This is a genomic window from Variovorax endophyticus, assembly GCF_025376855.1.
GTDB lineage: Bacteria > Pseudomonadota > Gammaproteobacteria > Burkholderiales > Burkholderiaceae_C > Variovorax.
On the sequence record NZ_JAHUTH010000019.1, the window covers coordinates 1 to 55,495 of the forward strand.

59 protein-coding genes and 3 tRNA genes (1 of these 62 cut by a window edge) are annotated in these 55,495 nt (G+C 65.0%); 30 read left to right on the forward strand and 32 right to left on the reverse strand.

Annotated features, from left to right (window positions below; translation table 11 throughout):
• The first annotated feature begins 579 nt into the window (after positions 1-579).
• Entirely contained in the window at positions 580-1,095 is a 516-nt protein-coding gene (locus tag KV106_RS23255; protein ID WP_261212828.1) for a fasciclin domain-containing protein, read from the forward strand.
• A 137-nt stretch (positions 1,096-1,232) separates the two neighbouring features.
• Here KV106_RS23255 and KV106_RS23260 read toward each other — a convergent pair whose 3' ends face one another.
• The 3 genes from KV106_RS23260 to KV106_RS23270 form a co-directional block, all read right to left on the reverse strand.
• The gene (locus KV106_RS23260; RefSeq protein WP_261212655.1) at positions 1,233-1,505 is read right to left on the reverse strand and encodes a hypothetical protein; all 273 of its coding nucleotides are present in this window, start codon (positions 1,503-1,505) and stop codon (positions 1,233-1,235) included.
• Between the two features lie 111 nt (positions 1,506-1,616).
• On the reverse strand, positions 1,617-1,895 hold the full coding sequence (locus tag KV106_RS23265; RefSeq protein ID WP_261212656.1) for a hypothetical protein: 279 nt from the start codon (positions 1,893-1,895) through the stop codon (positions 1,617-1,619).
• Between the two features lie 121 nt (positions 1,896-2,016).
• Positions 2,017-2,640, reverse strand: a complete 624-nt coding sequence (locus KV106_RS23270) for a cysteine hydrolase family protein (protein WP_261212657.1) — start codon at positions 2,638-2,640, stop codon at positions 2,017-2,019.
• A 222-nt stretch (positions 2,641-2,862) separates the two neighbouring features.
• Between KV106_RS23270 and KV106_RS23275 the strand changes: the two genes are divergently transcribed.
• The 3 genes from KV106_RS23275 to KV106_RS23285 all read left to right on the forward strand — a co-directional run bounded on the left by KV106_RS23275 (position 2,863) and on the right by KV106_RS23285 (position 4,870).
• The gene (locus tag KV106_RS23275; protein WP_261212658.1) at positions 2,863-3,348 is read left to right on the forward strand and encodes a DUF421 domain-containing protein; all 486 of its coding nucleotides are present in this window, start codon (positions 2,863-2,865) and stop codon (positions 3,346-3,348) included.
• A gap of 84 nt (positions 3,349-3,432) precedes the next feature.
• Positions 3,433-4,215, forward strand: a complete 783-nt coding sequence (gene budC, locus KV106_RS23280) for a meso-2,3-butanediol dehydrogenase (protein WP_409976553.1) — start codon at positions 3,433-3,435, stop codon at positions 4,213-4,215.
• A gap of 40 nt (positions 4,216-4,255) precedes the next feature.
• Complete coding sequence (locus tag KV106_RS23285; RefSeq protein WP_261212659.1) at positions 4,256-4,870, forward strand: UdgX family uracil-DNA binding protein; 615 nt, start codon at positions 4,256-4,258, stop codon at positions 4,868-4,870.
• Here KV106_RS23285 and KV106_RS23290 read toward each other — a convergent pair.
• Positions 4,867-5,817 carry an IS481 family transposase gene (locus tag KV106_RS23290; RefSeq protein WP_261212660.1) on the reverse strand — a complete coding sequence of 317 codons (951 nt, stop codon included), beginning with the start codon at positions 5,815-5,817 and terminating at the stop codon, positions 4,867-4,869. The two genes, KV106_RS23285 and KV106_RS23290, sit on opposite strands and share 4 nt — an antisense overlap.
• Before the next feature lie 197 nt (positions 5,818-6,014).
• Positions 6,015-6,377, reverse strand: coding sequence for a PRC-barrel domain-containing protein (locus KV106_RS23295; RefSeq protein ID WP_057591444.1), 363 nt, complete (start codon positions 6,375-6,377; stop codon positions 6,015-6,017).
• Positions 6,378-6,712: 335 nt separating this feature from the next.
• On the opposite strand from KV106_RS23295, the gene KV106_RS23300 reads away from it, so the two are divergent.
• Complete coding sequence (locus KV106_RS23300) at positions 6,713-7,201, forward strand: hemerythrin domain-containing protein (RefSeq protein WP_261212661.1); 489 nt, start codon at positions 6,713-6,715, stop codon at positions 7,199-7,201.
• Between the two features lie 58 nt (positions 7,202-7,259).
• Here the strand turns inward: KV106_RS23300 and KV106_RS23305 are convergent, their stop codons facing one another.
• The 4 genes from KV106_RS23305 to KV106_RS23320 all read right to left on the reverse strand — a co-directional run bounded on the left by KV106_RS23305 (position 7,260) and on the right by KV106_RS23320 (position 11,432).
• Positions 7,260-7,472 carry a hypothetical protein gene (locus KV106_RS23305; protein ID WP_261212662.1) on the reverse strand — a complete coding sequence of 71 codons (213 nt, stop codon included), beginning with the start codon at positions 7,470-7,472 and terminating at the stop codon, positions 7,260-7,262.
• 122 nt (positions 7,473-7,594) lie between these two features.
• Positions 7,595-9,874, reverse strand: coding sequence for a xanthine dehydrogenase family protein molybdopterin-binding subunit (locus tag KV106_RS23310; RefSeq protein WP_261212663.1), 2,280 nt, complete (start codon positions 9,872-9,874; stop codon positions 7,595-7,597).
• Complete coding sequence (locus KV106_RS23315) at positions 9,871-10,911, reverse strand: FAD binding domain-containing protein (RefSeq protein ID WP_261212665.1); 1,041 nt, start codon at positions 10,909-10,911, stop codon at positions 9,871-9,873. The genes KV106_RS23310 and KV106_RS23315 overlap by 4 nt, the downstream gene beginning before the upstream one ends.
• A complete protein-coding gene (locus tag KV106_RS23320; protein ID WP_261212666.1) occupies positions 10,908-11,432 on the reverse strand; it encodes a (2Fe-2S)-binding protein in 525 nt (174 codons plus the stop codon). The genes KV106_RS23315 and KV106_RS23320 overlap by 4 nt, the downstream gene beginning before the upstream one ends.
• Before the next feature lie 269 nt (positions 11,433-11,701).
• On the opposite strand from KV106_RS23320, the gene KV106_RS23325 reads away from it, so the two are divergent.
• The 5 genes from KV106_RS23325 to KV106_RS23345 all read left to right on the forward strand — a co-directional run bounded on the left by KV106_RS23325 (position 11,702) and on the right by KV106_RS23345 (position 15,335).
• Positions 11,702-12,169, forward strand: a complete 468-nt coding sequence (locus tag KV106_RS23325; RefSeq protein ID WP_261212667.1) for a PA2169 family four-helix-bundle protein — start codon at positions 11,702-11,704, stop codon at positions 12,167-12,169.
• A gap of 2 nt (positions 12,170-12,171) precedes the next feature.
• Positions 12,172-12,375, forward strand: a complete 204-nt coding sequence (locus KV106_RS23330) for a hypothetical protein (RefSeq protein ID WP_261212668.1) — start codon at positions 12,172-12,174, stop codon at positions 12,373-12,375.
• 29 nt (positions 12,376-12,404) lie between these two features.
• On the forward strand, positions 12,405-12,668 hold the full coding sequence (locus tag KV106_RS23335; protein WP_261212669.1) for a hypothetical protein: 264 nt from the start codon (positions 12,405-12,407) through the stop codon (positions 12,666-12,668).
• A gap of 109 nt (positions 12,669-12,777) precedes the next feature.
• Positions 12,778-13,035: a hypothetical protein gene (locus KV106_RS23340; RefSeq protein ID WP_261212670.1), complete on the forward strand. Its 258-nt coding sequence runs from the start codon at positions 12,778-12,780 to the stop codon at positions 13,033-13,035.
• 5 nt (positions 13,036-13,040) lie between these two features.
• A complete protein-coding gene (locus tag KV106_RS23345; RefSeq protein WP_261212671.1) occupies positions 13,041-15,335 on the forward strand; it encodes an FdhF/YdeP family oxidoreductase in 2,295 nt (764 codons plus the stop codon).
• Positions 15,336-15,351: 16 nt separating this feature from the next.
• Here KV106_RS23345 and KV106_RS23350 read toward each other — a convergent pair whose 3' ends face one another.
• The gene (locus KV106_RS23350; protein ID WP_261212672.1) at positions 15,352-15,543 is read right to left on the reverse strand and encodes an aminoglycoside phosphotransferase; all 192 of its coding nucleotides are present in this window, start codon (positions 15,541-15,543) and stop codon (positions 15,352-15,354) included.
• A gap of 2 nt (positions 15,544-15,545) precedes the next feature.
• A complete protein-coding gene (locus KV106_RS23355; RefSeq protein WP_261212673.1) occupies positions 15,546-15,959 on the reverse strand; it encodes a DUF2934 domain-containing protein in 414 nt (137 codons plus the stop codon).
• A gap of 302 nt (positions 15,960-16,261) precedes the next feature.
• Here KV106_RS23355 and KV106_RS23360 point away from each other — a divergent pair, with 302 nt between their 5' ends.
• Complete coding sequence (locus KV106_RS23360) at positions 16,262-16,744, forward strand: low affinity iron permease family protein (RefSeq protein ID WP_261212830.1); 483 nt, start codon at positions 16,262-16,264, stop codon at positions 16,742-16,744.
• Between the two features lie 216 nt (positions 16,745-16,960).
• Positions 16,961-17,176: a hypothetical protein gene (locus tag KV106_RS23365; protein ID WP_057591456.1), complete on the forward strand. Its 216-nt coding sequence runs from the start codon at positions 16,961-16,963 to the stop codon at positions 17,174-17,176.
• Here KV106_RS23365 and KV106_RS23370 read toward each other — a convergent pair.
• From KV106_RS23370 to KV106_RS23390, 5 genes are all read right to left on the reverse strand, one after another.
• Positions 17,167-17,640: a hypothetical protein gene (locus KV106_RS23370; RefSeq protein WP_261212674.1), complete on the reverse strand. Its 474-nt coding sequence runs from the start codon at positions 17,638-17,640 to the stop codon at positions 17,167-17,169. The genes KV106_RS23365 and KV106_RS23370 overlap by 10 nt on opposite strands.
• A 551-nt stretch (positions 17,641-18,191) precedes the next feature.
• Positions 18,192-18,401, reverse strand: coding sequence for a DUF3606 domain-containing protein (locus tag KV106_RS23375; protein WP_261212675.1), 210 nt, complete (start codon positions 18,399-18,401; stop codon positions 18,192-18,194).
• Between the two features lie 50 nt (positions 18,402-18,451).
• Positions 18,452-18,688 (reverse strand): hypothetical protein, encoded by a 237-nt coding sequence (locus KV106_RS23380; protein ID WP_261212676.1) that lies wholly within the window; start codon positions 18,686-18,688, stop codon positions 18,452-18,454.
• Between the two features lie 288 nt (positions 18,689-18,976).
• Positions 18,977-19,423 carry a response regulator gene (locus KV106_RS23385; RefSeq protein ID WP_261212677.1) on the reverse strand — a complete coding sequence of 149 codons (447 nt, stop codon included), beginning with the start codon at positions 19,421-19,423 and terminating at the stop codon, positions 18,977-18,979.
• Positions 19,424-19,439: 16 nt separating this feature from the next.
• Positions 19,440-20,816 (reverse strand): RAD55 family ATPase, encoded by a 1,377-nt coding sequence (locus KV106_RS23390; RefSeq protein ID WP_261212678.1) that lies wholly within the window; start codon positions 20,814-20,816, stop codon positions 19,440-19,442.
• A gap of 213 nt (positions 20,817-21,029) precedes the next feature.
• On the opposite strand from KV106_RS23390, the gene KV106_RS23395 reads away from it, so the two are divergent.
• Positions 21,030-21,329 (forward strand): hypothetical protein, encoded by a 300-nt coding sequence (locus tag KV106_RS23395; RefSeq protein WP_261212679.1) that lies wholly within the window; start codon positions 21,030-21,032, stop codon positions 21,327-21,329.
• Positions 21,330-21,392: 63 nt separating this feature from the next.
• Here KV106_RS23395 and KV106_RS23400 read toward each other — a convergent pair whose 3' ends face one another.
• From KV106_RS23400 to KV106_RS23410, 3 genes are read right to left on the reverse strand one after another with little or no spacing between them, the layout of a single operon-like run.
• Positions 21,393-21,746, reverse strand: a complete 354-nt coding sequence (locus tag KV106_RS23400; RefSeq protein ID WP_261212680.1) for a hypothetical protein — start codon at positions 21,744-21,746, stop codon at positions 21,393-21,395.
• Between the two features lie 7 nt (positions 21,747-21,753).
• Positions 21,754-21,972, reverse strand: a complete 219-nt coding sequence (locus KV106_RS23405; RefSeq protein WP_261212681.1) for a hypothetical protein — start codon at positions 21,970-21,972, stop codon at positions 21,754-21,756.
• On the reverse strand, positions 21,969-22,718 hold the full coding sequence (locus tag KV106_RS23410) for a Crp/Fnr family transcriptional regulator (RefSeq protein WP_261212682.1): 750 nt from the start codon (positions 22,716-22,718) through the stop codon (positions 21,969-21,971). Before KV106_RS23410 ends, KV106_RS23405 begins: the two co-directional genes overlap by 4 nt.
• Positions 22,719-22,902: 184 nt before the next feature.
• Between KV106_RS23410 and KV106_RS23415 the strand changes: the two genes are divergently transcribed.
• From KV106_RS23415 to KV106_RS23425, 3 genes are all read left to right on the forward strand, one after another.
• Positions 22,903-25,326, forward strand: coding sequence for a catalase (locus tag KV106_RS23415; protein ID WP_261212831.1), 2,424 nt, complete (start codon positions 22,903-22,905; stop codon positions 25,324-25,326).
• Positions 25,327-25,397: 71 nt separating this feature from the next.
• Positions 25,398-26,087: a glycosyltransferase family 2 protein gene (locus KV106_RS23420; RefSeq protein ID WP_261212683.1), complete on the forward strand. Its 690-nt coding sequence runs from the start codon at positions 25,398-25,400 to the stop codon at positions 26,085-26,087.
• 578 nt (positions 26,088-26,665) lie between these two features.
• Complete coding sequence (locus KV106_RS23425; protein WP_261212684.1) at positions 26,666-27,538, forward strand: SDR family oxidoreductase; 873 nt, start codon at positions 26,666-26,668, stop codon at positions 27,536-27,538.
• A 245-nt stretch (positions 27,539-27,783) separates the two neighbouring features.
• Here KV106_RS23425 and KV106_RS23430 read toward each other — a convergent pair whose 3' ends face one another.
• The 4 genes from KV106_RS23430 to imuA all read right to left on the reverse strand — a co-directional run bounded on the left by KV106_RS23430 (position 27,784) and on the right by imuA (position 33,954).
• Complete coding sequence (locus tag KV106_RS23430) at positions 27,784-28,152, reverse strand: H-NS histone family protein (protein ID WP_261212685.1); 369 nt, start codon at positions 28,150-28,152, stop codon at positions 27,784-27,786.
• A gap of 521 nt (positions 28,153-28,673) precedes the next feature.
• Entirely contained in the window at positions 28,674-31,793 is a 3,120-nt protein-coding gene (locus tag KV106_RS23435; protein ID WP_261212686.1) for an error-prone DNA polymerase, read from the reverse strand.
• 9 nt (positions 31,794-31,802) lie between these two features.
• A complete protein-coding gene (locus tag KV106_RS23440; protein WP_261212687.1) occupies positions 31,803-33,170 on the reverse strand; it encodes a Y-family DNA polymerase in 1,368 nt (455 codons plus the stop codon).
• On the reverse strand, positions 33,112-33,954 hold the full coding sequence (imuA, locus tag KV106_RS23445; protein ID WP_261212688.1) for a translesion DNA synthesis-associated protein ImuA: 843 nt from the start codon (positions 33,952-33,954) through the stop codon (positions 33,112-33,114). Before imuA ends, KV106_RS23440 begins: the two co-directional genes overlap by 59 nt.
• 463 nt (positions 33,955-34,417) lie before the next feature.
• On the opposite strand from imuA, the gene KV106_RS23450 reads away from it, so the two are divergent.
• Positions 34,418-34,870, forward strand: a complete 453-nt coding sequence (locus KV106_RS23450; protein ID WP_057591514.1) for a carboxymuconolactone decarboxylase family protein — start codon at positions 34,418-34,420, stop codon at positions 34,868-34,870.
• A gap of 16 nt (positions 34,871-34,886) precedes the next feature.
• On the opposite strand, the gene sigJ is transcribed toward KV106_RS23450, so the two are convergent.
• Both sigJ and KV106_RS23460 read right to left on the reverse strand, forming a co-directional pair.
• The gene (gene sigJ, locus KV106_RS23455; RefSeq protein WP_261212689.1) at positions 34,887-35,825 is read right to left on the reverse strand and encodes an RNA polymerase sigma factor SigJ; all 939 of its coding nucleotides are present in this window, start codon (positions 35,823-35,825) and stop codon (positions 34,887-34,889) included.
• Between the two features lie 792 nt (positions 35,826-36,617).
• A complete protein-coding gene (locus KV106_RS23460) occupies positions 36,618-36,857 on the reverse strand; it encodes a hypothetical protein (protein ID WP_057591516.1) in 240 nt (79 codons plus the stop codon).
• 534 nt (positions 36,858-37,391) lie between these two features.
• Here KV106_RS23460 and KV106_RS23465 point away from each other — a divergent pair.
• Together KV106_RS23465 and KV106_RS23470 are read left to right on the forward strand one after the other, a co-directional pair.
• Entirely contained in the window at positions 37,392-37,676 is a 285-nt protein-coding gene (locus KV106_RS23465; RefSeq protein WP_261212690.1) for a hypothetical protein, read from the forward strand.
• A gap of 64 nt (positions 37,677-37,740) precedes the next feature.
• A complete protein-coding gene (locus KV106_RS23470; RefSeq protein ID WP_261212691.1) occupies positions 37,741-38,784 on the forward strand; it encodes a relaxase/mobilization nuclease domain-containing protein in 1,044 nt (347 codons plus the stop codon).
• 102 nt (positions 38,785-38,886) lie between these two features.
• Here the strand turns inward: KV106_RS23470 and KV106_RS23475 are convergent, their stop codons facing one another.
• Positions 38,887-39,666, reverse strand: coding sequence for a response regulator transcription factor (locus KV106_RS23475; RefSeq protein WP_261212693.1), 780 nt, complete (start codon positions 39,664-39,666; stop codon positions 38,887-38,889).
• 132 nt (positions 39,667-39,798) lie between these two features.
• Here KV106_RS23475 and KV106_RS23480 point away from each other — a divergent pair, with 132 nt between their 5' ends.
• From KV106_RS23480 to KV106_RS23530, 11 genes are all read left to right on the forward strand, one after another.
• On the forward strand, positions 39,799-41,451 hold the full coding sequence (locus KV106_RS23480; RefSeq protein ID WP_261212695.1) for an FAD-dependent oxidoreductase: 1,653 nt from the start codon (positions 39,799-39,801) through the stop codon (positions 41,449-41,451).
• A 3-nt stretch (positions 41,452-41,454) separates the two neighbouring features.
• Positions 41,455-41,661, forward strand: coding sequence for a DUF2783 domain-containing protein (locus KV106_RS23485; RefSeq protein ID WP_082322100.1), 207 nt, complete (start codon positions 41,455-41,457; stop codon positions 41,659-41,661).
• A gap of 19 nt (positions 41,662-41,680) precedes the next feature.
• Positions 41,681-42,259, forward strand: a complete 579-nt coding sequence (locus KV106_RS23490) for a VOC family protein (protein WP_261212697.1) — start codon at positions 41,681-41,683, stop codon at positions 42,257-42,259.
• 22 nt (positions 42,260-42,281) lie between these two features.
• Positions 42,282-43,244: an MBL fold metallo-hydrolase gene (locus KV106_RS23495; protein ID WP_261212699.1), complete on the forward strand. Its 963-nt coding sequence runs from the start codon at positions 42,282-42,284 to the stop codon at positions 43,242-43,244.
• Between the two features lie 15 nt (positions 43,245-43,259).
• Complete coding sequence (locus KV106_RS23500) at positions 43,260-44,249, forward strand: fumarylacetoacetate hydrolase family protein (RefSeq protein WP_261212702.1); 990 nt, start codon at positions 43,260-43,262, stop codon at positions 44,247-44,249.
• Positions 44,246-44,914: a maleylacetoacetate isomerase gene (gene maiA / locus KV106_RS23505; RefSeq protein ID WP_261212704.1), complete on the forward strand. Its 669-nt coding sequence runs from the start codon at positions 44,246-44,248 to the stop codon at positions 44,912-44,914. Before KV106_RS23500 ends, maiA begins: the two co-directional genes overlap by 4 nt.
• A gap of 66 nt (positions 44,915-44,980) precedes the next feature.
• Complete coding sequence (locus tag KV106_RS23510; RefSeq protein ID WP_261212706.1) at positions 44,981-46,309, forward strand: MFS transporter; 1,329 nt, start codon at positions 44,981-44,983, stop codon at positions 46,307-46,309.
• 47 nt (positions 46,310-46,356) lie between these two features.
• Positions 46,357-47,916, forward strand: a complete 1,560-nt coding sequence (locus tag KV106_RS23515) for a fumarate hydratase (protein ID WP_261212708.1) — start codon at positions 46,357-46,359, stop codon at positions 47,914-47,916.
• Positions 47,913-48,776: a glutamate racemase gene (murI, locus tag KV106_RS23520; protein ID WP_261212710.1), complete on the forward strand. Its 864-nt coding sequence runs from the start codon at positions 47,913-47,915 to the stop codon at positions 48,774-48,776. Before KV106_RS23515 ends, murI begins: the two co-directional genes overlap by 4 nt.
• Before the next feature lie 16 nt (positions 48,777-48,792).
• Entirely contained in the window at positions 48,793-49,572 is a 780-nt protein-coding gene (locus KV106_RS23525) for a PA3715 family protein (RefSeq protein ID WP_261212712.1), read from the forward strand.
• 96 nt (positions 49,573-49,668) lie between these two features.
• Positions 49,669-51,894, forward strand: a complete 2,226-nt coding sequence (locus tag KV106_RS23530) for an Ig-like domain-containing domain (RefSeq protein WP_261212714.1) — start codon at positions 49,669-49,671, stop codon at positions 51,892-51,894.
• A gap of 3 nt (positions 51,895-51,897) precedes the next feature.
• On the opposite strand, the gene KV106_RS23535 is transcribed toward KV106_RS23530, so the two are convergent.
• The 6 genes from KV106_RS23535 to lon form a co-directional block, all read right to left on the reverse strand.
• Positions 51,898-53,217, reverse strand: coding sequence for an MFS transporter (locus KV106_RS23535; RefSeq protein ID WP_261212716.1), 1,320 nt, complete (start codon positions 53,215-53,217; stop codon positions 51,898-51,900).
• Positions 53,218-53,258: 41 nt separating this feature from the next.
• Complete coding sequence (locus KV106_RS23540; protein ID WP_057597775.1) at positions 53,259-53,897, reverse strand: DUF6806 family protein; 639 nt, start codon at positions 53,895-53,897, stop codon at positions 53,259-53,261.
• 21 nt (positions 53,898-53,918) lie between these two features.
• Positions 53,919-54,010, reverse strand: a tRNA-Leu gene (locus tag KV106_RS23545).
• A gap of 97 nt (positions 54,011-54,107) precedes the next feature.
• Positions 54,108-54,181 (reverse strand) — tRNA-Cys (locus KV106_RS23550).
• A 63-nt stretch (positions 54,182-54,244) separates the two neighbouring features.
• A tRNA-Gly gene (locus KV106_RS23555) sits at positions 54,245-54,320 on the reverse strand.
• Positions 54,321-54,395: 75 nt separating this feature from the next.
• On the reverse strand, positions 54,396-55,495 hold the end of the coding sequence (gene lon / locus KV106_RS23560) for an endopeptidase La (protein ID WP_261212718.1). It continues 1,339 nt past the right edge of the window; only the last 1,100 of its 2,439 coding nucleotides appear in the window; the start codon falls outside the window, past its right edge; the stop codon is at positions 54,396-54,398.

Consider the following 55,495-nt stretch of genomic DNA (forward strand, 5'->3'; position numbering starts at 1 on the left):
TACGGGCCGGAAGTTCAACCGGATGCGATTTTTTTACCGAGGGTTTTCACCATGCCCGGGCGCCGTCTATGCACCGGCAAAGCGCCTCGAGAGGCAGGCTACGTCGCGTCAAGTTCAATCCATTCACATCGGCTTCGCCAAGCAAATCCCGGAGGCCAGCAACCGCCGGTCGTTCCTCTTTTCTTCGTGGACACACGCAGGCCGCACAAAGAAAAGCGCCCGGCAGAAGCCGAGCGCAAGCCCGTTAGCTGTCACACTTTTGGGTACGAGAAGCATGGCGCGATGTCATGGGCCACGGCGTCGGAAAAAGAAGAAGCGTACTGTCGGAAAAGTTCGAACCGGCTAGCAGCCAGCTGGGACTAACCGCGGGACTTGACAGTGCCAAGGGCACAGGCTCGCGCTACGCAGTCGCCACGATGCCGGATTCATGCCCATGCGGCGCGCTCACCATCCTCATCCACCTTTTCAGGGCATCCGTAGAAGAGTGACCTGCTGCAGTCTGCTCAGGCCAACACCTTCAAGGAGCTATTCATGCGTTCTTTTACCCTGCCCCGCCTGCTTTCCTCATGCCTTGTCGCGATGGCGATGCTCGGAACCGCCGCGGTCGCGACTGCACAAGTCATGGTCGGCGGTGCTCCCATGTACGCGGCCAAGGACATCGTGGACAACGCCGTCAACTCGAAGGATCACACCACGCTTGTCGCGGCCGTCAAGGCTGCCGGATTGGTGGACACGCTCAAGAGTCCGGGACCGTTCACTGTCTTTGCACCGACCAACAATGCCTTTGCGGCCCTTCCGGCCGGGACCGTCGATACGCTTCTGAAACCGGAGAACAAAGGTACCCTCACCACGGTTTTGACGTACCACGTAGTTCCCGGCAAGCTCGACGCGGCAGCGCTGATGAACATGATTAAGGACGGCAATGGCTCGGCAACACTCAAGACCGCCGCCGGCGGAAACTTGATCGCCAAGTCAGCAGGTGGCAAGGTCATGATCACCGATGAGAAGGGTGGCACGGCCACGGTGACGATCGCTGATGTCTACCAATCGAATGGTGTGATCCACGTCGTCGACAAAGTGCTACTCCCCAAGTAACGGGACGACCAAAGGCCCGCAACGCATGCCTCTCGTCTTCGTGGGAAGAACCAGCGTAGCGCAGGATCGGCATTGCGCCGCGCCACTACGGGCGAATAAACGCGCGACCCATGAGCGGAGCACCGGCTCACACGGGGCTATTGCGTACCGGTCTGGCTCTGCCCCCCGTCACCGCCATTGCCCGTGACCCCTCCAACGCCTGCAGCACCGCCACCGTTCGGACTTGCTGGCGCCGACTGTGGCGCGGGCTGGGTAATGCCCTGGCCACCCGCGGGTGCCGCGTCATTGCGGCGGTGGGACATGACGTTGTAGATGACAACCAGCAGGACCACCACGATCACTGCACCGATACCCCAGCGAAAGACCCGTCGTCCGTCGCGCTCGTCGCTTCTGGCTTGTTCAAGTCTCATGGTCGCTTCCTTTCGAGAATAGCTGGAAGGCACCCAACTTCCGATCTCGCGCAGGAGCTGCCTGTCGGACGTCGACGCGTACCAATGCAGTCACTCGGACGGGGGAGCGGGCTACTTCGGCAGACCGAATCCAAAGCCGAACATGCCCGAAGCCGCTTTTGCTGCAGGCGCATCCGCCTCTTCCTCGCGTGGTCCGACACTCAAGTCTTCGACCATACCCTGCAACCGAACCAGACCGGCCGCCATCGCGGCACTGTAGCTCTTCACCGTAGAAGCCTGCTCTTCGATGACGCTCCACTGTCCATCTGGCAAGAGCTCCACCAGTCGCCACCGAAAGGCGTTAGCGTTGGCCTGGAAGACGGTGACGGCAAGGTGGCGAAGCGGAGCCATGGGGCGATAGTGCCGCGAGCAACGGCCGGCGACGGTCAGACAGGAGCGCTATAGGCTGCCCGTCGAAGAACTGCTTCCCGGCAAATCCATCAATCAGGCAGGCGGCTGCTAGACGGGCAGCTCAGTCTCGCCTGCGTCCTTGCAGGTGGCGCGCATGCGGGATCAGCCGCAACCGCGTACTGGGCGTGGTCGGCAACTTCTGAAACTCCTCGATCTGCCGCAGCACCAGCGCATTGCGGGCCGTCGATTGGGATGCCACGCAGTCGCGCGGCACCACCACCGCGAGAGCGCGCATGCCGGCCTCGGTCGCAGTAACGAGAACGCACTGGTCGCTGGCGACACCGGTCAGGATCAGGCGGCTCGCCTTCAAATGCTGCAGCAGCAGTTCCAGCGGCGTGCCGAAGATTGCCGACTGCTTGGGCTTCAGCACGAAGTAGTCGTCGGCGTCGGGCTTCAGGGCACTTGCGATTTCCGCGCCTGGACCACCCTGGCGCAGCGCCTCCTGCGCCAACGCTGGAAAGTCCGATCGCCATCGGCCGCGGTTGTCGTTCGCATAGATCACGGGAACACCCGACCGGCGGCATCGCGCCTTCAATGCTGCGATGCGCGGTGCGATCGACGCGGCGCAAGGCAGCAACTTCTCAGCATCGGGAAAATCCCAGCAGTTGATCATGTCGATGATCAGAAGTGCTGTCTGGCCCGCCGCGCGCTCGGGTGCGAGCAGGCCTGAGGATCGTGAAGGCATGACAAAAGCTCACTGCTTGGTAAGAAAGAGCATCGCCATTCTTCATTGCGAGGCGACTGCCGCGAGCGCACCACACCCCAATTAGCGGCTTCGTCCGACACTGTTATCGCATCCGGCTCGGTCCCCTCATTATTCGGGCGCACTCGCGTCATACCGGCCTACACGCAACGTCTGAAACCTCCCCGGAGAGTAAACATCCTCAGCTTCTTCCGCGATGAACTCATGGATTCGCTGCTGGATCTTCTGCGTCTCGAGACACCGCCATGGCAAATGGTGCTGCGAGGTACCGCCGTTTACTGGTTTCTGCTGATCGTGTTCCGCTTCTTACTGCGACGCGACGTTGGGTCGTTGGGCGTGGCGGACCTGCTCTTCGTCGTGTTGATCGCCGATGCTTCGAGCAATGCCATGCAAGGCGACTACAAGACCATCGGCGATGGGCTCGTGCTCATTTCGACGTTGATCGCGTGGAACTACGCGCTCGACTGGGTCAGCTATCGATCGCCGACCGTCTCACGCCTTCTTGAGCCGCCGGCCGAGCCGCTGGTCAAGCACGGCCGGATCATGCACCGGACGCTGCGCCGCGAACTCATCACCACGGAGGAACTGATGTCCAAGCTTCGCGAGAAAGGCGTTTCTGATCTCTCCGAGGTGCGCATTGCGCGGTTGGAGCCCGGCGGAGAGCTGAGCGTGTTCAAGTATCGGCGTTGAACGTGCGCAGGCTGGCGTCCGACAACGCAATCGCCGCGCGCCGACATCGAGAGCCGGTTCACCTGCGCAAGCTGCGGCGCTTCCATGTCCAGGAGCAGCAGCATGCAACGTTTCACAGATCGCGTCGTCATCGTCACGGGCGCCGGTTCCGGGATTGGCGAGGCTACGGCTCGTCGCTTCTCGCAGGAAGGCGCCCACGTCGTGCTCGCCGGCGACACCAAGGCCAAGCTCGAGCGCGTCGCCGCCGACCTGCCGCCGGAGCGCACGCTGGTGAAGGTCGCCGACGTGTCGAGCTACAAGCAGGTGCAGGCATTGGTCGCGGCCACCGTCAAGCGCTTTGGCGCGCTCCACGTGCTGTTCAACAATGCCGGCATCGCGGTCGAGGGCACCGTGACCGAGGCGCCGTTTGATGGCTGGGGCAAGACCATGGCGACCAACATCGGCGGCGTGTTCCACGGCTGCCGCGCGGCGATGCCGCACCTGATCGCCAGCCGCGGCTGCATCGTCAACACGGGCTCGGTCTCCGGACTCGGCGGCGATTGGGGCATGGGCTTCTACAACGCATCGAAGGGCGCGATCGTCAACTTCACCAAGGCGCTTGCGCTCGACCATGGCAAGGACGGGGTGCGCGTCAACGCTGTCTGCCCGAGCCTGACCTTCACGCCGATGACCGAGGACATGAAAAGCAATCGAAAGCTGATGGCGAAATTCCGCGAGCGCATTCCCTTGGGGCGCGGCGCCGACCCCTCGGAGATTGCAGCGGTGGTGGCCTTCCTCGCCAGCGACGACGCGAGCTTCGTCTCGGGCGTGGCGCTGCCGGTGGACGGTGGCCTCATGGCTTCAAACGGGCAGCCCGACATGGCGTGACGGGCCTCAGATCGCGACCGATCCCGGAAAACGCATCCCCATGTCTACACGGCTCTCCATCGCGAACGCCCGGAAGGCGCTCGCCGATTTGAAGCACGCGACGGACCGTTGCCGGGAATGCCCGCTTGGCGCCCGAGCCACGCAAGCGGTGTGCGGTGAGGAAAGGCCGCGTCCTGCTGTGATGGTCGTCGGCGAGCAGCCAGGCGACAAGGAAGACCGGGACGGGCACCCCTTCGTGGGTCCGGCAGGCAAGCTTTTCGATCGCGCACTGGAGGAACTGGGCTGGCGAAGAGAACAACTTTACGTCACCAACGCGGTCAAGCACTTCAAGTTCGAGTTACGAGGCAACCGCCGTCTGCACAAAACACCGGCACAGCGCGAAGCGGCAACCTGCCACCACTGGCTCGAGGACGAGATCGACCTGGTACGTCCGCACTCATTTCTCGCGCTCGGCGCGACTGCCGCGCGCGCGCATCTGGGCCGCCCGGTGGCAGTGACCCGCGAGCGAGGCCGATGGCAGGAGGATCCCGCTGGAAGGCCTGTGCTGGTGACGCTCCATCCCTCGGCCCTGCTGCGCGGCGATCCCGCGCAGTGCGAGGACGCATGGAAGGCTTGGCTGGAGGACCTCCGAATCGCGTTGCCACGCAAGGCCTAGGTGTGAAGTGTCAAGAGGTTCTTTCGAGACATCGAGAGACGTGAGACGGGCACGGCGAGGTTGATGCCGTAGTGCGGCCGATGCCAGTTGTAGAAGTGGTTCCACACAGGCAGGGCCTCGCAGCGCTGGTCTGAGTTCGCGTAGACGTGCCCGTAGGCCCACTCACGCAGGGTCGACTGGATGAAGCGCTCGGCCTTGCCGTTGGTCTGCGGGCGGTACGCCCTGGTGAACTTCTGCCCGATGCCCAACTCGAGGCAAGCTTCGGCGAACAGCCTAGAGCGAAACGGCATGCCGTTGTCGGTCAACACCCGCTGGATCTGCACACCCATGCTTGCGAAGTAGCCTACCGCGGCCCGCAAGAACGCCTCGGCGCTGAACTTGGTCTCGTCGGGATGCACCTGCGTAAAGGCCAGGCGGCTATGGTCGTCCACGGCAACGAAGACGAAGTCCCAGCCAACGCTGCGCGCACGCTGAGTGCGGTCGCCGGTGATGCGGTGGCCGACCTTGTCGAAGCGCCCCAGCTTCTTGATGTCGATGTGCAGCAGCTCGCCAGGGCTGTCTCGCTCGTAGCATTGCACGGGCTCGTCCGGGCGCAGGTCACTCAATCTCGACAGTCCGGCACGACGCAGCACGCGACTGACGGTGGCTCGGGATACGCCCATGTAGGAAGCGATGCGTGCCTGCAAGAAGAACTTGCGCCGCAACTCGACAAAGGCCAGAGCGACATGAGGTTCGATGGAGCGAGGCGACTTCTCGGGGCGAGAAGACTTGTCCAGCAGGCCTGCCGCACCATCGACGAGGTAGCGCGCCAGCCATATGCGGGCCGTGACGGCGCTGACGCCGTGCGAGGCGGCAGCAGCTGATGCACTGACGCCACGTTCAGTGATGTCTTGAACCATCTTTAGGCGCCGCAGGTACGTCAATCGGGCATTCTTATGGGTGTTCATCCGGGTCGGGGTCTTGAGTGGATTGGGGGTTTGGCAATTTCCAGTCTCTCAAAACTTCTCCGGGTGAACACCTTAAACAACCTATTGGGCCTTCACATCTAGCCCACGGACAGGTAGTTGGCCGCGCGCCACCAAGCGTCGATCCCTTCGATGACCTTCGGATCAGACGCCACAGTCGCTTCCTTCGCGCTCGCAGCTCAAAGACCGTAGTACTTGTTGATCGAGCTGCTGTAGACGTCGTCGTAATCCGGCACGCGATCCGAGGCATAGCGCGGAGCACCTTCGATCGCGGCCTTGTCGATCGGCACGACATAGCCTCCTTGCGAGGTGTCGTACTTCAGGACGGACCACGGAATCGGATAGCGGTCCGTCCCGATGCCCAGGAAACCGCCAAACTCCATGACGGCGTACTGGACCTGCCCACTGAGCTTGTCGATCATCAAGTCATCAATGGTGCCGAGCTTGTCGCCCGCAGTGTTGTAGACGGCCGTTCCCTCGACGCGCTCCGACGAGATGACGTTGCTGGTGGAGACGGGGGTGCCGGTTGAAGTGAGTGCCATGAGAAATTCCTGTGAGGAAGGGATGGAAAAAGGCCGCCACAGCGCGCATGAGCTTGATGTCGGCGCACGGATCGACTCTTGTGTCTCTCGGCCAGTCATGGCCGCGGATCGGCGATCGCAACCTGACCCTGTAGGAAAAGGTGCCGCCCATTTGGCGAGGTCGATCAGGGCCTGCGCTCCTCGAAGCCGAGGCCCCGCACCCGCAACACGCGCTAGCTGCGCTAGCCGTCGGATCGTCGGAGCAGTTCCTTCGACGCGATGCGCAACGCGCCTACGAGACATTCACGAGCCTTGGCTGAACTTACGGCTCCCACGAATCAATCAGGAGCTACTCCATGACTACCAAACGCGCCGAACCCGATGCGTGCAGCCTGCTCGACACCGACCACAAGAACGTGAAGAAGATGTTTACGGCCTACGAGGACCTCGCGGGCTCAAAGGCCGCCAGCGCCGCCAGCAAAAAGCGAGACCTTGCCCAGCAGATCTGCGCCGAACTCACCGTGCACACACAGATCGAGGAAGAGATCTTCTACCCCGCGTTGCGCGAGGCCCTGAAAGAGACCGACCTGCTCGACGAGGCCGAGGTCGAGCACGCGAGCGCCAAGGACCTGATCGCCCAGATCCAGGACGCCGCGGAGATCGACGAGATGTTCGACGCCAAGGTCAAGGTCCTGGGCGAGTACATTGATCACCACGTCAAGGAAGAGCGCAACGAGATGTTCCCCAAGGCGCGCGCGGCCAAGGGCCTCGATCTCGTGACCATGCGTGAGTTGCTCGCAACGCGCAAGGAAGAACTGATGGCGGAGCTGACAGCGTCTGCCTGACCCGGTTGACCCGGTTGGCCCGGTGCCCGTGACAGCACCGCCCTGGCGCACTTTTCTACTATCCCGAGCGTTTTGCCTTGGCCAGGGCGGCTCTACCCTCAGCTGTCACACGGTAGATGACCGATGCGCCTTCGGTCAAAGGCACGCCAACCGGTGGAAGCTGTGCCTCGATCAGCCCGGCGGCTTCAAGGACGATCGCGTTGCGGATGTCAGCTTCGTCATGTAGCGCCAGCGGGAACTGGCAATCCTCGATCCGTCTCAAAAAATCCATTGGCATACTCGACCCTCGGCGGGCGCCGATCTTAACGAAAGCCCGCGTCAGGCAACAAGATTTCCCTTGCTGCACGTGCCGGATCGAAGGTCGCTCCTGGCCTAAATCGTCTCTGCAGAGGGTCAGCGCATGACTTTTTCGGGTGTCATGGGTGTGCTGCGAATGCGCTTTCCGGTCGCGTGAAAGATCGCATTGCTGACGGCGGCGGCCACGCCGACGATCCCGATCTCGCCGACGCCCTTGGCGCCCAGTTCGCTGACCACGCGGTCATCCTCCTGCACGAAGATCACGTCGATGTCGTGGATGTCCGCGTTCACCGCCACATGGTATTCCGCAAAGCTGTGGTTCATGAAGCGGCCCAGCCGGTGATCCGGATGCGTCTCTTCGTGCAGGGCCTGGCTGATGCCCCAGACGACGGCGCCGGTCACCTGGCTGCGCGCGGTCTTCGCGCTCATGATCCGGCCCGCGGCGATCGCGCTGACCACGCGTGTCACCCGCACCGTGCCGAGTTCCTCGTCGACCTTCACCTCGCAGAACACCGCCGAGTGCGTTGCGCGAACGTACTTGCGCTGCTTGAGCATGCTCGGCAGCAACAGGTACTTGTCCTCCACAGGGCGCGCGCCGTTCGCGGCGAGCACGGCCTCGAACGCCACCGCCGTCGACGGCGCTTTCACCAGCCGGATCGTGCCATCGGCGAATTCCACCTCGGAGAACTTCGCCCGGGCCAGGGGCGATCCCGCGATACCGCGCGCGAGCCGGAACAGCCGGCGTTTGAGCTTGTCGCAAACGCCCTGCACCGCCGACCCCACCGTGGTCACATGCGAGGAGCCCCCCTCGATGGGCGCCACCGGCAGCGTGGAGTCGCCGAGCTCGAAGCGCACGCGCTCGAGCGGTAGCCCCATCGCCGCCGCCGCGATCATGGCCATGACCGTGTAGGTGCCGGTGCCGATGTCGGTCGCGGCGCTGCTCACCACCAGGTAGCCATCGGGCTTCAGCACCGCCCGGGCGCGAGCGAACATCTGCAGCGCATCCCAGGTGCCGGTCGCCATGCCCCAGCCCACCCACTCGTGGCCCTCGCGCGTGGCGCGCGGCAGCGGTGCACGGCGTTCCCAGCCGAAGCGGCGTGCGCCCTGCTCGTAGCAGGCGCGCAGTTCCTTGGTCGAGTAGGGCATGTCGTCCATCGGATTGCGCTCGGCGTAGTTGTGCAGCCGCAGCGCCAGCGGATCCATGCGCAACTTGTGCGCCAGTTCGTCCATCGCCACCTCGAGCGCGTGCACGCCATGCGCCGCACCGGGTGCGCGCATGTCGATCGGACTGTACTGGTCGAGCGGCACCACCTTGTAGTCGAGCTGGATGTTGTCGCAGCGGTAGAGCTGTCCCGACCAGTTGACCACAACTTCCACGTAGTCCTCGAAGCGCGAAGTCTCGGCGATCGCGGTATGCCGTATGGCGCGCAGCGTGCCATCACGCTCGGCAGCGAGCTGGACTCGCTGCAGCGTCTCGGGGCGATGGCCGAAGGTGAACATCTGCTGACGCGTGAGCACGACCCGCACCGAGCGTTTCAGGTGCAGCGCAGCCATCATCGCGAGGAAGAGTTGGTACTGCGGCCGCAGTGCAGAGCCGAAGGCGCCACCGACGTACGGATTGCGCACCGTCAGTTTCTTCTTGGAAAGCCCGAAGACGCGCGACAGATACCAACGGCTGTTCTGCGAACTCTGGGTCTTGTCGTAGACCGTGAAGTGGCCGTCCTCGCCGCGGATCACGGTGGTGGCGAACATCTCCATCGGGTTGTGGTGCTCGACGCCGCTGTAGAAGTCCGATGCGATCTTGACCGGCGCGGCCTCGAATGCGGCCTGCGCATTGCCTTTCTCTTCGGGCGGTGGCGAATATCCGGCTTTCAGGCGGCTCGGCTTGCGGGCGCGATCGGTGTGGTCGAGCAAGCCGGTCTGGTGCGGCTCGGCGCTGCATTCGACCTCGATGAGCCGCGCCGCGTGACGCGCGGCCTCGAAGCTCTCGGCCAACACCAGGGCCACGGGCTGGCCGCTATAGCGGATTTGCGCGTCGTGCAGCGGCTTGAAGGGCGTGCCCCCCGGCGAGGTCATGTCCTTGTAGAAGATGCCGAGCGAGCGAGCGTGAGGGCGCCGCTCGTGCGTGAGCACGTCCAGCACACCGTCCACCGCGAGTGCCCGGCTCGCATCGATGCGCACGATGCGGCCCTTGGCAATGGTGCTGTTCACGACCATCCCGTGCACCAAGCCTTCGGCCGGGTGTTCCGCCGCGTAGCGCGCCTCGCCTGTGACCTTGGGCCGGCCGTCGATGCGCGAGACCGGCTCGCCGATGCGCACGTCGCCCGTGCCAGGTTCAGCCACCGGCACGCGGCACGCCTGAGGTATGCGCGTCATTGCGGCTCCTTCAGGTCGGGGCGGCCCGGGCCGTCGTTGCGTCCGGCGCGCGGCGTTCCCGCCGTCGCGGTGGAAAGGGCTCTTGTGATCGCGCGTCGTGCCATGGTGATCTTGAATCCGTTCTGTCCTTGCGAGGTCGCGCCTTCGAGCAGCAAGTCGGCGGCCGCCTCGAAGAGAGCGTCGGACGGGCGCTGCCCGACCAGCACCGCCTCGGCGTCGGTTCTCCGCCAGGGCTTGTGGGCCACGCCGCCCAGCGCGACCCGCACCGCGCCGATCGCGCCGGCGGCGTCAAACTCAAGCGCCGCCGCCACGGATACCAGCGCGAAGGCATAAGAAGCGCGGTCGCGCACCTTGATGTAAGCGCTGTGATTCGCGAACCGTTTCGCCGGGGGCAGTTCGATGTGCACGACAAGCTCGCCGTCCTCAAGCGTGGAATCGCGCTGCGGGTCATCGCCCGGCAGCCGATGAAACTCCCCGAAGGGAATCGCCCGTGCGCCCGCGGCCGAACGCACATGCACCACGGCATCGAGCGCGGCGAGCGCCACGCACATATCGGACGGGTGCGTGGCGATGCAACGCTCGCTCGCACCCAGCACCGCATGCTGGCGGCTGAGACCGCCGATGGCTGGACAGCCGGTGCCGGGTTCGCGCTTGTTGCAGGGTGCACCCAGGTCGTAGAAGTAGACGCAGCGGGTGCGTTGCAGCAGGTTGCCACCGTTGGTCGCCATGTTGCGGATCTGCGGCGAGGCGCCGGCGAGAATCGCCGCGCTCAGCAACGGGTAGCCCTCCCGCACCAGCGGGTGCCAGGCGGTGTCGGCGTTGGGCGCCAGCGCGCCGAGGCGCAGACCGCCACCCTCCGTGGTCTCGATGCGGTCCAGCCCCAGCCCGGTAATGTCGATCAGCCTGCCGGGCCGCGCCACGCCTTCCTTCATCAGATCGAGAACATTGGTGCCGCCAGCGATCCATTGGCTGCCGGGCGCGAACTCGTGCAATGCCCGCTCGAGGCTCGGGGGAGAGATGAGGGTGAAGGGATTCATCGTTCCTGCACCTGAAGCACCACCTCGGAAACAGCGGCCACGATCTGCGGGTAGGCGCCGCAGCGGCACAAATTGCCGCTCATCAGTTCCCGCACCTCATCGGCGCTCGAGGCCTGGCCCTCGTTGCGCAGCCCCATCGCGGAACAGATCTGGCCGGGCGTGCAGTAGCCGCACTGGAGCGCGTCGTGGTCGATGAACGCCTGCTGCAGGGGGTGCAGCGTCGAACCTTGCCCCACACCCTCGATCGTCGTGATCTCCGCGCCCTCGCACATGGCGGCGAGCCGCAGGCAGGCATTGATGCGACGCCCATCGACAAGCACGGTACAGGCACCGCACTGTCCATGATCGCAGCCCTTCTTGGTGCCCGTCAGGCCAAGCCGATCGCGCAGCAGGTCCAACAGGCTGACCCAGGCCTCAAGGTCAAGCGTCTCCGTCTGACCATTCACTTTCAGCCAAACGATGTGGCGCGATGGGCCCGTGTTCGCAGGAGTGGGCGGATCCGGGGCATGGCTATGGCTCATCGGGGACCTTTTTGCGTTGTTCGCGATGGCTCGCGGGACCGGTTGTTCGGGTGGTGAGGCACAGTTCGAGGGGTTTAAGCAGGGGCCTGTCCTGGGCACGTCGGACGGCAGCCCGCCACTCTGTGCGCAAGCCAAACGTCCAGCCGAGTGCATCTCATGGCTTCGCCATGACGGGCGCGCGCGGCCCTTGCCTACATGCCTCCAACGACCAACGCGGGATGTTCACGACTCCTTTTTCCAACCACCAACCAATCAGGAGCAACAGCATCATGACCACCGCCACTCGCACCAACGACGAAGTCGTTTCGATCCTGTCCGACCTGCTCGAAAACTCCCGCGATGGCGAGTACGGTTTCCGTGCCTGCGCGGACGAGGTCGACGACGCACAGATCAAGCAGGTCTTCGCGAGCCGGTCAGCCCAGTGCGCGGAGGCAGCCGCCGAACTGGCGACGCTGATCCGCTCGCTCGGCGGAGAGACCGACACGGGCGGCACCGCCAGCGGGGCGCTGCATCGCGGCTGGGTTCACGTCAAGGGAACGCTGGGCGCGGACAGCGCGCTGTCCATGCTCGAGGAATGCGAGCGTGGCGAGGATGCAGCCGTCGCCCGCTATCGCAAGGCGCTGAAGTCCGAACTGCCGCCTGCGGTGCGCACGCTGGTCGAGCGCCAGGCCGAGGGCGCCCAGCGCAACCACGATCAGATCCGTGATCTGCGCGATCAGTACAAGGCCAAGGGTTGAACATGTCCACACGCAAGTCGATGTCGCCTGTGAACGTCGATCAGAATGGCGAGGCGGGCATCGACACGCCCGCGGACGGCAGTCGCATCGGCCGCGAGGCTAAGAAGCCTTCGGGAGACCCGGGCGAGCGCGGTCATGACCCCGCGCCCCCCGCGCGCGCCGCCAAGCAGTCTGCCCCGCCCGCCGCGGGCAAGGACAACGCTTAGGTGCGCCGGTACCTGGCCAAGAAGTTGAAATGACCCGGCTTCGACGCATCGCCGTATTCGTCGAGGAGGTGGGCGCGGGAAACTTTCATTGGGTCTTGCACGAGCAAGGCGCGGATGCCTCGGAATGGATCGAGCTGTCCGCCAGCCCGATGGCCTACGACCTGTGGCTCGACGCCTTCGAGGACGGATGCGCCGAACTCGTGCGCATGGTGCCCGACGAACGCTCCGGCCCGCGCAGCGGCGGCGAGGACGAGGGCGCGCCGCCTGTCGGCCCCATCGATGACACGGCCTGAGGAGAGCGCAGTCGGCAGCGCAACAGTGCCGCGCACAGTGACGGCACCGGTTCCTACAAGCACGCCGCAGCGCGCTGTTTAGGTTGAAGTGCTTAAAAAGGAGCATCCCATGACCCAACCCATCATCGCGGGCAGCGGCGACGGCACGCGGCCCACCACCAGCGGCGGTGTAGACAACATCGGTGGCGGCGAGCGCTTCTCGAGCCAACGCACGGCCGCGGGCGAGGACGTGGCCTCGCCCGCCCCCAACGAGCGCATGCGGGACAAGCGCAAAAACGTCGAGAACACCCGGCACGACGATTCGGCCGCCTTCGGTCTGCACGAAGACCTCGCGCAGCAGCCCAATCCCGGTCCCGGCCAGCGTTAGACGACGTGAACGACGCGGCAGCACCGGAGCCCTACGAACACCCGGCCGGCGGCTGGGGTTCGCTGAAGGCGGTGGGCGGCATCCTGCTGCGCGAGCACATTCCGATCGCGGGAACGCAGGCCCTGCTCAAGCAGAACAAGCCCGGCGGCTTCGCCTGCGTGAGTTGTGCCTGGGCTAAGCCCGGTCATCCGCGCCCGGCCGAGTTCTGCGAGAACGGCGCCAAGGCCACGGCCTGGGAGCTCACGGCCAAGCGCATGCCGCCGGCCTTCTTCGAGCAGCACACGGTCACGCAATTGCTCGGCTGGAGCGACCATGAACTCGAATCCGGCGGCCGCCTGACGCGGCCGATGCGGTGGGACGCGACGAGCGACCGGTACCTCGAGGTCTCGTGGGATGACGCTTTGGCGGAGATCGGCGCCGAACTGCGCGCGCTGCGCCGCGAGGACCCGGCCTCGGTGGTGTTCTATGCCTCGGGCCGCGCCTCGCTCGAGACCAGCTACCTCTACCAGCTGCTGGCGCGCCTGTACGGCAACAACAACCTACCCGACAGCTCGAACATGTGCCACGAGACCACCTCGGTGGCGCTGCCGGAGACCATCGGCGTGCCCGTGGGCACGGTGCGGCTCGATGACTTCGAGCATTGCGACGCAATCTTCATCTTCGGCCACAACACCGGCGTGAGCAGCCCGCGCATGCTGCACCAGCTGCAGGAAGCGCGCCAGCGCGGTGCGCGGATCGTGACCTTCAACCCGCTGCGCGAGCCGGGGCTGGTGCACTTCGCCAATCCGCAGTCGCCGGTGCAGATGCTCACGCCCGCCGAGACGCAGGTCAGCACCCAGTACCTGCAAGTGCGCAACGGCGGCGACCTGGCGGCGCTGGCGGGCCTGTGCAAGGCGCTGGTGGCGGCCGACGGCGACGCCATTGCGCAAGGGGCGCCGCGCGTGCTCGATGCCGGCTTCCTCGCCGAGCACACCGAGGGCTTCGAAGAATTCGCCGCCTGGCTGCGCGGGACCTCGTGGGCCTCGATTGCCGAAGAATCGGGTTTGTCGCGCGAGGCGCTGGAACAGGCGGCCGCCACCTTCGCCGAATCGCGCGCCGTGATCGGCATCTACGGCATGGGCCTGACCCAGCATGTCGAGGGTGTGGCGGCCGTGCAGATGGTGTCGAACCTGTTGCTGCTGGGCGGCCACATCGGCCGCCGCGGCGCAGGCATCTGTCCGGTGCGTGGCCATTCGAATGTACAGGGCCAGCGCACCGTGGGCATCACCGAGAAGCCCGAACTCGCGCCGCTCGACGCGATGGCGAGGCTCTACCGCTTCGAGCCGCCGCGCGAGAAGGGTCTGAACACGGTCGAGGCCTGCCGGGGCGTGCTCGACGGCTCGGTGCGCGCCTTCGTCGCGCTCGGCGGCAACTTCACGCGCGCCGTGCCCGACACCGACCGCATCGAACCCGCGTGGAAGAAGCTGCGGCTCACGGTCAACATCGCGACCAAGCTCAACCGCAGCCACCTCGTGCACGGCGAGGTGTCGTACCTGCTGCCCTGCCTGGGCCGCATCGAGATCGACCGTCAGGCGGGCGGCGAGCAGATGGTGTCGATCGAGGACTCGACCGGCGTGATGCATGCCTCACGCGGCGTCGCCGAGCCGGCCGCGAACACGCTGCGTTCCGAGGTCGCGATCGTCGCGGGCATCGCGCTCGCCACCTTGCCGCCGAACCCGGCTGTGCCATGGGAGGCCTGGGTCGAGAACTATGCGCGCATCCGCGAGCACATCGCGCAGGTGCTGCCCGAGGTGTTCCATGACTTCAATGCGCGGCTCGAAGATCCGGCGGGCTTTGCGCGGCCGCTGCCCGCGCGCGAACGCGTGTGGAAGACGAAGAACGGCAAAGCCAACTTCAAGGGCCATGGTTTGTTGCGCGAGGGCGCGGCACCATCCTCGCACGCGCTACGACTCATGACCTTGCGCAGCGACGACCAGTTCAACACCTCCATCTACAGCCTCGACGACCGCTTCCGCGGCATCCACGGCACGCGTCGCGTACTGCTGATGAACACCAGTGACATGGCACGGCTGTCGCTGACCGACGGCGACATGGTCGACGTGTGCGCCGAAGGCTTCGAGGACGGCGAGCGACAAGTGAGGCGTCTTCGCGTCATGTGCTTCGATCTGCCCAAAGGCAGCGTAGGCGGCTACTACCCCGAGTGCAATCCGTTGATTCCCCTCGAGTACTTCGCGCGCGAAAGCATGGTGCCCGCGGCGAAAGCGATTCCCGTGCGCGTGAGGCGCAGCGCGATCGCCTGAACGACGTTGCCTGGATTTAGCGCAGCGGCTCGAAGGGACTCTCGCGGTCCTGCCGCTGCAGCGCTATCACGCCCTCGGCAAAGGCCACCAGTTCCTCGGTCAACGGCGATCCGGGTACGAGCACACCGACACGCTCGGCGAGCGCCTGCCATTGCGCGCGCCGCGACTCGGCATTGTTCGGGACGGGGATATTGGTGTCCTGGGGCATGGTCATTCCTTGCCGGTGGCGTCGGTACGCTCGGCATTCGTGGTGCTGCGCGTACCCTTGAGGTGAAGTTCGATGTCCGAGGCATTCGGACCAACGGCCCGGATGGCCTCCTCGACTTGCTCGGGTGTGGCATCGAGCTTGCGGGCGAGTTCCGCGACTTTCGAAGAATTCCTCGCATTGACCTCTGCCTCTGCAGCCAGCCAGTCCTGTACGGCATCGCCTTCGGTCTTGCCGCGCCGCTCGTAGGCGGAATAGGCCGCCTCACGTATCACTCGTTCCTGATCGGCTTGACCCGTCTCCTTCGGCGGCGCCGCCGCGGCGGCGTCCCGTCCTTCAGTGAGCGGTTCGATGAGTGGATTAGCACCGCCCGCAGGCGCGACCAAAGGTTGGTCGCCGCCGTTGTTTGAACTTGCCATCAGAAGCTCCTATGCAGTTGAGTTGGAGGAACGGTAGGTGCGCCGAGCGACGGCGGCGTCTCGTGCTGGCGAAGAATCTCGTAGGAGCATGCCCTACTCACCCAGAACGTTGATGGCCAGCGTGCTAGGAGGCGGGGAAGGAGGACTCCTGCAAGAGGATGCGCGCAGAGATGTCGCAGGCAAGCTGCCTTCATGTGCATGCTGCAGCAGGTCATAGGAGCACTTTCGCTTTCCACATGTCAGACATCCAGCGCAGCCAACACACATACCCTCAGGAAGACGAGGACGGCCCTGTGGGCGGAATGCCAAACACCGCCACCGTCGCCTACGCTGGCAGGTCGCGCTGGCTGGCGCGCTTCGATCGCTTCGCCAGCCGCGTCACGCGCTGGGCTGGCACGCCGACAGCCTTCTGCGTCGCGCTGATGGCAGTGGCGCTGTGGGCGATCTGCGGACCGCTGTTCGGTTTCTCGGAGAACTGGCAGCTCGTGATCAACACGGGCACGACGATCGTGACCTTCCTGATGGTTTTCCTGATCCAGCAGAGCCAGAACAAGGACAGCGTAGCCATGCACCTCAAGCTGGACGAACTGCTGGCGGCCCACAAGCGCGCCAGCAACCGCATGATCGGCATCGAGGATCTCGACGAACAGGAATTGCAGCGCGTGGCCGCCTTCTATGCACGGCTGGCGGAACGGGCGAAGAACGGCAGCCTGGCGAGCGAGGCCGCGCAGAAAGTGGCACTGGGCCGGGACATGGCCAAGTGCGCTGATCGGTCGGAGTCATAGCCCGGTAGGAAAAGCCTGTTGTCTCACACGCCCCACACGTTTGCGTAATCCGCCGGCCGCGCCAAGGATGCAAGCGGCGTCGACTGCAAAAAATACTTGGAAGTCTCCGCACCGACTCAACGGTTGAGAAGCAGAACGCCGAGTGCGAACTGTAGGACGTAGCGCCCGAAAAGTTCATTGGGCTTGCGCGGCAGGCTGAGCGGAACATGATGCCTCATGCTCGCTTCCGATTCGGACCTCAAAGCCCGGCTGATCGCCCAGATGGCCTGGGAGGCCGCGTGCGAGCGCCTTCGCAAGGCGCTGCGCCCGCCCGCCGGTTATCCGTCGATGTCCGCGGAGGAGTTGAACGCGGCTTTCTCGAACGCGGCCGAGCGCTTGCACACGCTGCGCGTCCTTTCGACGACGCCTGACGATCGGCCCGATCAGCCCTGAAGCCGATCGAGGGACTGTACGTAAATCGCAGCCTCCGCGGGACTCATGGCATCCTCGAGCTGAGCCAGTTCGAGTTTTTCGCAATCGTGCGACACCCACTCGAAGAGATGCGACGCGGGCATCCGGTCCATGCTCGAAGCATCGCTCCACGAACCCAGCCGCACGTGAGCGCTTTCCAGGAGACGCTGCAGATCGAGCGCTCTCAAAACACGCAATGCCGCCATGTCTGCCGCGGCCAAGCCCTCGCGGCATCGAGCCCAACGCCGCTCACACTCCGTCATTCGCCGAAAGCTCTTCGCGATTTCGGCGCTCGAAGGTGACACGCGACCACAGCGCTCGCACAATCGCTGGAACTCGCAAAGGGTGTGCGCATAGCTCAACTGCTGCAACAGCAGCAAAGCATGGGTCAGGCGACGCACGATGGACACAAGGATCGTGCAGGGGCCGGCACGACGCAGCAGCACCGAATGCACCTACGTGGCCCGCCCGCCCCTCACCGATTGCGTTCGCGTTCCTTCGATTCCGAGGACGGCACCGGCCGCGCCGACGATCCCTGGGCGCTGCGCCCATTGTCCGAAGGCGCGGTGTCCTGAGGATTGGTGCGCGTCAGCCCGCCGTTCGGACCGCCGCCGGGTGGGCGGTTCTGGCCTGTGCGCGCCTCGGCGGGGCCGTGCTCGCTGCTCAACGGCTCGGTGCCGCGTCCCGTGTCAACGCGCGGACCCGTGGCCCCCTGGGCCTTGGGCGTGGAGTTTCCCGCAGCAGGAGCGACCGATCCCTTTGGATTTCCGGTGGACGATTGCTGTGCACCTGCAAAGGGTGTTGCAAGAACCAGCGAGAGTGAAAGAAGCGCAAGCGGCCTTCGAATGTGCATGGTGGGCCTCCAGAAAGAGATCGATTCTTGAAGCCCGCGACGGCATGGACGTAGGACAAGCGCGTTCCTGTTCGCGAATAAGGAAGCCGAGGGCGCTTCGACGCAGCGCAGTACGTTCAGTCCCCCAGCGCCAGCTCCACAAGGTCAGCCCTTGCCAGCCTCGTCCGTTCGCTCGGCATTGGTGGTGCTGCGCGATCCCTTGAGATGAAGTTCGATGTCCGAGGCGTTCGTACCCACGGCGCGGATGGCTTCTTCGACCTGCTCGTGCGTGGCGTCGAGCTTGCGGGCCAGTTGCTCGATGTCCGAAGCGCTCTTCGCATCGATGGACTGGGATGGCGGATTCGTGGATGGCATGGTGTCTCCTGTAGAAAAAAATGGATGGAAAAGTCCTGCAGAGCAGCCTTCTAGGTCTGCCCCTGTCCGTCGCCCGTGCGGTCATGGACCCACCGCATGGCTTGCTGCTGGCCGTGCCGCAGGGCCTCTTCGGCGGTCGCGTAAGGATCGGCGTCCTGCGGCAGCCGCTTGGCCTGGTCGGGCTGCGTCATCCAGTCCACCGCGACTTGGTATTGTCCGCGCGGGTCGGGCTCGAGCACCAGCCGGAACGCATGGCCCCTGTAGACAAAAGCATGTTCGTTGGTCATTCGGATCTCCAGGTAGTTGACCGGCGACGGATCGAGCACCACGGTGCACACCAGGTTCGGGCCATCGCCAACGGCAGCTGCGCCACTGCGCTCGCAACATAAAAAGAGCCCGATGAGAGCACCGTGCGGAAGGAAGAAGCTGCGTGCATGAGGAGGCCTCGGAAGGCCCCGGAAGTGATCGCCTCGACAAGCTAGGAGGCGGGCGGGCCCGGCGACGCGCGGGGTTCGCCCGAGCGGGCGTAGGACGCTCAGCCGGTGGTCATCGATTCAACCGGCAAGAAACCATGCTCAGTCGGAAGACCCGGGCAACTTGATTCCGCGCATCAGCTGCTTCATCGACTCCCCGATCTCTTCGCTGCGCGGCGGCGGCGGACGCCCGTTCGCGACAAGGCGCTCGATCAACAGAAGCAGTGGATCGATTTCGAAGGGCTTGACGAGAAACGCGTCGTAGCCGCGAAAGACTTTGCGCACCACTTCTTCGTCCGTGGCGCTCATGATCACGAAAGGTATGCGGCAGAGCGCGGGGTTGCGGCGCACGGCTTCGCCGAGTTCACCGCCGTTCATGATCGGCATCATGAAGTCCGAGAGAATCAAGGCGGGGACCTCGCCCGAGAGAAGCTCCAGCGCTGCCTTGCCATTGGAGGCGGAAGCAACGCGGTAGCCTTCCGATTCCAGCAGGAGCCGGAGAATCTGAGCGTTACCGTATTCGTCCTCGACAACCAGGATGAGTTTCATCGGGACGGACTTTCGATCAGACGCTCGGCTGCCCGCCGGCATCGAGCAGGTTCAGGTTCACATCCACTGTCGCTTGCGAGGCCTGGCTGCCGCGAACCTTGGAAATCGACAGGATTCGTGCACCATGCCTGTCGCGCGGGAGAAACTCGAACGCGTTGTCGAACCAGCCGACCACGCCTTCCGCCAGCGGCGAGGCGGCCGCGGCCGAAAGGGCGGCGGGATCCACGGTGAACAGCGATGTCACGCCTCGAGACTTGAGCTCCCCGAGCAGGCGCCCCAGGAAGCGATAGCCCCGTTCGGAGAAAGCCAGGGTGTCGGCCATGCCAGCCAGACCGTCCACGACCAATCGGCGGACCTTCAACTCGTCGACCAGTCGCAGCAGCTTGTGCCCCATCTCATCCATGGATTCGTCTTCGTGACCGAGCGGTTGAACGGTGAGCGCACCGGAATCAGCGGCTTGCGCGACGGCCAGTCCCAACTCCTGCCCCATGCGCTTCAAGTCCCCCACCAGTTCCGTGCACGGCAGAAGAAGACCGTGCGCGTCGTCAGTTGCTGCTGCAGCAAACGCGAGCGCCAGAGTGGTCTTGCCGGCTCCACTCTGACCGATGACCACCGAAGCGCTGCCGGAAAGAACCCCGCCGGCCCGTAGGACTGCATCGAGCGCCGGTATTCCGGACGAGAGGGCTTCCGGCCCCAGGGTTCCAGGCGATGCCGTGATAGGAAGACTTTCCAGGCGCGGAAAAAATTGAAGGCCGCTCGAAGAAATGCAGAAGGTATGCCGGCCGCGAATGACCTGGCTGCCGCGAAACTTCCGCACCTGCATGCGGCGCTCGGCCCGCCAGTGGAAACCGTAGTCCTCAAAGGAAAAGATGCCATCGACCATCGTCTGCTCGGCACTCAGGGCATTCCCGTTGCCGCTCGTCAGCACGAGGCATGTGCACGACATCGCGCTCACAAGGCTTTGGAGTTCATGCACGAACTGCCTCACCGAGTCGTCCGACATGGAGACCGGCCCGCCCACTACGAGACCGTCGATGACGAGCAAACCGGGGCGGTGACGGAGAAGCTCGCCTTGCAGCAAGGCAACCACCGCTTTCAGGCCGCCTTGCTCGAGCTCTCGATAGCCGCTGACATAGAAGACCTTGGCGTTGACCTCGCGCTGTTCGAAGAAAATTTGCCCTTCCATGTGCTGGAGCATTCTCGAATGCGATTCCGCGAGCATGGTGACGTAGAGCGTGCGGGTCTCGCGGCGAGCCAGCGTGTAAGCGATCTGATTCGCCAGCGTCGTCTTTCCCACGCCCGGTGGCCCCTCGAAGATGTAGACGCCTCCTTCGAACAAGCCGCCGTTGAGGATGCTGTCGAAGCCGTCGACATGGGTGGGCAGTCTTTTCATTCTGGGCACATACGGAGAGTGAGGAGATGGCGCTCGAGTTCACCTCTGCGCCGCCGCATATTGTGCAACGCTTCGCCAGCGAGGCGGCGTCCTGGCCCGAGCCGCACGCGCCGGAACTCCCTTGCCGCTGGAAGCGCGGCTAGCCTACGTGCCGCGGCGACGAAAGAACCGAGGGTTCCCGCTTTCTTGTCGAAACCGCCCTAGGAGATACACATGGCCGAGGATGCCCAAGGCACGGGAGACGAACGTTCAGCAATGCGCGATGGGCCGGCCGCGAGCCGCTTGCGGCACATTTCCGTGCACGTGATCGAGCCCGCCCCGGGCCGTTACTTCTGGGTGCTGCTCGAGCAGGGCACCGAGGGGGCGGCCTGGGTCGACATGCTCGAGAGCCAGAAGCCATGCAGGCACTGGAACCACGCATTGACCGATGGCATGGCCGCGCTGATCGACCTGGCGGGCGACGTGCGCGAAGGGCCGCGAGCAGTAAATTACGCACGAAAATCCTTCCGCTAGCGGGATGGACGTGTCGTTGCGCAACTGGTAGCGCGCGGCAGCACCACGCGCTGTCGGCGTCGCTCAAGCGGGCCCGGTCTTCTCTTCTCCCGCGGCGTCGCCGATCTTCGACAGTCGCCTCGCGCGCGGCCGCCGCGGCGACCTGTCATCGAAATGCTCCGGCTGCTGGCGTCGGGCGCGCGCGAGGGCCGAAAAGCCTTCCGCCGTCACCTCCGACACGCATGCGCGCGCGATGTAGACCTCCCCCGAAAGTTCGCGGATCGGAGGGTCGAAGCTTGCCTTGAGCAGCTTGGCCGCGTGCAGCCCGAGCAGCCGCTCGACGTCATCCCTCGAGGTGCACTCAGCGGGGAGTTGCTGCTGTTCGAAGGATGCCAGCAGCTTCATGCTGGCCAGCACGCGCAGCTCGCGTTCGCTCAATGCCTTCCTACGCACTCGGCGGACCTTCGCTTCCCGGCTTCGTGGCAGCCATCTGCTCGCGCGCCAGCAACGAGGCCGCGTGGAGGCGCTCCGCCGTCAGGGCCGCGGCATCCGCCGTCATCGTCACGGCCACGCCATTGGGTCCATCGAGAATCACCACGCCATCCTCCGCGGTGGCGTGGCCGGCATCTTCGCGCAGCCCGGGCACGGTGCGGCGATCGGTCATGCGGAACTCCCGGTTCGTGCAACCGCGCGTGCCGCGGTCTGCTGGTTCAGGTACAGATATTGGGGGTCGAACCGCGCTCTCTCGACCAGGCTCTTCAAGTCCAGGATCTGCACGCTTGCGCCGCGGACATTGCACAGCCCGGCTTCTCGCAGTTCGCGCAGCACGCGATTCACGTGGACATTCGTGAGGCTACAGACCTCGCCGATATCGGCCTGCGTCATCGGCAGCGAGAAGGCATACCCGTCGGATGCGCCGATCGCCAGCAGGCGGGCGTGCGTCTCGCAAAGGAAGTGCGACACGCGCTGCAGCGCGTTGAGGCTCGACAAGCGGTAGATCCACTGCCGGTGCATCGCCGCGTCCAGCAGCGTGAGGAACCACAGCCGCCTCGCCAGACCTGGATCGGATGCCTGTATATCTTCCAGCGCGGCATGCCGAAAGACTGCGACGGTAACGTCGGTCAATGCGGCGACATCGTGGTCGAGCTCCTTCAGCGCATAGGCGTGCAGGTCGACGAAGTCTCCCGGCACATGCAGCGCGACGGGATGGCGCCTGCCATCGGGTGCGTCGACATGGCGTGTCATGAATCCCTCGACGAGCAGCGTGCTGATGTCGACTGGCACGCCCTGGCGAACGACCACACTGCCGGCCGCGTAGGTCTGTGTATGGGAGATGGCACCTTCGAGCAGGTTGCGCTCGGCATCTGAGATTTCTGCAGCGCGGTTGCGAAGTACGTCATCGGTCAGCATGGAGGATTCCTTAAGTCGGATGGTGCACCGCTTCGCGGCGTGCTGCATTAACCTGGATCAAGTTTGCAGCTGCGCGAGCGCTATGCGACGAATATGGGTCAAAGAGGGCTTTGTCCTACGCACGGGATCCCCGCCCGTCCTCAGAGTCGCGCTCCTCCCACGACCCATCTCCATGCGAGGCCTCATGTCCAAGAAAAAAGTCACCCCTTCCGTTGCCACCCTGGATGCGGCGCGTGCGGCGGCACGCAACACCGACAGCGGACCCGCCGCACCGGCACCGGCGGCCGCCGGAAGCAACGACCTTCCGGCGCAGAAGGCGATCGATGCGCAGGCCCTTGCCGCCGCCATGCCCGGCAATCCGAACAAGGCGCTCGAGCATGGCATCGCGAACGCGCAGTCCGCGCCCGTGGGCGCGACCGCCACACCGGCATCGCGCCTGGCCACCGGCAGCACGCTCTCGGAGGCCAATGCCTCGGCGAAGACGGGAACCGCAGCCCCTGAGGGCGTGAACGCGACCATCGATTCGCTGGACCGCGTGCGAGTGGACTCTTCGGGCCAGATGCTCACCACCAACCAGGGCGTACCGATCGCCGACAACCAGAACTCCCTGAAGGCCGGCGCGCGCGGGCCGGCGCTGCTCGAGGACTTCATCCTGCGCGAGAAGCTCACGCACTTCGACCACGAGCGCATCCCCGAGCGCATCGTGCATGCGCGTGGCTCGGGCGCGCACGGTTTCTTCGAAGCCTACGAGCCGCTGACGAAGTACACCAAGGCCGCGCCCTTCAAGGAGGCCGGAAAAATCACGCCGGTGTTTGTCCGCTTCTCGACCGTCGCGGGCGAACGCGGCTCCAAGGACACGGCGCGCGACGTGCGCGGCTTCGCCGTCAAGTTCTACACCGACGAAGGCAACTGGGACCTGGTCGGCAACAACATGCCGGTGTTCTTCATCCAGGACGCGATCAAGTTCCCCGACCTCGTCCACGCGGTGAAGCCCGAGCCCCATCACCAGATGCCGCAGGCCGCGAGCGCGCACGACACCTTCTGGGACTTCGTCTCGCTGATGCCCGAGTCGACCCACATGCTGATGTGGCAGATGTCGGACCGCGCGATCCCGCGCAGCTACCGGATGATGCAGGGCTTCGGCGTCCACACCTTCCGCCTCGTCAACGACGCGGGCGAATCCTTCCTCGTCAAGTTCCATTGGCAGCCCAAGCTCGGCACCCACTCGCTGGTGTGGGAGGAGGCGGTGAAGATTTCGGGCGCCGACCCGGACTTCCATCGCCGCGACCTGTGGGAGGCAATCGAGGCCGGCGAGTACCCGGAGTGGGAACTGGGCTTGCAGATCTTCACGGAGGAACAGGCCGAGCAGTTCAGCTTCGACATCCTCGACGCGACCAAGCTGATCCCCGAAGAGCTGGTGCCGGTGCAGATCGTCGGGCGCATGGTGCTCAACCGCAACCCCGACAACTTCTTCGCAGAGACCGAGCAAGTGGCTTTCTGCACCGCGCACATCGTGCCCGGCCTGGACTTCACCAACGACCCGCTGCTGGCGGGCCGGATCCACTCCTACGTGGACACGCAGATCAGCCGCCTGGGCGGGCCGAACTTCCACGAATTGCCGATCAATGCCCCGGTCGCGCAGGTGCACAACAACCAGCGCGACGGCATGCACCGCCAGGCCATCCACCGCGGCCGCGTCGCCTACGAGCCCAACTCGCTCGCTGGCGGCTGCCCGTTCCAGGCCGGCGCCGCGCAGGGTTTTACGAGCGTCGCCAGGCGCCTCGATGCGAAGGAGAACGCGGACAAGGTGCGCATCAAGCCCGAGAAGTTCGCCGACCATTACACCCAGGCGCGGCTCTTCTTCGAGAGCCAGTCGGAGGTCGAGAAAGCGCACATCGGCAATGCCTTCCGCTTCGAGTTGTCCAAGGTGACGGTGCCCGCGATCCGCGAACGCGTGGTCGCGAGCCTCGCGAATGCATCGCCCGAACTGGCGGCGCGGCTTGCGCAGGACCTGGGCATGGCACTGCCCGCGCCTCTGCCCAAGGCACTCGAGAACCCGCTCCGGCCCGAAGTCGAGGTCTCGCCGCCGCTGTCCCTGCTGGCCCGGCCGGGCGATGGCGGCATCCGCACGCGCAAGGTAGCGATCCTGATCGCGCATGGCGTGGAAGGAACGTCGCTCGCGAAGCTCATCAGTGCGCTGGTCGAGGCTGGCGCGGTGCCGCGCCTCGTCGCCGCCAGACTCGGGACCTACAGCGGTGCCGCGGGCGAAAGCTTCGAAGCGGACGCCACGATGGAGAACTCGCCGGGCTTCCTGTTCGACGCGCTTGTCCTGCCCGATGGCGCCGCGGCGGTGGAGGCGCTCGACGCCGATGCCCACACGCTGGAGTTCCTGCGCGCGCAGTACTGGCACTGCAAGACGATCCTGGCCTTCGGCGCCTCGGAAGCCCTGCTGGCCGAAGCGCAGATCCCGCTGGCGCTGCCCGATGGCTCGCCGGATGCGGGGCTGGTGCTCGCGGATGCTTCCGATGCCGATGCGGCGATCGCGGCATTCATCGCGGCCATGCCGTTGCGCCATTTCGATCGAGAGAACGATCCGCCGAAGAACTGATGCGCTCCTCTCGCGTCGCGCTGGCGCGCCAGCTCCTTGTGGCCTCCTTCCAGGCCTTCTGAGGCAGAACCATGATCGGAATCGTCATCCCCGCGCACGACGAAGAGTCGGTGATCGAGCCTTGCATGGCGCACGCACTGGCCTGTGCCAGCGATCCGCTGCTCGGAGGAGAGCGCGTGGAGATCATGGTGGTCGCGGATCGCTGCAGCGATGCGACGGCCGCGATCGCCGCGCGTTCGGGCGCGAACGTTCTGGCTATCGACGCGCGCAACGTGGGGTGGGCACGCGCGGCCGGTGCCAACGCGCTGCTCGCGCTCGGCGCACGCTGGCTCGCCTTCACCGATGCCGACACCCTGGTCGCCGAGGACTGGTTGTCGCAGCAGCTCGCGCTCGACGCCGATGCGGTGTGCGGCACGGTCGCGGTGGACGACTGGACGCCTCATGGCGAGAACGCTCTTTTTCTGTCACGGCACTTCGCCACGAGCTACCGCGATGCCGATGGGCACCGCCATGTGCACGGAGCGAACCTCGGAGTGGCGGCGCATGCCTATCTGCGTGCCGGAGGCTTTCAGGAGCTCGCCTGCAGCGAGGACGTGGCCCTGGTCACCGAACTGGAGCGCACCGGCTCGAAGATCTGCTGGAGCGCGCGGCCGCGCGTTCGCACGAGCGCGAGAAAGGTGGGGCGTGCTCCGGGAGGTTTCGCCGATGCGCTGCTGAACGCGGTGGCCTCGCAATTCCTCGGCAAGCCGGCGGCCGCCTGATGGCCACCGACGCCCAGGAGGTGGGAACATGCCGTTTAAGAGGGCGCGTCCTTCGTCCTTGTGCCTGGCACAGTACTGCGCAACGGCTCAAAGGGCTCTCGCGGGCAGTCTTGCCACTCCGGCGCTATCAGCGCAATCACGCCCTCGGCAAAAGCCACCACGTCTTCGGTCAACAGTGAGCCGGAAACAGGCACGCCCACACGCTTGGCTGGCGCCTTCAATTGAGCGCGCCGCAACTCGGCATTGTTCGGGACAGGATGGCTCGATGCGCTCGCATTGGTGCCGCCCGTAGGCGGCTTCGCGGATTCTCCGCTCCCGATGGGATTGGGCCGTCTTCTTTGCGAGCAATCTCGTAGAAACAGGCGCACCCGCCTGGGCTTCGAACCATCGCTTGCGACCAAGAGCAAGGGCTTGCGCCCGCGCATGCGGAACCTTTGAAGCCAGTGGCGACGCACGCGTGCATGCGCGTTACGCCTACCGTGGCGGGAGCATCGGCGATCACTACTTCGGCAGGCACACCGACTCCGCATGCGGCGGGCGCAACACCGAATCCCTTCCCTTGGCACAGAGGAACAGCAATGACCGATCCACGCGACGCGGGCCCCCGGCCTCCCTTCTCCACCTCCCAGCAACAACCGCCCGGCCTCGAGTCCGAGATGTCGCCGCGCCCCGATTTCGGCGAACACTCGTACGTGGGCGCCGGCAAGCTCCTCGGCAAGGCGGCCCTTATCACGGGCGGCGACAGCGGCATCGGCCGCGCAGTCGCGCTGGCCTTCGCCCGCGAAGGCGCGGACGTGGTGATCTCCTACCTGGCCGAGGAAGAGTCCGATGCCCAGGTCACCCGCGGCCTCGTCGAGGGTGCCGGTCGCCGCTGTGTGCTCGCACCCGGCGACATCCGCGAGGAGGCGCAGTGCCAGGCCCTCGTGGCCAGCACGCTCGAGCACTTCGGCCGCATCGACGTGTTGGTGAACAACGCCGCCTTCCAGATGTCGCACAAGTCGCTCGAGGACATCAGCGCCGGAGAGTTCGATCGCACCTTCCGCACCAACGTTTACGCGAACTTCTATCTCTGCAAGGCCGCGGTTCCCTATATGAAGCCCGGCAGCTCGATCATCAGCACCGCCTCGGTCAACGCCGACAAGCCCAACGCCACCCTCGTGGCCTATGCCGCGACCAAGGGCGCGATTCAGAACCTGTCGGGCGGCATGGCGCAGCTGCTCGCCGACAAGGGCATTCGCGTGAACTGCGTGGCGCCCGGCCCCTTCTGGACACCCCTGATCCCCTCAACCTTGCCGGAAGACAACGTCAAGGAGTTTGGCACGCAGACGCCCATGAAGCGCCCGGGCCAGCCGCGCGAGTTGCAGGCCGTCTATGTGTTGCTGGCCTCCGACGAGGGCAGCTACATCTCGGGCGCGACGATTCCCGTGACCGGTGGCGTGCCGTTCCTTTGAATCGGTCCCAGACGTTTACCTTTTCTCCGGCGCCGCTCGTTCCTGTGCCTTGCGGAAGGCACTCCGGGCAGGATCGAGAGGTCGCCCTCCACTTAGGGACCACGCGTGTTTGCGGTCACATGAGGCTCTTCAGCCACGCGTTGGTTGACGGCTGATGGCGCGCTTCATGAGCCTCAAGCGCGAGGGGCAAACCCCAGCGTCCGGTTTTGACAGTTGCCACCTCCTGCAGGCGGCAGTCCCGAGTGCTACTTGGCGAGAAAGTCTTCTGCCGACTTGCCGGCGTCCAAAGCGGCCTTGAACCAAGCCGGGCGCGGACCGCGGCCACTCCACACATTGCCGTTCGGATCACGATACTTCGGTGCCGATGCACCCCCCTTGCCAGAGGACTTGCGACCCGCTTTACCCGATAAGGCCTTCGGTGTGCGACCGCGCTTGGCGCCCCCCGCGACGCCGAGTTCCGCAGCGGTGAAGCCGTACACGGCGATGGCTTCTTTGATCCGCGCGAGCACCTCATTGGACTCCTGTTTGCGCAACTGATCGGCTTCTTGCTGAAGCTGTTCGATTTGCTTTTGAATCTCGAGGAAAGTCTTTTTTGCCATTGCTTGGTGGTTCATTTAATTTTGAGGTATCGATTTTTATCATAGATATCGACGCTCTCAAAAAAGTGAGGCTTGCCATTTTCTTGAAATACATCGAAAGAATCCAAATCTGCACACATCGGGTTGTTTCCGAGAAACGGACTGTCAAGCGATCAAGGAAGAGCCATCCACCTAACCTGATCTCAGCCTGATTGAACTTATCCCTTGCGCGGTCATCGCCAGATCTGATGATCTTCGAACTTTTCCGACGCAACCAACGTAATCCTCAATTCAAGAGCTTGAAAGAGGTGCTGGCACCAGGGATGAGCCACCGTGATCCAAAAAGACTGACCACGGCTGGCGTTCCGGGTCGTGCACGTTCGCGTGAGAGCAACGCGATGCCACATCAACCGTTGCCTGCCGCGCACAGCGTCACTCGCAAGTCTCACCGGTTTCGTTGCTCATTCATTCCATCGGACTGTTCTCCAACTCGATGGCATTTTTCTGATCGAGGCGGCCTCGGCACACATGCGCAGGGGGTTCTGGCTGCAGTCCGCCTACCGAAAATCCCGGCTTTCGGTTGCTTTCGCTAGCCTTCCCAACAAAGGCGTCAGGTCCTCCAGCCGAGAGGCGATGAGATTCTTGACCTCTCCTTCGCGCTGCCAGATTCCGTGCACCGCCATCAGTTTGGAGGCCAGGAGTTCGCTTCGCTGCAACTCCCTCAAGCCTTTCCACACGATCACCTGCACGACGCCCGTTTCATCCTCCAAGGAAACAAAGATTGTTCCCTTGGCTGTGTCGGGCTGCTGCCGCAACGTCACGATGCCGCAATGGCTGACCTGCACTCCGTTGCCCACGGTATTGAGTTCTTCCGCGGTCATCATTCCTCGATGCGCCAAGCGCTCCCGTAGCAAGGACAAAGGATGCCTGCGCAGCGTCAAGCCTATCGACGCATAGTCAAACATGATTTCCTCGCCTTCTGGCGCAGGAGCGAGCTCGAGCAAGTCCTCGTCGATCGGCGCCTCGCGCAGAATTCCGGGCCCCGCTAGCAGCCCGGCCGCGTCCCACACCTGCTGCCGCCGATGTCCCGAAAGACTCATCAGCGCATCCGCGGCAGCCAACCGCTTCATTTCCTGACGCTCCAGCCCTGCGCGCAGCGCGAGGTCCTCGGCGCTGTCGAAAGGACATTGCGCGCGAGCATCGACAACACGCTGCGCCGAAGCAGTCTGAAAGCCGGTAATCATCCGCAGTCCCAGGCGCACCGCCGGTTCATGCACCAGGTCCTCGAGCGTACAGTCGATATCGCTGTGCATGACATCGACCGCTCGTACTTCCACGCCATGGCGGCGCGCATCCTGCACGAGTTGCGAAGGGGAGTAGAAGCCCAGTGGCTGCGAGTTGAGCATCGCCGCCAGGAACTCAGCCGGGTGGTGGCACTTGATCCAGCAACTCGTGTAGACCAAGAGGGCGAACGAAGCGGCATGGCTCTCGGGAAAGCCGTATTCGCTGAAACCCTTGATCTGCTCGAAGATGGCGCGCGCGAAGCCCTCGTCGTAGCCACGCGCCTTCATGCCTTCGACGATTCTCGTGTGATAGTGCTCCAGGCCACCCTTGCGGCGCCACGCTGCCATCGCGCGACGCAAACCGTCGGCTTCCCCAGGGGTGAAGCCTGCTGCCAGGATCGAGATCTGCATCACCTGCTCCTGGAACACAGGAACGCCCAGCGTGCGACCCAGTGCTTCGCGCAGCGCCTCGCTCGGGTAGACCACGGGCTCTTTGCCCTGGCGCCGGTTGAGGTACGGATGCACCATGCCTCCTTGAATCGGCCCCGGCCGAACGATGGCCACCTCGATCACCAGATCGTAGAAGCATCGAGGTCTGAGTCTGGGCAGCATGCTCATCTGTGCGCGACTCTCAATCTGGAAAACGCCCACCGTGTCTGCCTTGCAGATCATGTCGTACGTGGCAGGGTCTTCGGCAGGGACGTCCTGCACGCTGAACACGCAGCCCTTGCGCTGCCCGATGAAGTCCAGCGCCTTGCGTATCGCAGTCAGCATGCCCAGCGCCAGACAGTCGACCTTGAGCAGGCCGAGCGCATCCAGGTCATCCTTGTCCCATTCGATCACGGTGCGATCTGGCATCGCGGCGTTCTCGATCGGCACCATGCGGCACAGCGGTCCCTTGGTGAGCACGAAGCCGCCGGTGTGCTGGCTCAGGTGCCGAGGAAAACCAATGAGCTCGCCCGTCAGATGCATCAGTTGCTGAACCTGCAACGAATCCAGCGCGAGGCCGCTTTCCGGCAACCGTTCGGGGTGAACCTGGGCGCCATCCCACCATTGATGCCCCTTGGCCAGCGCGTCCACTGTCTCCAGTGACATCCCCAGCGCCTTGCCGACATCGCGAATGGCGCTCTTGGGACGGTAGCTGATCACCACCCCCGTGAGCGCTGCGCGATCACGTCCATATTTCCGATACAGGTACTGCAGCACCTCCTCCCTGCGCTCATGCTCGAAATCGACATCGATGTCGGGCGGCTCATTGCGCTCTTTGGAGATGAATCGCTCGAACAGCACGCTCATGCGGCCCGGATCGACTTCCGTGACACCCGTGCAGTAGCAGACCACGCTGTTGGCGGCGCTGCCGCGGCCCTGGCACAAGATGTGCCGAGACCGTGCGAAGGCCACGATGTCGGCCACCGTGAGGAAGTAGTGTTCGTAGCCCAGGTCTGCAATCAGCGCAAGCTCGTGCTCGATCTGCGTGTGCATCGCGGCCGGAATGCCGTCCGGCCAGCGGCGGCCCGCCCCTTCATAGGTGATTCGGCGCAGGTAGCTGGCGGGTGTTTCCCCTGCGGGCACCACCTCGTCAGGGTACTGGTAACGCAACTCGTCCAGGCTGAAGCTGCATCGCTGGGCGACCTCGAGCGTGCGCGCGAGCAGCTCTACGCCGTAGGTCTGGGCGAGGCGCAAACGGGTTCGCAAGTGCCGCTCGGCATTGGGCTGCAGGTCGAGCCCGCATTCGGTCAATGGCTTGCCCAGCCGCGTGGCGGTCATCACGTCCTGGAGCGGTTTGCGAGAGCGAACATGAAAATGCACATCGCCGGCAGCCACCAGCGGAATCGCCGTGTCCTGGCCGACGCGCTCCAATCGGTGCAGCCACATCTCGTCGTCTAGCAATCGCAGCTTCTCCACCGCGAACCAGCAACGCCCTGTGAACTCGGCCAGCAGCCAGCGCCCGATCCATTCGAGCTGGACGGCAGTGGCCATGCGCTGTGGCGAAGCCAAGACGACACAGCCGTCCAGCTCGGTCCCCCTGATGTCCTGCAGATCAAGGCGATAGCTTCCCTTCGCGCAAGCACGGCGCAGTTTGGTGATGAACTGAGACAGGTTGCCATAACCTTCCAGATGGCACGCGAGCACGGTGAGCGTGAAGGAAACCGCGTCGGGATGCGCCCCCTCCGTGTCCACTCGGAACTGGCTTCCGATCAGCAGCTTCATATCGTGCTCCTTGGCGGCAACATGGGCGCGAACCACGCCCGCCAGGCTGCACTCGTCCGTGATCGCCAAGGCCGAGTAGCCAAGCTTCTTCGCGCGCTCGACCAGTTCCTCTGGGCGGCTTGCCCCACGAAGAAAGCTGAAGTTGCTCAAGCACTTCAGCTCGGCATACAGGGGCAGTTGCATTTAGAGCCCTCAAGCGAAGGTGCCATGGAGAAACCAGGCGATCTCTTCCCGGGCCAGGCGCATCTGAAAAATCCATAGCACACCGGCATGCTCGCTCACGGCCACCCAGTAGTCGCGTGCGACATGGCGAGTGGTCTCCGGCGGCGGAACGGCGGAAAACGCTCCCTCGTTGTTGCCGGCCTCGACACCTGTTGTGCGATCCCACCAGCCGCCCTCCACGCGATGGGGGCCCGCCAGCAGTTGAAGCACACCCTGGTAGATCGGCCGGTTGTCCTGAACGGCAAGACGCAGCGGCTTGGCGAGCATGAAGCTCGGCTGCGGCAGGTCAAGCGGCCTGCACCCGATGCGAGGCGCGCGTTCGGGCGCCGGTCGCCAACGACACATCCATTCCATCCGGTGGTCCTCGACGAGGACCGGGCGCAACACGCGGTCCGGCCCCAGGCGTGCGGCGATGCGCTCGAGGACGAGCGCCAGGCTCTCACCCGACTGCTTCGTCTCAGGCAGCATGGAGAAGCTTTTTTCCTCCAACGGGTGCACCTCGTTGGCCACCAGCTCCAGATCGCCCACTGGCGCCAGCAGTTCGACCTTGACCAAGTGCTCAGCCAGAAGCCGCATCAGGTGTTCGGTGTCGCGCGTGGCATGGGCCGTTCGCACTGTCATTTCGCCGCCATCACCTGCCGCCTTCGAGCGCATGGCGTCATGGCACCAGCGCAAGGTGAAGGCAGTCACGCCTGAGCGCCGTGCCAGAAGCCACCCCGCCATCTGCAGCATCAGTCGACGAGCACCGAAAATCATCGCCGGCGCATGCTCCACACGCGCCATCAGCTCGAGCTTCGCATGGAAAGTTTCCGACAGCTGGGTCCACGCATGACCGTCAGGGCGCAAGCCATACGCCTGATCCAGGGCTCCAAGCAACTGCGCGTCAAAGCGCCGGCTCAGGCCACCGCGCGGTAGGGCTCGAACCTGTCCCAAGGTCTGGCAACCCAGGCGTGCCAGTGTGGCTTGGTGCACGGCGACCTGCGTGAGTGTCTCCAGCGGCAATGCATCCAACAGTTGCGCCAAGGGCTTCGCAAAGCCATTGGACACGCCCGCTCGCGCGAGTGCGAGCGCGGCCAAGCTTGTGGGCGCCCATGCGAGGTGTCGCACGCCAAGATCGACGCACTCTTCGCGCACCCGCTCCACCAACCGGCGCTTGCCGCCAAAAAGTCGCAAGCTTTGCTCGAGTTCCATCACGACGCCGGGACACGACAAAAGCGCTTCGAGGACGGCAACGCGCGGGGTGAACTGCAGGCACCAGGTCGCCAGACCGTCGAGCGCTTCAGTGCGCGGCTTCGGATCGTCCGGCAGGTTGTCCGGGAGCAATGCTGCCCACAGCATGAGGGAACTCTCTGGAATGACGCGCCGCGATCAGACGGCTCGGGTGTTGCAGGCGCGGCGTGAGGATGTCCGCCAGACCACCGGGGATCGATGGCAGACGCAGCTCCGTATCGTGCGAGGGCCCCTTGCGCTTGAGCAGTTGCACTCGCAGTTCCCAATCGATGCCGAATCGCGCTTGCAGGCGCAGCGGCGCCGCCGACGCCTCGTGCGCGGCCGCAGCCGGTCGAAAGAGGATGATCGGCGCGTCGCAGCTCTGCGCGCCAACCTGCAGGCGACGAATCTGTTCCTGACGAGCCTGCGGCACCCATCCCAGCACCATGCCCGCTGCGTTGGCCCTGAGCAGCTGTTCGATCGCCCACAGCCGCTCCACGGGCTTGTCCGCGTGAATCCAGACTAGATGACGCTCGTCGAGTCCCAGATGAACAAGCCCTGGGATATGCGGAGCCTTGGGAGGCCCCACCACCACGATCTGCTTGCCTTGCAAGACCAGCGCACGCACGGCGGGCGCGAAGAGCCGCCATTCGAGAACCGTCGCCTGCACCTGCAGAACTTCGGTCAGCGAACCGCAAGGCCACCCACCACCGGGCAGTTCTGCGTCCAGGGCCTCGAAGCCACTGCTGAGGACGCGGGTCACGGGGCTACCCAGGGCATCCCCCCGCCAGATCGCGGATTCCACCGCGTGCGGAAGGAGGAGCGGGCGGCCTTTCGGGTCGCGCGGTGCATGGGAAGCGAAAGGGGTGGGGGACGCGTCGTCGCCACCCACCCACGACAGGGAGGCGATCATGTGGACTCCGATGCTGTATGGAAATACAGTATCCTTGAGCCTCCAGCCGTTTAGCAAGAAGGTTTACAAATTTGGCGGGTTTTTGAGGTGCGAACGCAGCACCCCTGGAGTTTCTGTGCGTTGCATCAGGCCCCAGAGGCGTACTGCCACAACGCAACGCCTAGCGAACATCAGGAGCAAGTCTTCGAGTGACGCGACGGCACGTGGGAGGTACAAGGGGAGCGCGACTGGCGGCCGAACTGGGGCGGAATGTCGCGCCCGCAGCCTTCGTTCAACTTCCAGGCGCCGGACCAAGAAAAGCCTGCTGACACATGACTGGCAACGCGACAACGATCGCAGCCACGACTTCAAGGTGGGAATGCCGGAATGCTCCGGCGGGCATGTCACAACAAGTCGATGTCGGCCGTCTTACAAGCGAAGGCTGGTGATGTTGCCAGTCTTCACACAAAAGGAAAGAAAGATCATGCAACGCGCAAATTGGTTTCAAGTCTCGCCCGAAGGTGCGAAGGCCATTGGGGGCCTTCATCACTTCGTCACCAAGGACACTGACCTTCCGGCTCAGCTCATCGACTTGGTTTTTCTCCGGGTCTCCCAGATCAATGGCTGCGCCCATTGCATCGACATCCACACACGCGATTTGATCAAGTCGGGTATGTCGGTCGACAAGGCTGTGCTGGTCCCGGTGTGGCACGAAGCGGCCTACCTGTTTTCGGATCAAGAGCGCGCAGCCCTCGCGTGGGCCGAAGAAGTGACCCTGGTCAGTGAAACGCATGCGTCCGATGAAGCTTATGCAGCCGCAGCGGCCGTCTTCAGCGAGAAGGAACTGGTCGACCTTACCCTCACGATCGCAACCATGAACGCCATCAACCGCCTCGGCGTCAGTTTCCGTCTAAAACCCCGTGCGAAAGTCGAATAACGGCCAGCCCTTGCCATCACACGACTGCAGGCAAGCGAACCAGAGTGGCGGCAAGACGCGCCAGCTTTTCTGGGTTGCGCTGCACATGGATCTTTTGGATCTGCTGGTCGCCGATCTCAAAGGACTGCGCCGATTCCAATTGCCCGTCGATGTAGCGCAATAGGCCCCATCGACCATTGAGCTTCACCAGTTGGACCTGCATCGCCCCGCCATAACGGCGGTGTGATGCAAAGTACATCAAAGCGATGCGACGTGCGCCCAGAAGAGGCGTACCAAAGCTCGGGACCAAGCCACCGCCGTCACTGAACAGCTTAGCGTGTTCGCCAAGAAGAGCTTGCAGCCCCGCGAAGTCGCCACGTGAAATCGCATGAGCGAAGTCCCGCAGCACCTGGTGTTGGTGCTCGTTGCGTACGGGCAATGCCGGCGGGCGCGGATCTTTTGCGCGAGCTTTCTCCAGTTCGCGCCGTGCACGGTGCACGATCTGTCGCGCTGCCGCTTCTGTTTTCCCTAAGATTTGAGCTACTTGGTCATAGTCAACATCGAAGACCTCGCGCAGAAGAAATGCGGCGCGGGCCTCTGGTGAGAGATGGTCAAGAAGAATCAGAAATGCTACAGAAACGTCGTCGGCCAGCGAGTAGATTTCCTCCGGATTGGTGTGGTCATCCTCAAGCAGCGGTTCGGGCAACCAATAGCCTGGATAGGTCTCGCGCCTTAGCTTCGCCGCGCGCAGCCGGTCGATTGCCATCCGAGTCGTCATCTTCACGAGCCAAGCCTCGGCATTGAGCACCTTGTTTTGGCTCTCCCTGCGGAATTCATGCCATCGCAGCCAGGCGTCTTGAACCAGATCTTCTGCCTCGTGCGCGGAAGCCAACATTCGATACCCGATGGAATAGAGACGATGCCGCACCTGTTCAAAAACGTCGGACAAATCCTGCCTACCAGTCAGAAGGTTCAAGAACTCATCAATCGTATCCCAGACATCTGCGAATGCGCTGCAGCGCTGGCCTACGGATCTGCATCTCGCACCCAGAACTGCTGCCCAATGGCTTGCGACCGCGTTTGGACTGCCTCAGAAAGCGGCCATTGCTGAGCGCTTGGACGCTCACTCACCGAGCATAAGTGAGCCAATCTGAACAGGATGGCAACGGCTGTAGCGCATGGGACGGGATCTCAACCGAGCCCCCAGAACCGCACGCCGTTTGTCGAGTTGATCCAAGAATTACACCCCAACCCCACTGCATGAGCTCGCTGCCAAGGCAGCGCGGCGGTTTTAGGGCACGTGTCTGGCCACACCGGCAATAATTGGACCACTGACCGTCATCCGTCCTGTCTGCAGGTCACGCAAAGGGTAAAAAACTTCTCCAGTGTTTGATTTGCCAAGCACGCCCGCCGTGCTCTCAGTCACGTACACGCCTGGCAGTTCTGTGTTCAGGCTGACACGGACTCGGCAAGACATGTGTGGAATCCAGAGCTGCAGTTGCTAACCGTCTGGGACATACAGAGCATCCGCTTCAACGGAGGGAAAGTTTTCGCCATCCTCGATGTTGACAATGATTTTTGACCCGCTTATGTACTGGAGCTGGCTCGCCGTGATGTACCAGTAGGCTTGACCATTGAAGCGAATTCAACGGTGCCTCTGAGCGGCTTGATGCTGGCAATTCCACATGGAAAACCATCAGAGGCCGCCGCTCCTGACGCAAAGAGGGCGGTGAGCATGCACAGAGTCTGATCCTCATGCCGGCACCTCTCATGCCTCCAGATCGAACTTCAACTGGAGTTCGCGGATGGCACGAGCGATGTCATTGCGATGCGTACCTCGATCGCTCATGACGCGGACGGTCCAGTTCGGGTACCCCTCGCCGGCCTCCATCCAGATCACGCCGCCTCTGTAGACGTCCGTGTCTTCGCCTCGAAGACCTGGGATTCGACTGATTCTCTCCAGTAGCAGCTCTTGCAGCTGCTCAGCAGTTCGGGTGGCTTTCGGCATTCTGGGCATCACGGAGAGCTCGTTCAGGCCGCGAGCTTGGGGTGGGAGCACATTTTGAACCACTACCATTTCCGATAAGTGCCAGAGCGATACGCTATCAACACTTAGCTCGAACCGCGCGGTACCTCGCCCAGCAGCGTCGTTGGCGCGAGCGCTTCCGCGCACGCCTTCGAGGGTTCGACCGCAAAGTCCTTGTCCGTCGACAGTGAATCGATAGAGTTCAACTGAACTATCGAACGTTGTCGTCGCGCAATGACTTCCAACTGTCGCCCCAGCATAATCCGAACCCGCGTGTCATCGGAAACTCGGGCACGCTTTTCCGCGCTGGCAGCACTTCATGGCCTCTGCGAGTCACACCTGCTCGCACGGATGGTGAACGAGGTTCTCAAAAGTTCGAACTCAGACGAACAGGCCCACCCCGAAAAGGATGCAACGCCTGCACTCGAGGCGGACGATTCAACCCTGCCTCGCGTCGCACTTCGCCTTCGGCCGGGTGACCGCGCCTTGGCGACGCTGCGTGCCGAAGCATGCGGCATGAAGCTCAGCAGCTACTTGGTCCTGCTGGTGCGCAACCATGTACGCCGCTCGGCGGTGCCACCCCCTTGCGAACTGACACAGCTCAAGGTCCTCTGCGCGCACCTGGCCGCGCTAAGACGGCAACTCGAGTCGTTCGGCACGCCGAACACGCCGGTCGGAGTGCCCACGGCAGTGGGCGAGTTGCTTGAGGAGGCCCGAAGCCAGGTGGAAACAGCGCGCGAAGAAGTGGCGGCCGTTGTTCGCAGAAACCTGATTTGCTGGGAAACCGGCGCGCCGGACTGAAATGCCTGCGAGAAACGCGCAAGCCAGTCGGCAGGGCGCCGCACCGTTCGGGACCACACCCGACATGTCGCTGGACATCGTGAGCTATGGTCGCAAGGGGCCAGGCGGCGTCTTGCGCTTCAGTTCCGACGAGATCGCGCAGATCCGGCGCACGGTCGATCGTGCACCAGAGGTGATGGTGAAAGTGACCGGCGGCGGACGCGACGCCTCCAGCGTTCAGGTCCATTTGGACTACATCGGCCGGCAGGGAAAACTCCCCCTCGAAGACGATGAAGGACGCACCCATCAAGGAAGAAACGCCGCTCGCGAACTCGCAAGCGACTGGCAGTTGGAGCTCTGCAAAGGTCAGTACAAGTCCAAGCCGCGCAAAGGTCAAACGGACAGCCGTCCCAAGGTCGCTCACAACATCGTGCTATCGATGCCGCAAGGTACGCCGTCGGACAAGCTGCTGACGACCGTGCGCGCATTCGCACGCACGAACTTCGGGCAGCGCCACCGATACGCGATGACCTTGCATGTCGACCAGGCGCATCCGCACGTCCATCTGGTCGTCAAAAGCGAGCAGGAGTACGAGCCAACAAAGCGGCTGTGCATCTACAAAGCCACGCTCAGGCAGTGGCGTGAGCAGTTCGCGGCACTCTTGCGCGAGGAAGGCGTGACGGCGAACGCGACCGCCAGGCAGGTGCGTGGACAGATTCGCACCCCCTACAGTACGGCAGTCCATCACCGCCTGCAGGCGCTCCAGGCGGCCGCTCGGTTACCACCGGGAGAGAAAAGCCAGCATCAGGCGCCAAAGACTTCCACCTTCATGCAAGCCAAGATCGAAAAAGTGCTTCGTCTCCTCGGCACCCAGGAGCACGTCATCGATCAAGGTCTCGAGGCGATGCAACGCACGCGACAAGGAGTACTCCATGATTGGCGCGCCACGGCTCAGCAGCTGCGCCGGCAGGGCGAGGCCGAACTGGCAGTGCAGGTCGATCGCTTTGTCGCGAGCATGCCTGCAGTGCAGACCGACGCCAGATGGCTCGCAGAACGTTGGAAGACGCAGGCCGAGCGCCGCCCGGACCCGACGGCTCTGGCCCATGACAAAGGACCCCGGACGCGATGAAACCCAACTTCGGCACTTTGACGCCTCCTTCGGGCTCAACACCATGCACGGGGAGACAGCGATTCTCGAGGCTTGCCGAACCAGCAAGATGCGAAGTCCGGGCTAGTGAACTGCGCCGTGAACTCGACCGGGCGAGCGAAGCAGGAATTCCTTGAGGTTGGCGGAGTTCGTCTTCTCGAAGAGACGGGACTTGTAAGTCAGCACGGTGGTGGGCGAGAGGTTCAGCGCGCGGGCGACCTCCTTGGCCGTGTGGCCGCGCCAAAGAAGTTCGGCGACCTGCCGTTCACGCACGGAGAGTGACGCCATGTCGATGGTCACCGCGGAAATCGACGGCGGCGGTTGCGTGGCGAACTCGTCATGGCGCTGTGCCAGGGCGATCAACGAAGGGCCACAGTAGCGCAGCAGCGCCGTGGTTCTGCTCGACACCGCGCGCGAGAAGTACAGGTTGATGTAGCAAGTCCGCTCGCCCCAGGTACCGAACAACGAGATCTTGCTTGCGAAGCCAGGCTTCTCGAACAACTGCTGACGGTACTCGCGATCTCGAATGCTCTCGGGCGAGACCGATACCAGTTGCACGTCCGAGACAGGATCGCGTATGGACTCGCACACGCGCTGGTAGTTGGGATCGCGCTGATAGAGCCGATTCACATAGACGTCCGTGGTCCATTCGATCATCGACTGATCGAGCAGGCTCGCGCAACGCGCATAGCCGATGCGGCCCGTGCGGTCGTAGCGCAGGTGGGACATGTGATCCACACCCACCACCTCGTGGAGCCCGCGCAGCAAGGTCGCGTGAAACATCGGCCGCCCCAGGTCGAGGATCGCCTGGGGTGCCCAGACATCCCGCATCGGGGCCAAGGTGGCCAGTTCGTTCGTCTCCATCTTTCTGATTCTCCTGCCGCGGCGACGGGCCTCGTCCCTTGTCGATGTCCTCACTCGACAGGACAGACCGAAAAGGGGCCGGCTCCTAAATTCGTGCCGGTCACCTTGAGCGGCACGAACCGCAGTCCTTGAATGTTAGAACTTCCCGTCTATTCCTACAAACGCCCCGGCGAGCTCGACCGCCCCCAAGACACGCCGCACCCTGTCATCGTGGTGGGTGGCGGACTCAGCGGCCTCAGTGCGGCGCTCGACCTGGCGCGACGCGGCATCCGCGTCGTGGTCCTGGACGATGACAACACCGTGGGCGTGCGTGGGTTGGCCTCGCGCGGCATGGTCTGGGCCCAGCGCACGCTGGACATCTTCGAGCGCCTGGGCATCGCGCACGAAGTCGTCGCCAAGGGCGTGCGCTGGAACCTCGGTCGGGTCCTGTGCCGCGATGCCGCCGTCACCTCGTTCAGCCTGCAGGCGCAACCCGACATGCGTCACAACGGATTCGCGAATCTGCAGCAGTACTACGTCGAGAAGTTTCTCGTCGAAGCCCTGCAACGCGAGCCGCTGGCCGAGTTGCGCTGGTTGAACGAGGTCGTCGCCGTCCGTCCGACCGAGGACCACGTCGCGCTCGACGTGACGACGCCCGAGGGGGCCTACACCACCCGTGCGCAATGGATTCTGGCCTGCGATGGCGCCAACAGCCGGGTGCGCACAGCCCTGGGAATCGCGCCCCGGCTTCACGACCGCACCGAAGACCGCTGGATCATCATCGATGTCATCCTGCGCACGGGTGAATGGCCCGAGGAGCGCTGGACCTGGCTGGATGCGAGCGCCAACGATGGACGCGCGGTCTGGCGACACAAGATGGCGGACGATACCTGGCGCCTCGACTTCCAGTTGGCACCGGATGAAGACACCGCGATCGCGACAACGGAGTCAGCGATGCGCGAGCGGGTCGCCAGGCTCGTGGGACCGGACGTTGCGTTCGACATCGCCTGGTCAGGCGCCTGGGGCTATCGCCACGAGTGCCTGGACGATCTGCGCACGGGACGGGTCCTCTTCGTGGGCGACGCCGCCCACCTGGTGGCGCCTTTTGGCGCACGTGGCGGCAATGGCGGCATTCAGGATGCCGACAACCTCGGCTGGAAACTGGCGCTGCATCTGCAAGGGCTCGCTGGCGAGGCCGTGCTGGACAGCTACGGCCACGAGCGCAAGCACGCGGCGCAGGAGAACATTCGCCAGGCACGCCGGTCTTCGCGCTTCGTCTACCCGGGGGCGCACAGCTCGGCCGCGCTGTGGCGCGACGCCATCATCGCGCTGGCGCCGGACCACGATTGGGCGGCCCGCATGATCAACACCGGACGCCTTTGCACGCCCGCCATCTACCCCGCGTCAGCGCTCGCAGCCGGCAGGCATGCGCAGACCGGCGCGGCGCTTCCGAATGTGGTGCTCTCCAGCGAAGACGTTGGCGCGTCGCGGCCGCGCACAACGCTGCACCAGGTTCTCGGCCCTTGGTTCACCGCACTGGTGCTCTCGGACGAGCTGCCCTCGCATCGCGCAGCGCATCCGCTGTTGCACTGGGTCGCCGTCGGACGGTACTGCGACGGGGCAGGCCGCGCGGCGCTGGCCCGTCAGTTGGGCCCGCACGCCGCAACCGGTGCGGTGTGGCTCATTCGACCCGATCAGCACGTCATGGCCGTGCTGGCGATCGACGAGACCGATGCCATGGAGAGACTTCCCGCTCTGCTGCAGACAGCGCTGGATGCAACCCCTATCGCCTGTGAGGAGGCTTGAGACGTGCCCGCAACGCAACAACAACTGGACGATGTACTGGAACACCTGGTCGCATTGACCGACCTGCCCGACGTCACTGCGCAACGCGATCGCCTTGCATGCCTGGTGCTGCTGCTGGCGGAGTCTCTCGATGACCCGCAGGCCGTGCATGCAGCCATCGAAGAAGTCCTGCGTCATGACACACAAGGCTTCGCGCTCGCCATCCCCTGATCCATTTCGAGGACCCGCCATGACACCCGCCATCCAGGCCCGCGGCCTGCATCACTTCGCCTGGCGTTGCCGAGACGCTGAAGAAACCCGGCATTTCTATGAAGACATCCTCGGCCTGCCGCTGGTGCATGTCGTCAAGGAGGAAATCGTGCCGTCCACGGGAGAGCATTGCCCCTTCGTGCACTTGTTCTTCGAATTCGCCGACCACTCCCACATCGCCTTTTTCGACCTGGGCGACAACGCCGTCACCCGGCAGGACCCGCACACACCGGGCTGGGTCAATCACTTCGCGATGGAGCTGGCCAGCGAGGCGGAGGTGGCGCAGATGCGCGAGAGGCTGCTCGCGCACGGCGTGGAGGTGGTGGGCGTCACCGACCACCATTTCATCCGCTCCATCTACTTCTTCGACCCCAACGGTCTGCGCCTGGAGCTGACCGTGCGCCTGGATGCGGCACCCATCGCCGATTACGTCGAGCAAAAGCGCCGCATCGCGCACGAAGAACTCGCCGCGTGGACCCGCGACAAGGCCCGAGGCCTGCGCCCGGGACAAAGCGGCACCAGCAGCCAGGCCCGGCACGACAAACCCACTTCCCATTGACGACGAATTCCACCCCAGCACCATGAACAACAAAGCCTTCGCCTCGCACGCCGACCTCGCCAAGAAAACGATCTCCTTCGAACGCCTGTCCGACAACGCCTATGCCTACACCGCCGAGGGAGATCCGAACTCGGGTGTGATCATTGGCGACGACAGCGTCATGGTGATCGACGCCACCGCCACGCCCGCCATGGCGCAAGGCCTGATCCAGGCCATCCGCGGCATCACCGACAAGCCCATCCGCCATGTGGTGCTCACCCACTACCACGCGGTGCGCGTGCTGGGCGCTTCGGCCTACGCGGCGCACGGTGCGGTCAACGTCTTCGCCAGCCGCGGCACCCTCGAACTGATCGCCGAACGTGGCCAGGCCGACATGGATTCGGAGATCGGGCGCTTCCCGCGTCTTTTCCAGTCGGCCGAAGACATTCCTGGGCTGACCTGGCCGACGATCGTCTTCGAGCGCGAGCTGACGCTGCACCTGGGCAGTCTCGAAGTGAAGCTGATGCACCTGGGCGCCGGGCATACGAAGGGCGATGCGGTGGCGTGGATCCCCTCGCAAGGCATCTGCTTTTCAGGCGATCTGGTCGAGTACAACGCCGGCGTCTACACGGGCGATGCGCATCTCGCGCAGTGGCCTGCCACCCTGGACGCGCTGGAAGCGCTGCAACCCCGCCAGCTGGTGCCGGGCCGCGGCCCCGCATTGAAGACGCCCGAGGACAGCCGCGCCGGCATCGCGTACACGCGCCGCTGGGTGCAAACGCTCTACGGCTGCGCCCAGCAGGGCGTGCGCGAGGGGAAATCGCTGCGTGAGGTCTATGCAGCGACACGCCAGGCGATGGACCCGGAATTCGGCCACGTCTTCATCTACGAGCATTGCATTCCTTTCGACGTGTCGCGCGCCTACGACGAAGCGAGCGGCATCGAGGTGCCGCGCGTATGGACCGCGCAACGCGATCGGGACATGTGGAGCGCCCTCAACGACTGAACGCAGACGCCCATCATGAAACTTGCCACCCTCAAGAACGGCACACGCGACGGACAGTTGGTCATCGTGAGCCGCGATCTGCAACGCATGACCGCGGCGCCCGCATCGGTGAACACCATGCAGCAAGCGCTGGACCGCTGGCCTGAAGTTCGGGCCGACCTCCAGGCGCGTTACGAAGCGCTCAACGCGCGCATCGACGCGGGAGAGGCCTTCGACGCATCCCGCTGCGCCGCCGCGCTGCCACGCGCCTATCAGTGGCTGGACGCCTCCGCCTACCTCAACCATGTCGAAATGACGCGCCGCGCGCGCGGCGGCGAAATGCCGCCGTCCTTCCTCACCGATCCCGTGATGTACCAGGGTGCCTCGGACGACTTCATCGGCCCGCGCGATGACATCGTGGCGGCGAGCGAGGAACTGGGGGTCGACCTCGAAGCGGAGGTGATCGTGGTGACCGGTGACGTTCCGCTGGGCGTCAACGCACAAGACGCCTTGGGACATATCCGGCTGCTGGGCCTGGTCAACGACGTCACGCTGCGCTCGCTGGTGGTGCCCGAACTGGCCAAGGGCTTCGGCTTCGTCCAGTCCAAGCCGGCCTCCGCGCTGTCTCCGGTGCTTGTCACGCCAGACGAGCTGGGCAACCATTGGCGCGGCGGCAAGCTGCACCGGGTGATGGAAGTTTGGCTCAACGACAGGCAGCTCGGGCGTCCGCAGGCCGGCGAGGAGATGCAGTTCCATTTCGGCGAACTGATCGCCCATGCAGCGCGCACGCGACGACTGATCGCCGGAACCGTCCTGGGCAGCGGCACCGTCTCCAACCGCAGCGACGAGGCGGGTGTGTGCTGTCTGGTCGAGGCACGCGTACGCGAACAACTGCGAGAAGGCCGGATGCACACCCCGTTCCTCAAGCATGGGGACCGTATCCGCATTGAGATGCGCGATGACGGGGACGCCAGCATCTTCGGCGCGATCGATCAGGTCGTGCGTATTGAAGGGGCATCGCCGTGAGTTCCGCGTCCACCGTGCGCCTGCACAGCTACTGGCGCAGCTCAGCCGCCTATCGCGTGCGGATCGCGCTGGGGCTCAAAGGCATCGCCTTTGAATCCGTCTGCTGGCACATGGCGAATGGCGAGCACCTGCAGCAGCGCTACCGCGATCTTGCGTCCTTCGGCCTGGTGCCCATGCTGGAGATCGATGGGCTGCGGCTACAGCAGTCGCTCGCCATCATCGAGTACCTGGAGGAGCGCAATCCTGACCCCCCGCTTCTTCCAAGCGAGCGGTCTCAACGCGCGCGGGCACGGGCATTGGCCCAGCTCGTGGCTTGCGAAATCCATCCCCTCAACAACCTGCGCGTCCTCAAGCGACTGCGCGGTTCGCTGCGCGCGGACGATGCGCAAGTTGCCGACTGGTACCGGCATTGGTGTCATGAAGGCTTTCAAGCCCTCGAGTCCGCGCTGGAGCCTTTCGAGGCCGGCCCATTCGCGCTGGGCGCGCGACCCTCGATCGTCGAATGCTGCCTGATACCGCAGATCTACAACGCGAGGCGCTACGAAGTGCCGATGGCGGCCTACCCGCGCATCCTGGCGATCGCCGCAGCCTGCGAGAGCCTCTCGGCCTTCGATGCGGCGCGACCCGAGCGCCAGCCCGATGCGCCGACGTCGTCGCCTTCCTGACTCGAGCCCTCATAACAACAACCGGACGTCGCCCTGAAGGACGTTCACATTCCCTCGGAGACAACCGTGCCCCCTACCGCCTCTCTCCCGATCTCACAGGACCCGCCCGCGACGCGCGAGGACAAGAAAGTCCTGACCGCCACCCTCGTCGGCACCGCCATCGAGTGGTACGACTATTTCATCTACGCCCAGGCGGCGGGCCTGGTGCTCGGGCCGTTGTTCTTCGCACCCTTCGCACAGAACAATCCGGGTCTGTCGCTGTTGCTGGCGTTCGCCACTATCGGTGTGGCCTTCCTGTTCCGGCCGCTGGGCGCCATCATCTGCGGCCACCTGGGCGACCGCTTCGGACGCAAGGCCGTGCTGGCCGCCACGCTGATTCTCATGGGTGCGGCAACCACTCTGATCGGGGTGCTCCCCGGTTACGCGCAGATCGGCGTCTGGGCACCCGTGCTGCTGATCCTGCTGCGCATCCTGCAGGGCTTTTCGGCCGGCGGCGAATGGGGCGGTGCCGCGTTGATGTCGGTGGAACACGCGCCGGCCGACAAGCGTTCGTTCTTCGGCGCCTTCCCCCAGATCGGGGTGCCGATCGGCATGATCGTTGCCACGGGTGTGCTCTGGGCTGTCACCTCGGTCCTTGGCAAGGAGCGGTTTCTCGAATGGGGATGGCGCCTTCCGTTTCTGTTCTCGATCGCGCTCGTGGTGGTCGGCGGACTGATCCGCCGTTCGGTGGAGGAGTCGCCCGTCTTCTTGCGCATGCACGAGCGGCGCCGCGAATCCGCTGCGCCGCTGGGTCAGCTCTTTCGCCATCACCGCAGGCAGGTGCTGCAGACGGCGTTGATCTTCGTGGGCAACAATGCCGCGGGCTACCTGCTCGTCGCCTTCTTTCTGAGCTACGGTCAGCGCGTGCTTCAGTTGCCGTCGCAGCAACTGTTGGCCGCCTGTACGGTGGCAGCTGTGGGATGGTTGGTCTCGACGTTGATCGGCGGGGTGCTCGGTGACCGGATCGGGCGCGTGCGAACCTTCCAGATCGGCTATGTGATGCTCGCCGTGTGGGCGATCCCCATGTGGTTCCTGATCGACACGGCGCAGATTGGCCTGTTCCTGGTGGCCTTGTTGGTCCTGTCCATCCCGCTCGGACTGACCTATGGACCACAGGCTGCGCTCTATGCGGAGATGTTCCCGGCCAAGGTCCGCTATTCGGGTGTGTCCGTGGGCTACGCGCTGGGCTCCATCCTGGGTGGTGCATTCGCGGCCACGATCGCTCAGTGGATCATCTCCACGTGGGGCCAATCCTGGCTGGTCGGCGTCTACATCGCCTTGATGGCTGCCGTGTCCTTCGTCGCGGTGTCGAGCGTGCACGATCGTCCTGGCCTCGACCTCGATGACCAAGGCTGACCACGTCCGGCACGAGATCGCGTCGCCGCTTTGAACGCTTCCTCACCATGACGACCACGATCCAGCAGGCCGACCTGATCGAATCGATCAGCGCCGCGCTGCAGTACATCAGCTACTACCACCCCGCCGACTACATCGCCCACCTGGCCAAGGCCTACGAGCGCGAGCGCAGTCCCGCCGCCAAGGACGCGATGGCGCAGATCCTCACCAACAGCAAGATGAGCGCGACCGGCCAGCGCCCGATCTGCCAGGACACCGGCATCGTCAACGTGTTCCTCAAGGTGGGCATGGACGTGCGCTGGGGCGGCTTCACCGGCAGCCTCGACGACGCCATCAACGAAGGCGTGCGCCGTGGCTACAACCACCCCGACAACACGCTGCGCGCCTCAGTCGTCGCCGACGCACAGTTCGATCGTCGCAACACGCGCGACAACACGCCCGCGGTGATCTCAATGGAGATCGTGCCGGGAAGCACGGTCGAAGTCACCGTGGCCGCCAAGGGCGGCGGCAGCGAGAACAAGAGCAAGTTCGCCATCCTCAATCCCGCGGACAGCGTGGTGGACTGGGTGCTGAAGACCGTGCCGACCATGGGCGCCGGCTGGTGCCCGCCGGGGATGTTGGGCATCGGCATAGGCGGCACCGCCGAGAAAGCGATGCTCATGGCCAAGCAAAGCCTGATGGATCCCTTGGACATGCACCAGCTTCAGGCCAAGGCCGGAACGGCAAGAGCGGGTGCGCTGACGGAGTTGGAGGCATTGCGGATCGAGATCCACGACAAGGTCAATGCATTGGGCATCGGCGCGCAGGGCCTGGGCGGCTTGACCTGCGTCCTGGACGTGAAGATCAGGAGCTACGCCACCCACGCGGCCAGCAAGCCGGTGGCGATGATCCCGAACTGCGCCGCCACGCGCCATGCGCACTTCGTGATGGACGGCAGCGGCCCGGTCTACCTCGAGGCGCCCTCGCTCGACCTGTGGCCCAAGATCGACTGGGCACCCGACGAGAAGAAGAGCAAGCGCGTCGACCTCGACAAGCTCACGCCGGCCGAAGTCGCGAGCTGGAAGCCCGGCGACACGCTGCTGCTCAACGGCAAGATGCTCACCGGCCGCGACGCCGCGCACAAGCGCATCCAGGACATGCTGGCCAAGGGCGAGAAACTGCCGGTGGACTTCACCAACCGCGTCATCTATTACGTGGGCCCGGTCGATCCGGTGAAGGGCGAGGCCGTGGGCCCGGCCGGCCCGACCACCGCCACGCGCATGGACGGCTTCACCGAGATGATGCTGGCCCAGACCGGCCTGATCGCGATGATCGGCAAGGCCGAGCGCGGCCCGGTCGCGATCGAGGCGATCAAGAAGCACAAGAGCGCCTACCTGATGGCCGTGGGCGGCGCCGCCTACCTCGTGAGCAAGGCGATCAAGACCGCCAAGGTGGTGGGCTTCGAGGACCTGGGCATGGAAGCCATCTACGAATTCGACGTGGTCGACATGCCGGTGACGGTGGCGGTCGACGCCGGCGGCACCAGCGCGCACATCACCGGCCCGGCCGAGTGGCAGAAGCGCATCGCCAGCGGCGAATTCAGGACCATCACGCTGGAACCCGCTTGAGCCTCGCCGCGCGTCCGCAGCCGCCCGCTTCCGCTTCGCCCGTCGGCGTGTTCGACAGCGGCGTGGGCGGGCTGAGCGTGCTGGGTGCGCTGCGCGCCGAGCTGCCGCGCGAGCGCTTCGTCTACTTCGCCGACACCGCGCATGCCCCCTACGGCGAGCGCGGCGACGCCTACGTGACCGAGCATTCGCGGCGCGTGGTCGATACCCTGGTGCGCGAGCACGGCATCAAGGCGCTGGTGGTGGCCTGCAACACCGCCACCACGGCCGCGATCCACGTGATGCGTGCCGAGAACCCCGAGCTGCCGATCGTCGGCCTGGAGCCCGCGATCAAGCCCGCGGTGGCGGGCAGCGCCACCGGCCATGTCTCGGTGCTGGCGACGCGCGGCACGCTGGCGAGCGCCAAGTACGCGGCGCTGCGCCATACCTTCCCCCATCCCGAGCGCATCCGCTCGGTGCCCTGCGACGGCCTCGTGGCGGCGATCGAGCGGCTCGACGAGCTCGCCATCGACCAGCTCTGCGCCCACTACATGGCGCTGGCCGGCCCCTTCGGCGGCGACGCCGACGAGACCGACACCGTGGTGCTCGGCTGTACCCACTATCCGCTGCTGCAGGACCGGCTGCGGCGGCATGCGCCCTCGGCCGTCCGCTTCCTCGATTCGGGCGTGCCGGTGGCGCTGCAGACGCGGCGGCTGCTCGCCGCCGCGGGCCTGCTGCAAGAGCACGCGAGGCCCCTGGAGGACGCCTGGGTGGCGCTGCGCAGCAGCGGCGATGCCGCGGTGCTCCAGAGCGCTGCCGCGCGCTGGCTGGGCCTGCGTCCTTCCGACCTGCTGCCCGATCGGCCGCAGGCGAGCACGGCCTGAACGGCCGCCCCATTCCATGCGCCCGCTGCGCCATCTCGCCCTCCTGCTCGCCGGCCTGCTCGCGGCCGGCGCGGGCCATGCGGCCTGCGAGAGCGGCCTGGCCGAGCGCATGCACGCCAAGCTGCATCCGCAGCGCCCGCTCGACGAGCGGCTGGCCGCCTGCAAGCCCTGGCCGGCCTATCCGGGCCGCAGCATCGTCGTGCTGCCGATGCCGCGCGAGACCAGCGACAACGGCGCCAAGGTCTACGACCTCGAGGTGCTGCTGATCCAGCGGCCCGACAACGGCAACACCGAGCGCGACACCGTCATCGGCCGGATCTTCCAGGCCGAGGCGCTCGACGAAGACCGCCGCAACCTGATCCAGGACGTGCGCATCGACACCTCGCGCTACGTGCTCGCGAGCGACACCCGCGCCTTCGGCCTGCGCGTGCGCTACCGCGACATCGGCGCGGCCAGCGCTGCGAGCGAGACGCTGCGCCTGTACGTGCAGCAGGGGGCGAAGCTGCGCCAGGTGCTGCAGGAGATCGAGCTCGACCGCGAGAGCGGCGAATGGGATGCCTCGGCCTGCGCCGGGCATTTCGAGAAGCTGCGCACCATGCTCTCGGTGGGCAAGGCCGCGAGCAACGGCTATGCCGACCTGATGCTGTCGCGCACCGTGGTGCAAAGCCGCGCGCAGCCGTCGGAGGACCAGGGCTGCGTCGAGAAGGCGCTGCCCGCGCGTTTCAGCGCGGTGACGCTGCGCTACGACGGCGAGCGCTACAAGGTGCCGAAGTCGCTGCGGCAGTCTTCGTTCTGACATCGCGTCTTTACCGTCGAGCACCCCGGTGTTTCACGGAAATGTCATTCCAAAGTACCAGCATGCGCGGTTTGTTCAGAACAACCACCGCGCACCATGACAACGCCCACTCCGCTTCGTTCGACCCGCATTCCCTTCAAGCCCATGCTGCTCGCCAGCGCCCTCTCGCTGATGCTGGCCGCCTGCGGTGGCGGCGGTAGCGACGGCGGTTTCGTCGGCTTCCTGCCGCCGCCCACGAACACGGCACCGCCCGCGCCCCCGCCGGCGCCGCAGGACCAGCTCGTCTCGAGCGCGACCTTCACGCCCAATGCCGGCACCAAGGTCGGCTCCTCCGACGCCTCGACCGCCTTCGCGCTGCCCGACGGCTTCATGATCGTGGCCGACGACGAGGCCAACGTGCTGCGCGTGTATCCGCGTGCCGGCGGCGCCGCGGTCAAGGAATGGAGCTACCAGGACAACGGTCCCAAGCTGACCGACGAGCTCGACCTCGAGGCCGGCGTGCGCATCGGCGACACGCTGTATCTCACCGGCTCCAACAGCAACAAGAAGGACGGCTCGGACGCGCCCGCGCGCTCGCACCTGCTCGCGGTCAAGGTCAGCGGCACCGGTGCCGCCACCACCTTCGACTACGTCGGCGAGTTCGCGCAGCTCGAGAGCCAGCTCGTGGCCTGGGACACGGCCAACGGCCACGGCCTGGGCGCCAACCACTTCGGCTTCGCCGTCTCGGCCGCCAAGGGCGTGATCCCCGAGCAGGTCAACGGCTTCTCGATCGAGGGCATGGCCTCCTCGCCGGGCGACACCGCGCTGTGGCTGGGCTTCCGCGCCCCGCAGACCGACACCGCCACGCGCACCAAGGCACTGATCGTTCCGGTGCAGAACTACGCCGCGCTGGTGAACAAGACCGCCACGCAGGCCAGCTTCGGTGCGCCGATCGAGATCGACCTCGGCGGCCGCGGCATCCGCTCGATCGACAAGGGCACCGATGGCCGCTACCTGATCACCGCCGGCCCCGCGGGCCCAGCCAGCGCCGACGTAGACCGCAACTTCGCGCTGTTCGCGTGGAGCGGCAATGCGGCCGACGCGCCGGTCGAGCTCTCGAACGACCTCGACGTGCTGCGCAAGAGTTCGACCAACCTCGACCCCGCGCAGACGGCTTCGGCCGGAAGCTTCGAGTCGGTCGTCGAGGTTCCAGGACCGGTCCAGGCCGGCACCCAGGTCCAGTTGCTGCTCGACAACGGCGACAGCATCTGGAAGAACCAGAGCAAGCCCTCGAAGGACCTCTCGCCAGCCGACCAGAAGTTTGAAGGCTTCGTCGTGCGCCTGGGCCAGCCCTGGGTCGACACCGCGGCGCCGGTGCTCAAGAGCGCATCGCCCAAGGGCAACGACGGCAGCGTGGGCGTGAACTCGAAGATCACGCTGAACTTCAACGAAGGCGTGCGCCTCGGCGCCGGCAACATCGTGCTGCACAAGGCCGACGGCAGCGTGGTCGAGACCTTCTCGGCCACGAGCCCGGCCGCGCGCGTGCAGCGCGCCTTCAACGTGCTGACCTTCACGCCGAGCCAGCCGCTCGCCGCGTCCACCGGCTACTACCTGACGGTCGACGCCAATGCGGTCCTCGATGCCAAGGGCAACGCCTTCGCGGGCGTGTCCGACGCGAGCACCATCGCTTTCACCACCAGCGCGCCGCCTTCGTACGGCCCCGGCGACATCCTGTTCCTGGGCCTGAACGCCGACAGCCCCGATGCCTTCGCCTTCGTGCTGCTCAAGCCGATGGACAGCGGCACGCGCATCATCTTCACCGACCGCGACCGCACCGCCGACAAGGAGTTCGACGGGGTCACCAACGAGAGCGCCTACGTCTGGACCGCCGACCGCGACCTCGCGGTGGGCACCATCGTGACGATCCAGCCGGACGTGAGCAAGGGCACCAACCCGCTCGCCAACATCGGCACCACGCAGGGCGCGGGCGGCGGCCTCAGCGCCACCAACGAGACGGTCTACGCCTTCGTCGGCGGCACCATCGCGGGCCTGGGCGACGGCGCGGCCGGTGCGATCAGCGGCGTGGGCAACTACCTGGCGAGCATCACGGTGGGACCGGCCACGGGCGCCGGCAGCATCCCCGCGACGCTGAGCGCCGCGGGTGCCGCGATCAACTTCCCCGACAGGTTCGACGTGCTCTACAACGGCCCGATGCTGCCGGCCTCGCCGACGCCGGCCGACATCGCGAGCTTCGCGGCCAGCGTGAAGAACACGGCCAACTGGAAGACGCAGGTCAAGGCGGCCTGGCCGATCACCAACGGCAGCCTGTTCGGCGGCTCCTGAGACCTACCCCTGCCCTCGCAGCGCGGCCTCGCGGCCGCGCCGCACGTCGATCGGCCACAGCAGCAGCAGGCCGGCGACGAACAGCACGGCGGTCGACAGGATCGCGATGCGCTGGTTGCCGGCCGTGAGCCAGGTGACCGCGCCGTAGGCCAGCGGGCCGACGATGCTCGCGAGCCGCGTGGCGAAGGACCAGAGGCCGAAGAACTCGGCCATCTGGGCCGGCGGCGCGAAGTAGCCGGTCATCGCCCGGCCGGCCGACTGGCTCGAGCCCATCGCGAGGCCCGCGATGGCCGCGGCCCACCAGAAGCCGCCCTTGGTCGTGACCACCGCGGCGATCACGCAGACCGCGACCCAGGCCACCAGCGTGACGGCCAGCGAGGTCTTGTGGCCGATGCGGTCCTGCACGTAGCCGAAACCGAAGGCACCGAGCGCGGCCGCGATGTTGAGCACGAAGATCAGCACCATGGTCTCGCTCGCGACGAAACCGATCACCTGCTCGGCATAGATCGCGGCCAGCGTGATCGCCACCGCCACGCCGCCCTGGTAGCAGACGGTGCAGGCCAGCAGGGTCATGAAGTCGCGGTAGGCGCGCGCCTGGCGGAAGGTGGAGCGCAGCTGTTGCCAGGCGCTGGGCGCCCTGGCGTCGCCGAGGGCCTGCGCACTGGGCCTGGCGCGCTCGGGCAGCAGCACGAAGGTGGCGCAGGCGGCCGTGCCGTAGATCGCGGCGGTGATCAGCATCGTCACCGGCACGAAGTGCGAGGCCGGCAGGCCCCGCGCCTGCGACCACAGCACGTAGGCCAGGCACAAGCCCAGCGCCAGCATGCCGCCGACATAGCCGAAGGCCCAGCCCCAGCCGCTGACCTTGCCCATGCCTTCGGGCGTCGCGAGCTCGGGCAGGAAGGCGCCGGTCAGCGACTCGCCGTAGGAGTAGAAGGTGTTCGACACCACGATCAGCAGCATCGCGACGGCCACGCCCGTGGCGCCCGAGAAGCGCGGCGAGAGCGCCAGCGCCGCGGTGCCGATGACGCAGCCCACGGTCGTGATGACCAGCAGCCGCTTCTTGGCCGCGCGCAGGTCGGCCCAGGCACCGATGGCCGGCATCGTGAACATCACGATCGCGTAGGAGATGCTGAGCGCCACCGTCCAGGCGAACGGGCCCCAGGGCGCGCCCTTGGCGATGCCGCCCACGAAATAGGCGGCGAACACGGCCGTGATGACCACGGTCGTGTAGCCCGAGTTGGCGAAGTCGTACATGGCCCAGCCGAACACCTCGCGCTTGCGCACGCCGGCGTTGAGGGCGGAGGAAGGAAAGAGCGCTGCCATGCGGCGGATGGTGGTGGCGCCGCGTGGCAGGCGTGTGGCGCTCAGTGCAGGTGGCGCGGGCGGCGTCCGCCGCCATGGCCGCTGCCGCCGCCACCACCGGTGCCGCCGGTGCCGCGCGGGCGCTTGCCGATCTCGAGCGAGTTCACCAGCGCATCGAAGCGGTCGCTGAACAGGCGGTCGATCTCGGCCACCACGCCGCCGAGCTCGGCGCCGTCGAAGTGGCGCTCCATCAGGTTCACCACGTCCTCGACCAGCAGGTCGCGCTGCACCTGCATGATCGCGGCCGGATTCGGGCCCACGAACAGCATCACGAAGTCGTCGCGCGACTCCTCGTCGGGGTCGCCCTCTTCCTCGTCGAAATCGGTGTCGTAGAAGGTGACCTCGATGGCCGCGCCGCGTTCGGAGAGTTCGTTCAGCGCCATGCACATCTCGTCGAGCGCCTGGCGGAAATCCTCGTCGCCGGCCACGGTCCAGCACATCTGGAGCATGTGGTCCTTGGGCTCGAAACGGATGCCGGGTTCTTCCTCGTAGGAGCTGGCGGCCCCGTCGGCGAGCGACTTGGCGCCCGCGTATTTCCACAGCGGCTTCAGCGCTTCCTGGATCTGGTCGAAACCGACGTCCGAACGCAGGGCCACGTCGCCATGCACATGAATTTCGAATGGAGCGTTGTAGCGAGGCATTGAATGCTCCCTTGTTAGATGTGGTGCCCGGAACGGGGGTCGAACCCGTATGCCCCGATTAAGGAAGCGGCGGATTTTAAGTCCGATGTGTCTACCAATTTCACCATCCGGGCCCCGGGTTGAATGACGACGATACCCCAAACGAAACGAGCCCCGTCAACGTGGTTGGCGGGGCCTGGTGTATCGACGCTGGATTCAACGGGAGAAGTGTGGAGGCGCGATCCGGAGTCGAACCGGACTAGACGGATTTGCAATCCGTTGCATAACCGCTTTGCTATCGCGCCACGCAGAAAAACGAAATCGAACTAGCGAAAAAAAGGGAAGCTGTTGCTTCCCTTTTTCAAAACTGGAGCGGGAAAAGAGTCTCGAACTCTCGACCTCAACCTTGGCAAGGTTGCGCTCTACCAACTGAGCTATTCCCGCGTTTCGAGCCTTGAATTATAGACCAGATTTTCGGGGTTTCGCAAGGCGAGCCCCCGAATTTCATGATCGTGTCGTTCAGTGCTTGACCGAGCCTTCCGATGCCTGCGACTCGCGCTGCTTCGCGATCTCGGCCACGGCCGCCGCCGAGGCCGCGACCTCCTCGTCGGACAGCGGCGTGGGCTGCTTCTCGAGCGCGATCTCGAGCACCTTGTCGATCCACTTGACCGGCACGATCTCGAGGCCGTTCTTCACGTTCTCGGGAATGTCCTGCAGGTCCTTGGCGTTCTCCTCGGGGATCAGCACCGTCTTGATGCCGCCGCGCAGGGCCGCCAGCAGCTTTTCCTTCAGGCCGCCGATCGCCGTGACCTCGCCGCGCAGCGTGATCTCGCCGGTCATCGCCACATCGGCGCGCACCGGGATGCCCGTGAGCGCCGACACGAAGGCCGTGGTCATCGCCGCGCCCGCGCTCGGGCCGTCCTTGGGCGTGGCGCCGTCGGGCACGTGGATGTGGATGTCGCGCTTCTCGAACACCTCGTCCTTGATGCCCAGGCGGCGCGAGCGGCTGCGCACCACGGTGCGCGCGGCCTCGACCGATTCCTTCATCACGTCGCCCAGCGAACCGGTGCGGCTGATCACGCCCTTGCCGGGCATGGTCACGGCCTCGATCGTCAGCAGATCGCCGCCGACCTCGGTCCATGCGAGGCCGACCACCTGGCCGACCTGGTTCTGCTTCTCGGCCAGGCCGAAGGTGAACTTGCGCACGCCGAGGAAGTCGTTGAGGTTCTCGCCCGTGACCACGACCTGGGGCGTCATCTGCTTGAGCAGCAGGCCCTTGACCACCTTGCGGCAGATCTTCGAGAGCTCGCGCTCGAGCGAACGCACGCCGGCTTCGCGCGTGTAGTAGCGCACGATGTCGCGCACGGCCTCCTCGGTGACGAGCAGTTCCTCTTCCTTCACGCCGTTGTTCTTCAGCTGCTTGGGCAGCAGGTACTTGATCGCGATGTTGGTCTTCTCGTCCTCGGTGTAGCCCGAGAGGCGGATGACTTCCATGCGGTCCAGCAGCGCCGGCGGGATGTTCATCGAGTTCGAGGTGGCGACGAACATGACGTCGCTCAGGTCGAAGTCGACTTCCACGTAGTGGTCGCCGAAGGTGTGGTTCTGCTCGGGGTCGAGCA

Coding starts and splice junctions, on each gene's coding strand:
- KV106_RS23255 (WP_261212828.1), top strand. CDS start 580: ATGGCGATGCTCGGAACCGCCGCGGTCGCGACTGCACAAGTCATGGTC.
- KV106_RS23260 (WP_261212655.1), bottom strand. CDS start 1,505: ATGAGACTTGAACAAGCCAGAAGCGACGAGCGCGACGGACGACGGGTC.
- KV106_RS23265 (WP_261212656.1), bottom strand. CDS start 1,895: ATGGCTCCGCTTCGCCACCTTGCCGTCACCGTCTTCCAGGCCAACGCT.
- KV106_RS23270 (WP_261212657.1), bottom strand. CDS start 2,640: ATGCCTTCACGATCCTCAGGCCTGCTCGCACCCGAGCGCGCGGCGGGC.
- KV106_RS23275 (WP_261212658.1), top strand. CDS start 2,863: ATGGATTCGCTGCTGGATCTTCTGCGTCTCGAGACACCGCCATGGCAA.
- budC (WP_409976553.1), top strand. CDS start 3,433: ATGTCCAGGAGCAGCAGCATGCAACGTTTCACAGATCGCGTCGTCATC.
- KV106_RS23285 (WP_261212659.1), top strand. CDS start 4,256: ATGTCTACACGGCTCTCCATCGCGAACGCCCGGAAGGCGCTCGCCGAT.
- KV106_RS23290 (WP_261212660.1), bottom strand. CDS start 5,817: ATGAACACCCATAAGAATGCCCGATTGACGTACCTGCGGCGCCTAAAG.
- KV106_RS23295 (WP_057591444.1), bottom strand. CDS start 6,377: ATGGCACTCACTTCAACCGGCACCCCCGTCTCCACCAGCAACGTCATC.
- KV106_RS23300 (WP_261212661.1), top strand. CDS start 6,713: ATGACTACCAAACGCGCCGAACCCGATGCGTGCAGCCTGCTCGACACC.
- KV106_RS23305 (WP_261212662.1), bottom strand. CDS start 7,472: ATGGATTTTTTGAGACGGATCGAGGATTGCCAGTTCCCGCTGGCGCTA.
- KV106_RS23310 (WP_261212663.1), bottom strand. CDS start 9,874: ATGACGCGCATACCTCAGGCGTGCCGCGTGCCGGTGGCTGAACCTGGC.
- KV106_RS23315 (WP_261212665.1), bottom strand. CDS start 10,911: ATGAATCCCTTCACCCTCATCTCTCCCCCGAGCCTCGAGCGGGCATTG.
- KV106_RS23320 (WP_261212666.1), bottom strand. CDS start 11,432: ATGAGCCATAGCCATGCCCCGGATCCGCCCACTCCTGCGAACACGGGC.
- KV106_RS23325 (WP_261212667.1), top strand. CDS start 11,702: ATGACCACCGCCACTCGCACCAACGACGAAGTCGTTTCGATCCTGTCC.
- KV106_RS23330 (WP_261212668.1), top strand. CDS start 12,172: ATGTCCACACGCAAGTCGATGTCGCCTGTGAACGTCGATCAGAATGGC.
- KV106_RS23335 (WP_261212669.1), top strand. CDS start 12,405: ATGACCCGGCTTCGACGCATCGCCGTATTCGTCGAGGAGGTGGGCGCG.
- KV106_RS23340 (WP_261212670.1), top strand. CDS start 12,778: ATGACCCAACCCATCATCGCGGGCAGCGGCGACGGCACGCGGCCCACC.
- KV106_RS23350 (WP_261212672.1), bottom strand. CDS start 15,543: ATGCCCCAGGACACCAATATCCCCGTCCCGAACAATGCCGAGTCGCGG.
- KV106_RS23355 (WP_261212673.1), bottom strand. CDS start 15,959: ATGGCAAGTTCAAACAACGGCGGCGACCAACCTTTGGTCGCGCCTGCG.
- KV106_RS23360 (WP_261212830.1), top strand. CDS start 16,262: ATGCCAAACACCGCCACCGTCGCCTACGCTGGCAGGTCGCGCTGGCTG.
- KV106_RS23365 (WP_057591456.1), top strand. CDS start 16,961: ATGCTCGCTTCCGATTCGGACCTCAAAGCCCGGCTGATCGCCCAGATG.
- KV106_RS23375 (WP_261212675.1), bottom strand. CDS start 18,401: ATGCCATCCACGAATCCGCCATCCCAGTCCATCGATGCGAAGAGCGCT.
- KV106_RS23380 (WP_261212676.1), bottom strand. CDS start 18,688: ATGACCAACGAACATGCTTTTGTCTACAGGGGCCATGCGTTCCGGCTG.
- KV106_RS23385 (WP_261212677.1), bottom strand. CDS start 19,423: ATGAAACTCATCCTGGTTGTCGAGGACGAATACGGTAACGCTCAGATT.
- KV106_RS23390 (WP_261212678.1), bottom strand. CDS start 20,816: ATGAAAAGACTGCCCACCCATGTCGACGGCTTCGACAGCATCCTCAAC.
- KV106_RS23395 (WP_261212679.1), top strand. CDS start 21,030: ATGGCCGAGGATGCCCAAGGCACGGGAGACGAACGTTCAGCAATGCGC.
- KV106_RS23405 (WP_261212681.1), bottom strand. CDS start 21,972: ATGACCGATCGCCGCACCGTGCCCGGGCTGCGCGAAGATGCCGGCCAC.
- KV106_RS23410 (WP_261212682.1), bottom strand. CDS start 22,718: ATGCTGACCGATGACGTACTTCGCAACCGCGCTGCAGAAATCTCAGAT.
- KV106_RS23415 (WP_261212831.1), top strand. CDS start 22,903: ATGTCCAAGAAAAAAGTCACCCCTTCCGTTGCCACCCTGGATGCGGCG.
- KV106_RS23420 (WP_261212683.1), top strand. CDS start 25,398: ATGATCGGAATCGTCATCCCCGCGCACGACGAAGAGTCGGTGATCGAG.
- KV106_RS23425 (WP_261212684.1), top strand. CDS start 26,666: ATGACCGATCCACGCGACGCGGGCCCCCGGCCTCCCTTCTCCACCTCC.
- KV106_RS23430 (WP_261212685.1), bottom strand. CDS start 28,152: ATGAACCACCAAGCAATGGCAAAAAAGACTTTCCTCGAGATTCAAAAG.
- KV106_RS23435 (WP_261212686.1), bottom strand. CDS start 31,793: ATGCAACTGCCCCTGTATGCCGAGCTGAAGTGCTTGAGCAACTTCAGC.
- KV106_RS23440 (WP_261212687.1), bottom strand. CDS start 33,170: ATGCTGTGGGCAGCATTGCTCCCGGACAACCTGCCGGACGATCCGAAG.
- imuA (WP_261212688.1), bottom strand. CDS start 33,954: ATGATCGCCTCCCTGTCGTGGGTGGGTGGCGACGACGCGTCCCCCACC.
- KV106_RS23450 (WP_057591514.1), top strand. CDS start 34,418: ATGCAACGCGCAAATTGGTTTCAAGTCTCGCCCGAAGGTGCGAAGGCC.
- KV106_RS23460 (WP_057591516.1), bottom strand. CDS start 36,857: ATGCCGAAAGCCACCCGAACTGCTGAGCAGCTGCAAGAGCTGCTACTG.
- KV106_RS23465 (WP_261212690.1), top strand. CDS start 37,392: ATGAAGCTCAGCAGCTACTTGGTCCTGCTGGTGCGCAACCATGTACGC.
- KV106_RS23470 (WP_261212691.1), top strand. CDS start 37,741: ATGTCGCTGGACATCGTGAGCTATGGTCGCAAGGGGCCAGGCGGCGTC.
- KV106_RS23475 (WP_261212693.1), bottom strand. CDS start 39,666: ATGGAGACGAACGAACTGGCCACCTTGGCCCCGATGCGGGATGTCTGG.
- KV106_RS23480 (WP_261212695.1), top strand. CDS start 39,799: ATGTTAGAACTTCCCGTCTATTCCTACAAACGCCCCGGCGAGCTCGAC.
- KV106_RS23490 (WP_261212697.1), top strand. CDS start 41,681: ATGACACCCGCCATCCAGGCCCGCGGCCTGCATCACTTCGCCTGGCGT.
- KV106_RS23495 (WP_261212699.1), top strand. CDS start 42,282: ATGAACAACAAAGCCTTCGCCTCGCACGCCGACCTCGCCAAGAAAACG.
- KV106_RS23500 (WP_261212702.1), top strand. CDS start 43,260: ATGAAACTTGCCACCCTCAAGAACGGCACACGCGACGGACAGTTGGTC.
- KV106_RS23515 (WP_261212708.1), top strand. CDS start 46,357: ATGACGACCACGATCCAGCAGGCCGACCTGATCGAATCGATCAGCGCC.
- KV106_RS23525 (WP_261212712.1), top strand. CDS start 48,793: ATGCGCCCGCTGCGCCATCTCGCCCTCCTGCTCGCCGGCCTGCTCGCG.
- KV106_RS23530 (WP_261212714.1), top strand. CDS start 49,669: ATGACAACGCCCACTCCGCTTCGTTCGACCCGCATTCCCTTCAAGCCC.
- KV106_RS23535 (WP_261212716.1), bottom strand. CDS start 53,217: ATGGCAGCGCTCTTTCCTTCCTCCGCCCTCAACGCCGGCGTGCGCAAG.
- KV106_RS23540 (WP_057597775.1), bottom strand. CDS start 53,897: ATGCCTCGCTACAACGCTCCATTCGAAATTCATGTGCATGGCGACGTG.